This is a genomic window from Methanobacterium sp. (genome assembly GCF_016217785.1).
Taxonomy (GTDB): Archaea; Methanobacteriota; Methanobacteria; order Methanobacteriales; family Methanobacteriaceae; genus Methanobacterium.
In genome coordinates, this window is sequence record NZ_JACRGA010000011.1 from 1 (window position 1) to 57,671 (window position 57,671).

The window sequence follows — 57,671 nt, forward strand, 5'->3', positions numbered from 1 at the left end:
ATTTCCTAAAATTTTAGTTGAATTCTCACCAAAAGGCTTATTATTTGCAATCACAGACTGAGCCTCTTGAACCTCAGCACCCGTAACCCCAACAGTCAAACCACTGGCAAAATTCTCACCATTTGTATCAACATTCTGGTCGCCCACAGCACCCGAAATCGGAACTGCCGCAACAACCATACACAACATACATAATATTGCATAGGTAGAGTTTCGCTTCACTCGCTTAATTATACCGCCTCCGTAGCCCATAAAATTAATTTTACAGGACTTATTTTTTACTACAATTGGATGGAAACAACATACCTTATAAAGGTTTCGAAAAAAATCTCCAAAAAACGAATGTAAAGAGCTTATTTTTTAATTTAAAACCCATTTTGGGCTTTTTAATTTTAATATTTGGCCATGCCTTATTTCCTTTAGTATTTTCAAGATATCACCTCAATTTAAACCCCATTTAAGGAAAATAAGGATTTCCAATTCTTTTATTACTATGGCATATTATTCCCTATGAGACTTAAAACGCCTTTAATCGTGCTTTAAATCAATAAAGAACTTTAAATCTACTTTATTAATTAAAAATAATTATTATAGAAGTTTATGTAAATTAAACGATTTTGAGGCCTTTTTTAGCAATTGAGGTCGAATTCTTTTCTATTAATAATTTTAACCCATTTAAAATGGAATTTTTAATAACAAATTGCCGGAAGGTATATTCTGGTATATAAAGTAATTACTCATTTATCACATAGGCCCCTTTTCCTAAATTGAGTGATAGTTTTGTTTTGAAAATGTTTTGAAATTGTGACAAAAGCTATAACTTCGGAAATGAGTGACTAACAATGTCAAACAACTAATGAAATGTTAAAATTATAATTTTACTGCATCTAAATAAATTTACTATTAAAATAAAAGTTTATTTAAAAAAAAGAGATGTTTATTAGGCTGTTATTGGATACATAGCTAATGGGCCTGTTATTAACCTAATCATGACTCTGCTGATTCACCCATTTTTATGCGGTTAATATTTTCTGATATCTTTAAAAGATAGTCAGTTAGTTCATCGATTTTAACTGCAACCACCGTTTCAGTGATCTCCTCCAGTTCAGGATCACTACTGGTATCATACACTTTCAGGGTAGTTTCACTAAAATTTTCCATATTAAACCTTTTAATCTTCTCCAGTGCTAATTGAAGGTCTTCATATGCTTTTAATTCCCCTAATATATAATTCCTTTCATTAACCAGTTTCTCTAAAGTCACTAGTAATCTCCCCTCAGTCTTCTATTTTAAAATCCACCAAAATTACACAGAACTCATGTTCATGGTATTAGAATTTGATGGAATTATGATTAAAAAACTATCTTATTATTAAATGTTTTAAATGTTTTTATCGTGGATTCCTTTTATTTTATAAAAATTAAACAATATTACGTGCTGAAAACAATATTATTCATTAAAAATAGTAGATTAACGCTTTAAAATTTTATCCATTGAACTCTGGATGGAATTTATCCATGGTTTGACTGTACTGGTAACCTGATTCCCATCATCCTCAATTTCAGAGTTTTTAGAGGATTTCTGGTTGTTTACAAAATCATTTAACCAGTCCGCCAGCTCATATTCAGGTAAATTTTCAAAAAATACCCAGGCGTAACCCTCGTGTTCCCTGCTGAGAGTTAGGTTGCCTTCAATTATTTTACCGGACATAATGATATGTACGGCTCTAATCAGGTGCAAGTTTTGTTCTGAAACTCCAATAACATGTTCCAAAGCGATTTTAAGCTGGGTTTCTTCATAAACTTCCCTGATAAGGGCTTGGTCAAAGGATTCACCCTGATCAACCTTTCCACCTGGAAATTCCCATTTCCCAGGATTGGTCTTAGAATCTGTTGATCTTTTAAGAATCAGAATCTTATTATTTTCATCAGTAAGTAAAACTCTCACTGACAGGCCAAAAACATAATCTATCATTTTTTCCCTTCCAAAATTCAATTTATCCTATCAACTGATTCTAATGCTTGATCTGTATTATGGTTATCTGTAATTATTATTTTAATCTTATTATTAATAGTTATTTAAATTAAAACTCTTTTTGGTGAGGGATGTTTTCACTTTAATCATTCCCCTATCTGTCCCAGAGAAAGTGAATATGAATTTTTTAATTATGCCTATTTGAATAATTATCACCAATTGAGATAATTATCCCGGGGGATAATTAATCCACGGTAAATGTGTATAATTCAAAGAGTTGTAAACATAGTTGAGGTATAATTCAAAGATTTGTAAATAGTGAATTAGAAATCATTCAGTTTAGAATTATTCATATAATTATTCAGAGATTTTATTCAAGAAGTTTACTCAAAGATTAGTTTAAAAAAAAAGGTTTAATCAGCAGTTGTAAACTTATCAACTGCTGAAATATGTATTTCATCCCACAGGGGGGTTTTAACTACTTGCAATCACAGTTGCTGATGAGTCATGGCTGGTAGCGTAGTACCTGTTAGAGTAGCCATTACTTTTGTAGTCATAGTCAACCCAGCTGTTACCATTCCACACTTCAACGGAACGGTGGTTGGATGAGTAACTGTTGGCGTACTGAACGATCCTTGCAGACTGACCGGATGCAGTTAATGAACTGTACAGTGCTGCACTGTTATCCCAACAATCACCTACTCCTTGTCCACTGCTCCATCCGCTACTGCCGGAAGAGTATGAGCTAGAGTAAGATTTGCTGGTTCCGTATGCAGCTTTACTGGATGAACTTGAACCAGTTTTACTGTATGAACTAGATGTACCTGAGGTACTGCTGGTAGTGTCGATGTTTCCATTGACCAGGTCTTTCATGCTTTGACGGGAAATGTTACCCACAATTCCGTCTTCTTTGATTCCAACATACTGCTGGAATGCTTTGACTGCCTGTTCAGTGTAGTTTCCAAATTCACCATCGATTTTACCATTATAAAATCCCTGGGTATGCAGCCAGGTCTGTAGTTCGGTGACATTATCTCCAGTCATTCCTACTGTCAAGTTTTGGTCTGTGCTCGCGTTGGTCACGACCGTATTTTCAGTATCTGAACTTTCCGCGGCTCCCACAGCTGGGATTACCATGAAAAGTGCACACAATGCAATTGTTATTGCTTGTGTGAATTTTCGCCTAATTTTATCGCCTCCGTGCCCTAAATCTTAAAATAAATGATGTAGGACTTTTTGAACACCAACAGTTCATTGGACATGTTATATAAAGGTTTCGGTCTATTTTCTTTTTTAAGGCCATTTTTAAGCTTATTTTTTCAAATAAAGCGCATTTAGAAGTTTTATTAGAACCATTGATTGGAAGAGACCAAAGGAGGTTTAAATTCCTTAAAAATCATCAAATCATGGCCAAATCTGAAAAATAAAACACGATTAGGACCATTATAATCTATCACTACTCACGGATTCACCCATTACAAGGAACCCTCTATGTTGCAGTAGTCAATTAGATAGTATAGATGATTAAACTTTAATTAACCTGTTAAAACCATCTGAATAAGAAATTTAAAGATTATTTGAACTTGAAATCATGTTTATTACTATTTATGATGAATCTTCTTAAACCGTGCATAACCAGCACACCCCTGGGATTTTTTGTATCAATACAACAAAACATGATTTAAAAAATTTAAAGTAAATCACTTAATTAGTAATGGGGAAGTTACTGTTAATCCATTTTCATGGACAATTGATTTTTTTTTCTTTGTGAGAATATTCACAAGTAAGTTTGGAATGATTATATTGGTGTGAAAATACATAAAAAATCACATAAACTGTAAATTAATGACTCTCCCTTTTATTAGGAGGGCCTATCCCATCCTAAAGGCCATTGGAGAAGAAAACCCAGTTGGTCGGGTACATTTCGATGGTCACTGTGACACTGCCCAGGCAATTAACGGTGGCCGGAATTCCAGTGGAAGTATCCTGTATCATGTCAGTTGAGGATGGAGTCTTAGATCCCCGGAGAACTGTTCAGATCGGTATTAGGGATCCAATAAATATAGATGTAATAACTTCGAATATTTTCAAAATCCAAATAATGAAAAACTTTAAATACATTGGTTCGCATAATACCATACGTTCGAGAATGCACGAACCAATATCATGAATGATTTCTGAATTATTATTCAATTAGGATGACCATTCAATGATGTTTGCGGAAAATCCAGTGCACTAACATCTCGGATTAATTTAAAAAATATTATATAAATGTAAACTAAAAGTAAAGGGAGAAATTAAATGAAATCTGAAGATCTTAACCAGGCCTGCCCTGAATGTGGTTGTAAAGATAAGACCGTTTCCCAGAGAAAGAAGAAAACTTCACTTGACACTTGTTATATTCCGCACATTCCAGATGGTAATGTGGGAGTAATACTTTGCAGTGAATGTGGTCATGTATTTGAATACTGTAAAGACCGGAAATTAAAGCAAGAAGTAAAGAAAATTGAGTTTTAAGAATTCCCAAATTCTGCATTTTTTTAAATTTTTTTTAATAGATTTTTATATTTTTATTTTTATATTTTTTTAACAGACCGGAATACTAACACTTATTTTACTAATACCTAATTAAAAGCTTGGTAACGCCACAATGAATACACAAATACGATTATTACAATAATCAAGATTAAAAACAATGCCCAATTAATACGGGCTGTTTTCTTTTTTTCATCATCCAAAGTTTTCTGGTAGTTCTCTAACTCCTGGCCAATATCATCCATATCCAATATTACTCCCCCTTAAGAGGTAATACTTTTTTAGTTTACTTCCAAATTTTTGTTGAAGAGTTCAATGCTTCCATAACCTTTACAAATTAACCTTTTAATTTTTGAATTAACCCCTTAACCTTGGCATCTAAGTTGTCGGCATGGTGAAGTGCCACTGCCTCAGGAGTTTTGGGATCAACCGGTGACCCCCAACCATTTCGAACCTCACCATGATGGCTTAGGACCATATGCAGAAGCAGTGTTTGAAGATTTTCAGGCATATCCATATCCAATGAGTTTATTTTCTCTTTCACCATGTCCGCAGATATGAAAAGATGATCTAACATTTTTCCTTCACTGGAAATGTCAATACTTATTAAATCATAGTCGTATGCCTTTAATTTACCCACATCATGGAGTATTGCCCCAGTGTAAAGTAAATCCTGATCCAGCTGTGGAAAAATTTGGCAGGCAGTTTTGCATATCTGCAGCACTTCCACAGTATGCTCCAATAATCCTCCCTGGTAATTGTGATGATGAATTTTTGCTGATGGTGCTGTGGAAAATTCTTGAGAAAACTCAGGATCACAGAAAAAGGCTTTAAGAAGAGTTTTAAAGTAAACGTTCTCCATACCTTTGATAGTGCTGGTAATTTCATCAATAAGTTCTTCCTGGTCTTTGCCCGAAGTCCGGATGAAATCATCAAGATGGTATTCCCCTTCATCCAGAGCCTGGAAACTATCAATTTTGATGCTGAAGTTCTGGGAATTGCGAGGGAACTCATCAACATTACCAGTTACTGCATAGATACTTTTCTGATTAATATTTTCAAATATATCATGAGCATCCCTATTGGGAAACATCCTGGCAATGATTTCACCAGTTTTATCAGTTAAACTAAATTCAAGGTAGTCCTTCCCATTTCGAGCTGTTTTGATAGTTGCACTGGCAATAACAAAAGAGGTGTTAATTCTTTTTACAGTGTTCAAATTTTCAATGAAATCTTCTTCTTTTTTTAACATGAAATCTCCCATCCCTCAAGATACACTATTAACAGTTGCTAAGAAATGATAACAGATGGTTTAATGTAACTGAATGATTTACTTAGAATGATATTGGATTATATCATTATATTGGATTATATTTTCAAGTAGTTTATCTTTAATGCAATATTGTTGTAATTAATGGATAACTCTAAATTAAATAAATTATTTATTTTTATTAAGATAGATTTTATCATTATAAAATGGATTGAAGGATTACCTTAAGGATTACCCTTCAAAAGGCGGCTGTTGAATCAAATATCTATTTTAAAAATAGCATACCAACTAAATAATTGTTTACCTAGCTCTCAAAGGAAATCCAAATGTTCAGGGACCCTAATGTTTATGTTTTTTTATTTTGTGGATATGTATCTGAAAGAAGTCACCCTCATTTATATCTGCAACTTCGAATAATATTTCAGGGATGTTCACGGTTTCTCCGGTCCTTTTGGCAATTGTAGAATAGTTTCCATGACCCGAATGATGGTGATGACCGTGGTATCCGTGATGACCTCTTTTATGGCAGTCACATTTTTCGTCTTCACACATTTTTCACAAACCTCCTGCATGTGAGTATATCTGATTTTTGGTGTTGAAATTTTTTTCCATTAATATTTTCCACATTAAAAAAGAATTTCTATTTACCTATAAAAAAAGAATAATTCTATTAACTGCAACTTAAGAAAAGTAATTAGGAACATAATGAAAATAAATTACAAAGATATTTTTAAATCCCAATATGTATCTAAAACAGGATTAAAATGTTTATGGGGAAGTTTAAATAATAGCCAGATAAAATCCAGGGATAATAGGAGTTAATAACAGATAAAACGAACTTTTATTAAAAAAAATAGGAATAATAAAATTTTTAGGAATAAAATAAGAGTTAAATTAGGATAATAGTTGAATATGGGGTTAAGATTCTGAAGGAGAGGTGTTCCTTTGACCAGTATTGATTTTTTTGGTGGTGTGGATGAAATTGGCGGCAACAAAATCCGCGTTGAAGATGAAAAAGGTTCTTTCTTCTTTGACTTTGGAATGGGATTTTCACATGCCAATGATTATTTATCCGAATTCCTCCAACCACGAAAAGCCAATGGAATCTGTGATTTTGTAGAACTAGGCCTTTTACCAAATATAGAAGGAATCTACCGGGAGGATTACCTCCGGCACGTAGGCCTGCCCTACCCAGATAAACCCTCTGTTGATGGAGTTCTCATCAGCCACTCTCACGTGGACCACGTGGCTTATGTCCATCATTTACGAGAAGACATCCCCATCTATCTTTCCAATGAATCTTACCTGATTTTAAAGGCTCTGGAAGATACTGGGGCTGCATCTTTTTCCGAGTATCTTCATTTAAAAAAGTCATTTTATCTAGAACCTAAAAAGCGAGGCGAGGGTTACATGCGGTCCAGGGCTAACATTGTTGACCGTGATATCAGGATTGTGAAACCCTATAAAGAGTTTGAAATTGGTGACTTTAAACTCAAATCTGCCCCAGTGGACCATTCCTTACCAGGAGCATCTGCGTTTATCTGCGAAAATGAAGATGAAACCATTGTATACACCGGTGATCTTCGTTTCCATGGGAGACATCCAGAACTCACCCGTAAATTCATTAAAGAAGCCAGTAAATCCAAGCCCACCATTATGATCAGTGAAGGTACACGTATTGATAGTGAACAAAATATCAGTGAGGCAGACATTGAGGAACGTGCAGTTCGTGCTGTAGATAGATGTAAAGGTCTGGTGGTGGTTAACTACCCTGTACGGGATCTGGACCGACTTTTAACCTTTTATAAAGTTGCCGAGGATACTGAACGCGAACTAGTGGTGAGCCTTAAACAGGCCTATATTTTGAACTTATTCAATGAAACCAGCAATGAGTATCCTGATTTATCAGATGTGATAATTTACAAGCCCCGCAAGGGTTGGGGTCTTCTGGGAGAGGATAGTTTTGCCTGTGTGGATGATGAATGGTTATGTGCCAGTGACATTGATTCCTCACAGTGCCTCAGGGATTACAAAAAGTGGGAAAGAGAATTACTGGAAAATGATAATGTCCTGACCTATCATGACCTCCGGGAAGATCCTGGTGATTACATATTCCGCTGTGACTTTTTCGAGTTAAAAGAACTTATTGATATAAAACCAGAGAATGGTGTATATATTAAGTCCAGCACCGAACCCTTTGATGAACAGATGGAAATAAATGAAAGGAAGGTACGAAAATGGCTGAAGTTATTCAATTTACCCCTTTTAAATAAATGCTTCCATGCATCTGGGCACGCCAATGGGAAAGAGATTTTGAACATGATACGTGAGGTGAATCCCGATAAGTTATATCCAGTTCACACTACCCACAAAAACAAATTCCTAAAACTCCAGGATGATGGTATTGAAGTTATTAATCCCACCCTTAGTAAATAAATCTCCCATAATCATTATTAATTCACCATTCAGCGACCACCCTACTTGTAACCCATGGTAAGAAGCACTCCGATTCCTAGAGATACTGTAAAAAAGAAAATAAATCCTATTAATGGTTTATCTGTTTTTTTAATACCTAGAAACTGTATGAAATAGATACCATCATCCGATGTGCCTTCAGTTTCAGTGATTCTCTTAGTTTCATCATTTTTTGGAGTGGTTTTTTTAGATATGTTTGTTTTAACAATTTCAGAGGGCACAACCAATTTAGGAACTTCTTTACTGTTAACTTCTTTACCATCAGTTTTTCCAGGGAGCTTTGCAGTTTTTTGAGTACTTCTAGTTTTAGTATCCAGAATATTTTGAACCCCTGAAACACTATTCTTAGGAATTTCGGATGTTTTATCTGGTACTTTTTCTTTAATTGTGGTTACAGTTTGATCAATGGGTTTTTTAGTTTGATCAATCAGTTTTTTTTCATCAGATGTTATTGTAATTCCTTTATAGTACTCTTCCCGGTAATATGCACGGTTTTGGGATTTGAGTCCTTTATTTTTGGATTCTATGTGAAAAATTGCATTTTCAGCATAAGTTTTCAGGACACCAGTTTCTTCAGTTCTTAGTTTATCCAAATATTTCAAAGCCCTCTCATCACCCATAGCTCCCAGTGCCTGGACTGCTTCCAGTTTAACCTCCAGATCATCGTAACTGAGGGCTTCAATAACACCATTAACATCTTTAATGAGCTTTAATCTTTTGATATCAGGTTTTATATCCTTGGAACTGATTTTCCGATAATAATTTCTATTTTTTACAGAGGGAATATCTTCAGATTCCCTGAAAGATGGAAAACTGAGAGATTCGGATATTTCTTTTTTTGGGGTAAGTTCACCTTCAAAACCAGTCCTTGAAGGAGAATCAGAATCCTGCACTAAATTATCAGATTTAACATCAACGGCATACTTAACATCACTGGACTCATTCCCTGTATCTCCAGATAAATCTTTGTTAAACTTATTATTCTCATTTAAATAATCATCAATAGCATCAATGTATGTTAAAGAGCCATAACATTCACAGGAGACGAAATCTTCTTTTGATTCGCCTTTTTCAAGTTTATAATAACCGCCACATTCTTGACATATCAAATATCCCATATTTTTACACCTTATGAAGTAAACTTATTTTTGTAGAAGACTTTTTTTAAATCATGTTTTCAATCTAAATAACTGTTTTCCAAAGACACATTTTTGTACTAATTATTATGACTTTTGTAACTTGTCAGATGATGTATTACTAAAAAACATCCCATTAATCTTTAAAACACACAATTAACTTTAAAAGAAGAATTAAAATTAATGAATTCACTCCAAAAAATTTTAAAACTTTTTTTAAGCAGAATGAACAATAATAGCTAAATTTTATTCCATTAAAATAGAAATCGTGAAGAAATTCCCTTTTTTAAGAATATTTTTTGCATCCTTCTTTTATTCCCCTCATCATTTTGGATTTTAAATCTTCATAATTGGTTATAGCCCCAGGACCGATATGTAAAATGATATCTCCAGGTTTAGAATGTTTAATAGAGTACTCACCAGCAGTAACCATGTCTTCTGTAGCTATTTTAAGAGCATCGGAATCTCCTGCTCCTTCCAGCACTTCTTGTGCTGATTTCATGTCCAGGATACCGGTTGTTTCATTATATCCACTGGCAATGATCACCTGAGCATACTCTCCCAGTACTTTCCCGATTTCTAACTTATCCCTGGGGTTGGTGCTGTCGGGATTGTCAATTAATATTATCAAATCAGATTTCTCATCCTGTGAAAACTGTTTTAAAGTGGAAATAATTCCTTCCGGGACAAAAGCAGCATCAAAATGAACTTCACGACCATGATAATCACCAATGTATTCTAAATGTCCGGGAATTCCTTTAAAATTCATTAAACCCTTTTTTATGGATTCTTCTTTCAGACCATAAGCTAAAGCAACAGTCGCTGCTGCAACAGAGTTTTCAAAGTAATATCCCCTGAGGTTGAATTTTGTTTCAAATTCTCCTTCACGTCCCTTTAATTTATATTTTATCCCAATATTCCCATCCTCAAGATAACCGGAAACATCACAGCCACTGTTCCGTGAGCAGTAATATAATACATTGAGTTCATTGAGATGGTTCCTGCACTGTGAGCTGGCTATTAGCATTTCACTGGAATGAATGATCATGAGCTTTCTTTTGATATATTTTTCCAGGGAACCCTCAAATTCAGATAAATGGTCAGAATAGATATTGGTTATTAACCCCACTTTCAGTTTTAACTCGGAAAGAAGTCGGATTGTTCCATGGGGCAATTCCAAAACAGCAATATCACTTTTAAGGTGATCACCATTAATGATTCCGTCTACAATCACTTCACTGAGCAGATTCCCTGAAAGGGATGAGCAGGTCCAAACATTGTATCCGGCATTTTCAAAGATTTCAGATATGATATGGGTGGTGCTGGTCTTTCCCAGGGTCCCGGTTACGCCGATTACATCAATATTTATGGCATTGTCCATAATTTTAGAGATATCCTGATTTATAATTAATTTTAATTCATTATCAACTAAGTAATGTCTGATTGGAGAATCTTTAGGTATGTTGGGAGAAATGTACACTGCATCCACATCTTCAATATTGGTGGGGTCATCCAGTCCCAGGTGAAGATCCACGCCTTCTTCCTCCATTTTGTGGAGAGTTTTTTGGACGCTCTCTGGGAATTCCTCCATTAACTTTTCATCAGTTATTTGAACCTGGTGACCAGCATAATTTAAAATCCTGGCTGCCGGTCGCCCAGCATTACCTGCACCTATTACAACACACTTCATGTTAAATTCTCCACAATTAAATTGCTCTTCCCGATAAATATACTTTGAGTTATAAGTAAAATTTGATTCAAATTTAGTTCTCAAAAGGGAGTACTCCTCCATATTCTCATATTAATAATCAAATCAATATAGTCCAGGGAATACTGTTAAGATTCTCTTTCTGATATTTTCAATTATTAACTTTATTGTCCATTAAATATATCCTAACTCCAGTATATCTAGTTTTTATTAATATCACATATAAGCAAGTTGATTCTCCTTGGATAATCCTTTCTACGTATTGTTTTTAATGAAATTGAGAATAATATGTTGAATTGATTAAATTCGATGAAAAAGGAAATATGTCTCCTTCATAATATGATAACCTTTATTCACCTTAATAAATCCTTTAGGTCTAAATATTCATGGGGGAAGATATTGAAAAAAGGATAAATAGAGGCAGTTCAATAAGATAATGATGAAGTATATTTAGACTAATGATTGAAAACCGATTTACTTTTCTCAATAATTAAGATGCTAAATTGATGATAAAAAAAAACCTATTTATAAAAACAGCAGGAGCGTTTGTATATGGCAGTTAAAATCAATGAAAACTATCTGTTAATTAAAAGCAACTATATTTTTTCTGAAATTAACCAAAGGGTTGAAAAATACCAGAATGATAATCCCGATGCCAATATAATACGGATGGGTATTGGGGATGTAACCCGACCTTTACCTAAGGCTGTTGTCGGAAAATTCACCGAAGCAGTGAATGAAATGGGTGATGCTGAATCATTCAGGGGTTATGGTCCAGAACAGGGTTATGATTTTTTGATTGAGGAAATTATAAAAAATGATTACACCCCACGCGGAATCAATCTATCTACTAATGAAATTTTCGTCAGTGACGGTGCTAAATGCGATACTGGTAACATTCAAGAAATATTCGATCTTCTTAACACAGTTGCAGTTACTGATCCAGTTTATCCTGTTTATGTGGAGAGTAATGTTATGGCCGGGAGAACCGGGCCCATGGAAGATGATGGTCGTTACCAGAAACTAGTATACATACCCTGCACTGAAGAGAATGGATTTATCCCTGAACTTCCCAAAACACCAGTGGACCTAATTTATTTATGTTTCCCCAACAATCCTACCGGCACTGCACTAACCACAGAACAACTGGCACAGTGGGTTGATTATGCTCGTGAAAATAATTCAATTATTCTCTTTGATGGTGCTTATGAAGCTTACATTCAGGAAGACAACATACCTCACAGTATTTATGAAATTGAAGGTGCCCGTGAGGTGGCAATTGAGTTCAGGAGCTTTTCTAAAAATGCTGGTTTCACCGGTACCCGTTGTGCTTACACTGTAGTTCCTAAAGAAGTTATGGGCTTTGACAGTGAAGGTAACCCCCATTCAGTTAACAGTTTATGGAACCGGCGCCAGACCACCAAATTCAACGGTGTTTCCTATCCCATACAAGTGGCTGCCTGTGCAGTTTATTCACCAGAAGGACAAAAAGAGATCAAAGAATCCATTGACTACTATATGCAAAATGCTTCCATAATCAGGAACAGCTTAAAAGATCTTGGTTTAAGGGTTTACGGTGGAGTTAATTCACCCTACATCTGGGTTAAAACCCCGGGTGATATGGATTCCTGGCAATTCTTCGATCTTCTACTGGATGAGGCCCATATAGTTGGAACCCCTGGTGTAGGTTTCGGTCCCAGTGGTGAGGGTTATCTCAGGTTAACTGCCTTCAACACCCTGGAAAATACAGAAAAGGCCATGGAAAGAATATCCAGGTTATCCATCTGAGATATTCTAAATTATCCATGAAGAACATTCCAATTTATTCATGGAATGAATATTCCAATTTATTCATGAAAAGATGTTCTAATTATCCATGTGAATTATGGAATAACCTTTTTTACAAATCTACATTTTTTTTTATTTTTATTTGTTTTTAGAGATTTCTCAATATTAGCCTGAATTAAAAATAGAATAGGTTTGAAAATAATATTTGGGGTTTGAAAATAGAATATTGGGGATTTTTGAAAATAAAGATAATTTACGGATAAAAATAAATGGGGAAAAAATTTAAATGATGTTTTTAATGATTATGAATGTTTTTAATGATTATAACCATCATAAATGTTATAACATATCCATATATTCCTTTAGAGCCTCTTTATAACTCCGGATCTGGGGGAATCCTTCCATCTTCCAGTTGTAATTTTCAAGAACAGAATACAGGGGTCGTGGGGCTGGGCTGCCGAATTCTTCCGTGGTCACTGGTTTTAAATCAATTTCTATCCCTGCGTATTCAAATATGGACTGTGCATATTCATACCAGGAACAATGGTCACTGTTGGTAACATGATAAATACCGTAAGCTGGTTTGGTTATGAGCTGGTTTATGGCTTTGGCCAGGTCCACCGTGTAAGTGGGGGATCCTATCTGGTCGCTGACCACTGATATGCTATCATGGTTTCCTGCAAGTTTTAGCATGGTGGTAACGAAGTTTGGCCCGTGATATCCGTATAACCACGCTGTTCTAACAATGTAGAATTTATCCAGAATATCACGGATGTATACTTCACCCTGGTGTTTGGTTTGACCGTAAACACTCATTGGGTTGGTTTGATCGTATTCACGGTAGGGTGCGCCTTTGGTTCCGTCAAAAACATAATCAGTGCATATGTAAACCAGGGCACTGTCTGCTTCCAAGCAGGCAACTGCCACATTCCGTGTTCCCAGTGAATTTACCTGGTAAGCCAGGTCAGCCCTGGTTTCACTTCCATCAACATCGGTGAAAGCCGCAGCATGAACCACCACATCGGGATTGATGTTTTTTACAGTATCAATTGTCTTATCAATGTCAGTTATGTCCAGGGTGTGGATGGTGGTTGTGCTTACATCGTGTTCAGCAGATAAAATATCTTCCAGATCATGCCCTAACATTCCTTCTGCGCCTATAATCATTACTTTCATTTTTTCAACCCTTTAAAACTGTTAATCTATTGTATTGTACTATTTAGGATATGGTTACTTTTAGGATATGAACTATTAGGATATGGTTACGATTAGGATATAGGTTATCATTTATAGACATCATAAACGATTTCATAGACTCATAGAAGTTTATTAAAAAAATTAAACATCAAATATTTCTATAAAATCAATATTCTCTTTAAAAGAATGCCATGGGTATCAGGTGGAGTATTCAGAATTGATGCGTACGTAGTCGTAGCTAAGATCACATCCATAGGCAGTTGCTTTAAAATCTCCAATGGCCAGATCAACGGTTATTTTAATTTCTTCCCGTTCCATTATACTTTCTGCAAGTTCCAGCTCTTCTGTTCCATCAAATGCCATTATCTCCCCATTATTAACAACATCCACAAATCTTTCCCCTTCTTCTAAACGAACACTGATGGTATCTTCGTTCATATTGGCTCCAGAATATCCCACTGCTGCCACTATACGACCCCAATTAGGATCAGCACCAAAAAGGGCAGTTTTTACCAGGGGTGATTTCACTACGGACCTGGCTGCGATTCTGGCATCATTTAAGGTCATGGCCCCTTTAACTTCCACTTCCATGTACTTGGTGGCACCCTCGCCATCATGGGCCATCATCCTGGCCAGTTCACTGCACAGATAATCCAGTGCTTCCTGGAATTTTTCATCAATGTTTCCCTGTCCGGGTCTGGATAACAGTATGACTATGTCATTGGTACTTTCATCACCATCCACAACCACCATGTTGAATGTTTTTTCCACAGATTTCTGTAATGCTTCTTCAAGTTCGTTGGGTGTGGCTTCAATGTCAGTGGTTATGAATGAAAGCATGGTCCCCATGTTAGGGGCTATCATTCCTGAACCTTTGGTAATACCACCGATACGAATAGTTTTTCCATTATTCAGGGTTGTTTCAACTGCAAATTCCTTGGGATAATTGTCAGTTGTCATTATGGCTTCTGCAGCATTTCGTGATGCTTCAGGTGATTTTTCCAGTCTTCGCAGTGCATCGGTGATGAGATTGCTGATGATGGGTAATGGTAGCTGGCGACCGATAATTCCGGTGGATGCAACTGCAACATCCTCCTGGGGGATGTCCAGACCTTCAGCCACTTGAAAGGTCATGAGTTTAGCATGTTCAATACCTTCTTGTCCGGTGAAGCAGTTGGCATTTCCACTGTTGGCAACAATTGCTGATAGTCTCCCATCTTTAACTGATTCACGGGTGATGATGATTGGGGCAGCTTGAACTTTATTCCGGGTAAACACTGCTGCAGCACTGCTCTCCGGGTACTGAATAATCGCCACTCCATAATTATCTTCACAGGCCCCAGCTGCCTTTACACCTTCCACTGCACATATTCCACCTTCAATTTTTTTCATACACTCATCCCACCCATCTGGTTTATCTTACCTACTAATCATCATTGTAGTAATTTAATGATTTGAAAATCATATTCATGAATCAAATAAATTATGAATAGAATTATTTAAATATTAATCTCCATTCACACCTATATCAACAATTATTCTGCTATTAACCATCATGATATCCTTAAATTTAGGGTATGTCTTATCCTAAATGAATAAATGAATTTAATAAACCCATGATAGTTTTAATAGTAAGATCCCATCAAATTCACAGGATAGATTGTAAATAATATGTTTACAATCTAATTTGACCTAATATCATCTTAGCCTATATTAAGCAGGGTTAAGGTCAAGTTGTCGTGTTATAACTGGTGGTCTGGTTGGTGGGTGTTTGAGTATTTGTGGGATTTGTATTCGGTTCCTCGTAAACATCTTCAGAACTGGATGATGGTGTTTGTACTGTGGATTGTGTGTTGGTGGTTGTATTAGGGGTAGTTGTGTTTTTGACGTTGTAAACAACAGGTAATTCGCTGGGTGTGCTGATGTTTAAACCAGTATTTTGGGTGTCATTAAAGCTAAAGCCAGTGAACATACTGGCCCCGGTTCCGCATCCAAATGCGATTAATGATATTACCAGGGCAACTGCTGCCTTTCCCTTTAATTCTTCTTTCATATAATCAAGCCTTCAATTCTCAAGTAAATTATTTAGTAAAGTGAGGGTTTCCCATAAGAATAGTTAAACCCGTATTAAAATTGATTATAAACTAAATTGGTTTATATAAACTAAATTTGAATGGACATAAATCTAAATTGGATCTAGTCATGCAGTTAGGGCGTAGATTAAAGCCAGTACAATGGCGACCAGTCCAAACTCCCAGTAACCTATATTCCATCCAATAAGTGTGACCAGGAATACGAAGATGAATATCAAAATTACCCGGCCAGTTTTCTCCTGCATAAATTCAATAACTGCACGGCTGAACTCGGAGGGTACGTAGTATGCGTATATTCCATCGGCCAGATCAAAGACCATGACGGGTGAGTTGTTCCATATTTTGATGTCATCAGCCATTTGGGCTCTTTCCCCTGCTTCACGGCGACTTTTACCAATTCCAACCCGTAATCTTGCACCGTTATTGAGGGCATGCCATGAGGAGTCTATTCCTGCACGGAGTGCGGCATCTTTGGTGGGTAGGTTGGCGATTAAATCATCCCCACCTTCACGGTAACCTTCAATTCTGCCTTTGCAATCCTTTTCAATGAAACCTTTGATTTCATTCATGATCTCAACCAGCCGGTCACGACCCTGATCTTCAATGAACTGGGTTGAGTCAAAGGCATCAATGAATAAATAATTATCATAAACTGCTGGTGTTCCTTCCAGTTTGGTTATTTTGCTGGAGAATACAATGGCAAATTCACCGCCTAGTTTGGTGAATCCCACTCCAGAGGTTTCTCCGATTTGTTTGTTGAGGTTGATGGATCTTTCAATTGATGCAGCTCCCGTCATTCCAACTGCAGCCCGAACATCAATCTCGGTTTCCATACCCATCTTTATGAGCTCCACACCCACCCGGATAGCATCGTTTTTGGATAAAAGTCGGGAGACAATCTCGGTGTTACTCATCTCTACAATGGTACCATTTTCTTTTTTGATGAATTGCACGAACTGCTCGATGATCCGCTTGTTACCGCCAAATACTTCCACATAGAGATAGCGGTCACTTCCCATGATTATGTTACTTAAAAGGGCGTATTCATTGACATCGTTCTCGGCAGGTTTAATTTCAACGAACCGGCGGTTTTCAGGTATGTTACCTCGCCCAACTTCTTTTAAAAGGTTTTGAAAGATGTTTTCGGTGGTTATGTTGGCACGTTCTATTTCCAGGAGCATGGTACGGGTGTAGTTCACCATATCCACATATTCTGTTTCCTTCTCGTTGGTAGGATAATATTTAGTACCTATACTTAAAACCCGGTGTTTCAAGAGGAAACCGAATAACGTTCTCAACAGGTAATTGCCTGCCATCTACTTGTCTCCTCCCTTTTCCAGATTTATATCATAGTGTCCGGGTTTCTCCATCAGCATGCTCGGTTTTACTGATACTATGGGGAACTTCCAGGTTCCTAACCGTGCAGCGACAGTGCTGGCAATGTTTCGGGAGTTTTTCTTAACAAAGGAGTAGTCGTGATCATTGATGGTGATGTTCACATCAAAGGGTGATTCCTCCAGTATTTCATCAGAGTAAATAATATTCAACTCAAAAGTCCCTGGTTTGGTGAATAAATCATTTCGAACCGCCACCAGTGGGGCGTGATCTAATTTCAAACGATCCCCTACAGTTACTGCAATGTTACCAGCGTTTCTCACCGCGTCGCGGTAGTCGCGGGGGCTGACCAGTACAAAGATTATGAAGTCACTGGTTCTCTCGGCATCTTCCACCATCTTCATGACCTTATCAAACAGGGGTATTTTCATGAACATTCCTTCAATTTTGGAGTCTATACCCTCATCTTTAGTCTTGGATATGCGGTCAATTGCCTCCTTGGCAACTGCAATTCCTGAAAGTTTCTTGTTCTTTTTCAGTTTATATGAATCATAACCTTTCTTCTCGAATTCAGATAGGGTCTGGTTAGAAATTTTTTGCAGGATATTTTTGATCTTTTTCGGCTGAGCAGAACTTCCAATTACTATGTTCTCCCCCTTAAAGCTATATGGAATTCTGCGACTGTTAATGTCTCTGAATTCATCGTAAAACTCACGGAAGGCATCGTTGGATAATATTTTTGCATCTTCTTCTTCAGCCAGATTCAGGATGTAATGATCTGCGTTGGTGCCTGCGGGTACCTGGTGCACTTTTTCTTCATCAAGGAGTTTATTGAATTCTTCCTTCTCATCGATTTCATGTCTCAGCGATGCATCAGCGATGAGAATAGGATGGTATCCTAACTTTTCCAGTGACTCTACTGCTTTAAGCAATTTACTTAGACTGGGTTTTCCATCCTTTTTTCCGAAGTGGGCTACGTTAGATGCATCCACAATTACCTGCAATCAATCACCTACACCTGTTTTCATACTTTGCCAGAGGGTGGGTTTCACCATTGGCAGTGTTCAAGAGGATATCTATATGTTCTTCATCTATATTAATGGTATTAAAGGAGGGTGTATCTTTCCCCCTGAGTTTAAAGGAAGAAACTGTTCCAGCAGTTGCGAAAACAGTTTCATGAACTATCCATGTATGGGGAACATGCTTATGACCTGACAGGACCAGATCAGCATTATTTTCAATTAGGGACATTAATATATCACCAGCATCACTTAAAACATTTCTTTCACGGCCTGTACGGGGGACCGGGATAATATGATGATGTAATGCAATGATTTTGAATAAACCTTCTTTTGATGCATTTTTCATGGCATCTTCCATGAACCTCTGCTGTGATCGACCTACCTTACCATAGTTGAGATCTGGTTCACTGCTATCCAGTCCAATAACTTTAAATCCATGATTTTTAACTTGAAGAGTACCGTACCTATCTTTAATAAGTTCTTCAAAGCAACAGTTTCCCAGATGACGAGAGTCATGGTTTCCAGGCACCACTAAAAGTGGTGTTTTGAATTGTTCCAAGTATTCTGCTGCCTGTTTTAACTCATTATAATATCCATTATCTGATAGATCACCGGTGACAATGGTGGCATCAACTTCCATCTCGTTGATTCTGTCAATGGCATCCAGGAGCAGTTCTTCGCGAAACGCCAGTGCCCCTACATGCATGTCAGAGAGATGGGCAATAAGTGCCATTAACTTAACCTCAAGATAGCCTCGGCCAGGTCACCACCAGTTTCTTCAAGGGCTTTCCTGGCTTCTTCCGGGCTGACCCCGGTCTGGGTGGCAACTAAGTCCACATCATCATCTGGTATTACAAGTTCAGTTTCGATTTCTCTTTCCTTGGTTTTTCCAGATATCTGGTAGGTATCCTGACCCATGAAGTTCATCAGGTTAACCTTGGGATTAGTGATTACCAGTTCTTTGCTTTTAAATTTAATGATTACTTCAGTGACACCTTTAACATCTTTCATGTCCATGCCCATTTGTTTCATGGATCTTTGCATCTGTTTTAGTTGTTTGGGGTTCATACCTGCGCCGGGTAACATTAAAAGCCTCCTTTTCTTGTCTTTACTGCTTGACCTGTGTTAAAATCAAGTATTTCTTTTCCATTTAATATTGACTTTCCAAAGGCCAGGAGTTGGTCTTCAGCATTCACTATCAATACTTCTTCCTTTGCATGGATATCTATATCACAATTTATAACGAATTTAGCAAATATACTTTTTCCTTCCCGGGCAAATGGTTCTGCATCTTCATTAACCACCACCCGATTTTTGGGGTAGGGGAGGTATCGGTGCAGCCTACGTGCCCCTTCCCTGGCCAGTACAAATACACCATCACTAGCCCTTAAAGTGGCAATGAGTTCTTCACCATCATAAACATGACGTATTTTCCCGGTTTTCCTGCTTTTAACTATTTGCACATCTCCATCAAAAAGACCATTCCCTGCGCCCTCCCCAAACTGGTAATCGGCAATCATTTTTATTCTTTTCTGATCATCCACCACTATATTTAATGGTTCAGGAAAACGGTATTCCTCCATGGGAAGTGTGTTGAGGGCGAATGTTTGGGCTACTTCTTCACTTACTATGATCTCCTCAAAACCTTCGAGATAATCCTGTAGAACATTACCCACCATTTTAAGTGAATCTTCATCATAACTATCCGGGGATTCATTCTGTGCCAGTGGATAAACCTGATCCAATTCCAGTGGAATCACCCCAAATGGCACATCAACCACAGTTACCTGCATATCTTCCAGCTGAGTTTCTATAATTTGTTGATTAAGACTTTCTGCACTTTGTTTAGGGTGTTCCAGGCTATCTTGCTTGGCTTCAAAGTTTTCCTGTTCACTGGTAATTCGATAGAATTTTTCAGGAAGATCATAAAGACGTTCTGAGTAGGGTTTACTGCTCCGCGGAAGGAGCAATACGCTCTTTTTGGAAGAGATTCTTCTCATCTTCTTCAGATGCCGGTACACCTCTGGACGATTAAGGGATTCCGGTCCTGTGTAGAAGAATGCTGAATTCTTGTAGGGAGGATCATATTTTTCCAAGTCTTCGGAGTAGTTTTTGAGACTTCGCAATGCTTCCAGTAAGAATGGATGGGCACGGCAACGCTGTTCAACCAGTTCCCAGAGACTTCCTTCCACTATGGCCTGGCGTATCATTCTCATCTCTGCAAAACTCACCCTTAAATTATGTATGGCTAGAAGTTCTCTCCTTTCCTCTTTTTTCATCTGCCTCAGCTGTTCTGGGGTGTAACTGGTACAAACTTCACATGAACAGGGCATTTCATAAAGGTTTTCCAGTTTTAATGTACCGCCCGGCATTAAAAGCCGGTCATCCTCCGCATATAGAATGTAAGCTGCAGAGTCAAACAGGTCGCATCCCATGGCTACTGCCAGGGCGAAGATCATGGGGTGACCTGCACCCATAAGGTGGCGGGGTCGTGAATCAGGTAGATGGGTCACTGAGGCCATTACTACTTCCACTAACTCTTTATAACGGTAGGATTCCATGAGGGGAACTACCGCTCCAATGGGATGAACCTGGAAATCCATTTCTCCCAGTGCATCAGCACATTTGCTGCGCAGGTCAGGGTAGGTGGAGCCCTGCACCACGGAGTTAAGCATCAATTCATCCCTAACTTCAAGTGCTTCACTGGCTCTTTGGAGTGTTATTTCAAGCTCCCTCTCTGCACGTTCCCGTTTAACTGATGGAGGGGTTGGTATATCCAGAGATGTTCCAATATCTGTTCCTATTTTTTCCTGGAACTCCACTATTTCCTGATTGGAGACCTGAACATCCCCATACAGAGAGAGCTGGAAAGACCCTGAATCTGTGACTACGGGTCCTGGAAAATCGATCAATTTATGAACACCCTCTTCCAGAGCTATTTCCCTTAGATCCTCATTTTTATATATGAGATAGGCATTGGTGATCACCACCTCTGCTCCGTAATCAGAAACCTGGATGGTTTGTTTTCCAGGGTGTATGACTGGCATGAGTGCGGGGGTTTTAATGGTTCCGTGGGGTGTTTTAAGAGTTCCAACTCTACCCCTGGCGTCTTTATATTTAATTTCAAAGTTCAAATTTATCACCTTTATAAAAAAATCTCTCAAAATTTCAATAAACTACGTTTTAATCAGTTTCAGTCAATAAACAGGTTATCTATGAGTTTCTAGAAAACAATGTTTTAATCAATGTTTTTAATTTTAATTATTAATTCTATAATCTAAATTAATTTTAGTCTGAATTAATTATTTAATCTATTAATAGAATCAATTATCATTTAAAATTACCATCGGTAACTATCTTTAACCTTTTCTCCATCTCCTTGATCCTAGCCCTGGAAGTAGAAGGTCCCTTCTGACCACAGCAACATATGCAATTTGAAAACTGGGGGCAGACCAGGAACCGGGATTTTGAGGAATTCAAATCACCAATACTTAATGATTCCAGGTGTTTGAGCACCCTTCTTTTTATTCTTTCATCATCAAAATTTCTTTCATCATCCAGATCATTGGCTAGATATACAGGGGTTTTAACTGTTGAAGCAATTTTTGAGTTACCCCTGGTGGCTATCCTTTCTAAATGCCTATTTTCTATTATTTCTTTTGCCGAAAGGTTTAATTCAGGATCCCTGTAGGGTATTCCTGCATCAGATAGGGCGATCATTCGCTCATCAGCACTGCTCAGTGGTTTGGGAATTTTATTGAGTGATGGGGATGCTATGGTTCCTCCACTTCTTCCCAGGGCTGGTCCTTCACCTATCTCAAGACCAGCGTCAAGGAGTGCGTATCGTACAGGGGCTGCAGAAGTGTAGGTTAAAATAACCCCATCTTCCTTAAGTAAGCTTCTAACTTTGGCCAGGAATTCTCTGCTGTAAAGTTCAGGGGATTTAGTGGGACTGAAAGGATCCAGAAACACCGCATCATAAACCTGGTTTTTGGGAATTTCCATTACTATTTTCCGGGCATCTTCACAGTGCACCCTAATATCGGCATTAGCTGGTATTTCTTTTTCCTCACCAGAGAATGATAGTAACCCCTTATTGATCAGGTATTTTTCAATAGCTTTTTTGATCACCTGATGAGATTCTGAATGAATGGATCCTGAAGGACTGGGTATTATCAAGGTTGCAGCCAATACCTCCCATGATATTTCCACCATATCCATTTCTAAATGTTCTAATTCACCATTCAGAAGGGGTTTGATGATTTGTTCCAGGGCTGCTGAGGCATTGATTCCCAGTCCACTGCAAATATCCAGAATTGCAACCTTCTTCTTTCCCCTGAGATCTGCAGGTTGAGCGAATTTCTCACGGGCCTCACGCAGAGCACCATGGGTGGTGTGCATTGTTTCTATGGATTCATTCATCTTCTGTGACTTTAAAGTGTAGGTGCCATCGGCAGTTTCCACCAGGAAATCTTTAATTTTAAGAGTGGCCCATTCACGTGCATTTCTATCTCCTTTTTTCTCTTTTAAAGACCATTTCCGCACTATATCCATAGCCTCTTCTTCAGGAGTTAAAGGAGTGTAAAAGGAAGTTTCGATTTTTTCCATGGCAATAAAACTCTTAAAATTTTTTTTGAATATACTAAAAACTCATCTAATATACTATTGTTGTACTGATGTTGATTTTTACTAAAATCGTAGTTGGAAAAATCCATAGTTTGATCAAGATTTATTGGGGGCGTTGCAAATTATATCATCTTCTTTAATTTTTAGACAATTCCCAGGGATACAATGATAGATGGAGATGGATGGAATTTTAATGATTTAAATAGGATTAATTAATTCAGGAGGATTTTATTTGATTAAATGCTATTTAAGATCCACTAATTAGATATACATAAATAAATAATATAAAATTGTTAGTAGGTTATATTCTGAAATAAAAATGATTCTTAAATAGTGATGGAAATATAGAGTATACTCTAAACATACAACTACTTAAAACTGCGGATACTATTTTTAATAAAGTCATAGTTTAACAAAATAAAGATTTTAATGTACCAAATTCTAATTAAATATTTAAAAATTAGGTAATATTTTTAGGATAGGTAATATTTTTAGGAGATGTTGAATTGGTCAAGATCATTGGAATTGTGGGAAGTCCCCGTAATAATGGTAACACTGAAACTCTGGTAACTGAAGCCCTTCAATCTGCCCGGGCTGTTGGGGCAGAGACGGAACTTGTAAAACTGGGAAGTGCTGAAATTGAACCCTGCGTTGCCTGTGATATATGTAAGGCAACTGGTGAATGTGCCATATACGATGATGTGGGAGGAATACTGGAAAAAATGGTGGATTCACAGGGCCTGATCATTGGAAGCCCGGTTTACTTTGGAAATGTTACTTCTCAACTTAAAATGTTAATGGATCGTTCAAGACCACTAAGAATGGACTTCAAACTTAATAATAAGGTTGGAGGGGCTATAAGCACCGGAGGTTCCCGTAATGGTGGTCAGGAAACCACAATTACAGCTATCCATGAATTTTTACTCATCCAGGATGCCATCATCGTCGGCGATGGTGCTCCTATGGCCCATTACGGTGGAACAGGAGTTGGAGTTACTGCTGAGGATGAAGCAGGTATACAAACATCACGTAATCTGGGTAAAAGAGTGGCTGAACTGGCCATAAAACTCAACGAATAAACCCCATAAAATAAATTAAATCCTTAAAAAATAGTGGATTATATAGTGCTTGTAAAGAGTTTAACCCACTCTTATTAATATAAAAGATTAGACTAAAATAAACAATTATATATTATTAAATTTAATATAATTCCTCTTAACTTTCAATCCCAAGGGAGAATTAGATTTGAAAACCACTGAACCCCCACAAAATTCATCTGAAGAACAAAAAGGCATATACATTGTGCTGCCTGCTTACAATGAAGAAAAAACCATAAAAGATGTTATGGGTGAATTGATTGACCTTGGTTTCAATTTGATTGTGGTTGATGATGGTTCCACTGACAACACCTACCGTGTCTCCAGGAATTTTCTGAAAAGTCATCCATCCCAGGTAAGTCTATACCGACATCCCATCAACCGGGGGTTGGGAGCCACACTCAGAACCGGGATCGAAGCAGCTGTTTCCCATGAATCAGATATAATCGTAACTTTTGATGCCGATGGCCAGCACCATTCCCAGGATATTCTCCCCCTCTGCCAGCCCATAATTCAGGGTGAAGCAGATGTGGTGATTGGGAAGAGGAACTTCAAGGAGATGCCCTTCCGTAAGAAGTTCGGGAATGTGGTGATGAATATCATCACCCTAATTTTCTATGGTAAGGATGTTGATGATTCCCAGTCCGGTCTCAGGGCATTCAACCAAAAAGCAGCAGGGTTAATGGAACTTCATTCCCGTGATTACGGGGTTTCTTCCGAGATAATTGGAGAAGTAAGACGGAAAGATCTGCGCATGATTGAAGTGCCCGTAACCACTATTTACACAGACTACTCACTCTCCAAGGGTACCAATACCAGGGTGGGTTTAAAAATACTGGCCAGACTAATTAGAAATGTTTTCAAATAACATCTTTCAAAAATAATAATAGATTTTCAAATAGTTAGGGCTTTAAATAATAGAAGTAGGAGCAGTTTAAATAATAGGAGCACGGTTTCAATGATATTATACCAGTACATAGGATTGATCATAGGAATAATTGGCATAATAGTCACTTTTTTAAGATTTAAAGATGGAAAAATGTCCCTTAACATGCTCCTGGTGTGGAGTGCCATATGGATACTGCTAATTGTCTTCTCTATCTACCCTGACACCACCACCTTGCTAGCCAATATTACCGGAATTGGCCGGGGACTGGATTTGATACTGATAATCGGACTCATCGGTTGTTATTATTTTATCTTCAAAATATACAACATAATGGAGAATATTGAAGAGGAAATAACCCATTTAGTCCGGGAAATAGCATTGGAAAAGGGTAGGTCAGAGGATAAAAGGGACGATACTTCCCCTAAAGATAATAAATGATGCAAATTAAGGGACCATAAATACATAACCAGTATAAAAAGGATTTACTAAATTAATTACCTAAAGAAAATTTGATTACCAATTGATTAGATTACTAATTGATTTACTTAGATTGCTAATTGATTTACTTAAGAAATGGATTTATTAAAGATTGAAACTGATGATCATTTCTCACATTTTCTTGGGCTTTTTTTGATCCATTTTCGCCAGACCTCATCCCAGCGTGGATTATGTTTAAGTTTTTTACGACTTTTTAAATTGTAATATAAAATTTTAAAGGTTTCCTTAGTTTTCTTCAGCCAGATGCATGAATAAATCAAGCGGAAAAATGTGAAAAATACCTTATGAGGGTATCTGAGTACTGCTCTGGCTATCACTGAGCGAGGATAGTAACGTAGAACAATTATGAGCCAGTTTTTACTCTGACGGTGCCATTTAAGCACCATTGAATCCTTTTTCATTCCTTTGATTAAATCAGGTGATGAAATACTTCCGGAAACACCTCTTTTATGGTAAACCAGTGCTTTTCCTGCAAGGAAAGATTTATATCCACATAAACGTATCTTCCAGGAAAGATCAACATCCTCCAGTTCCACAAAGAAATCCTCATCAAATAATCCTGTTTTCTTTAAAACTTCACTGGGGTACAGTGCGGCGGCAGCGCAGGAACCGAAGATTTCCATGTCATTAATAATTCCATTAATCCCATCAATCCCATTGACAGTGTTATTTGGACTGATTGAATTTTTAAGAGGAGATCCCATGCAAATATCCTCAGCACCCCACCAGTAACACTCCTGTCCAAGCGAATCAATCGTTTCTCCGCTATCGTTTAAAAGTACCGGTTGGACGCTTCCCACAGACTCATTATTACCGGCCAGCTTTAACAGCTCATCCAGAAAATATTCATCCACGGTGGTGTCATTATTCAGAAGCAGGACATAATCTGGATTCAAATATTCCAGGGCAAAATCCATCCCAATATTGTTTCCACCTGCAAAACCATGATTCTCATGATTTTTAATTAAAATCAACTTTTTACTAAAATCAGATTCAGGATCTTCCTTACTGGAATCTGTTCCATTAACATCAGCCCTGCCTATTTCGTTTTCATCAAATTCTGCTATCTCCACTGGGATGTGCTGGGAAAAATCCTTAATTTGATTAATAGAATCATCACTAGAATCATTGTCCACTAAAACAATCTGAAATGAGGAGTAATTAATCTTGAAAACAGATTTTAAACATTCTAAAGTGTCTCTCCAGTTATTCCAGTTTATAATTACTATGGAAACCCTGGAACACATCCCCTGATTAATGGTTTTATTATTGTTCATGTTCCACATCAATTCATTAAAATCCGGTTAATAAGAGTGACTAGAATCTATATCCCATGAGTAATACTTTATCATACTAGTCATCTTTATCCCTTTTATTACTATGATTATTAATCCATATGGATAATGGAATCAGGTATGGGCCATGAATCTTTAGGAATAACGGAATCATTTATGATTCATGATGCCATTAATGAAATATCAGGATTTTTGTTAATAGGAATCAATTGCACGGTTTAAATGATTCAGTAACCTTTTACCGGAATGTTTCAATGTCCATAATTCATTAACATGTTTAATGGAGTTGTCAGCTAATTTTTCAGCTTTTTCCTCGTCTAGAAATAGTGCGGAAATTTCACGAGAAAAGGAGTATTCATCCCTTTCAGTGAGTATGCCATTGTACTCATGTTTAACACTTTCCCTTACACCGCCTTCTTTCACACCAACAACCGGGGTCCCGCAGCTCATTGATTCTAAGGGAACTAAACCAAAAGGTTCAAGGTAAGGTGCATAAACAACTAACTTCGCTTTATTGTATAATTGAACCAGTTCATCATCACTTACTAAAACCCTTATCCTCAATTTAACCTTTAATTCATGTGCCAGGTTTTCTAAATAATTCTTCCAGTGTGTGTTTACCAGATCAGAAACAATAACCAGTTCAGGGCGTGTTTTTTCATCAATTTTGCCTAGAGATTTCAGGATAAATTCAAATCCTTTTTCGGGTATGCACCGGCCCACTGATAGCACAAAGTTTTCCTTTGAAACATCCAGTGGTTTAAACAAACCAGTGTCAACTCCCAAATAGGAGACCAGTGAATTAATACCATAACTTCTTAAAATAGACTCATGTGAAAAGTAAGAATTTACAACGGTATATTCAGAGTAACTGGCCAGTTTCTGGTCCATGTTAATCATACGAGAACCATAAAATTTCAAACGAAAACTTTCCGAATCACTGGTGGTTTTAAGGCCAGCTTTTTTATAAAGTGTTTGAGAAATCCTGTTCTGGGAGAGAATGGGTTGCTGACAGTAGTAAACATGGGGCTTTTTGATATATTTCAAAAAGAAAGGACTCATGGTGTATTTATCCTGTTCACAGAATACCACATCGTAATCTTTTTTGTTAACCGCCTCAGCCATGTTTTTCTGAGTTTTTTCAAGATCTCTTATGGAAATTTTGGATGGAAAATATTTAACAGCAGAATATAAGAATCCCCCGAGGGTATTTTTCATCTGAAAAGTTTTGAAACTATGGGCTATATCTTTTAAGGATAGATAATCCTCGTCTGCTATTGAAGGTACGTAGACATCAACATCATGATCCCTAGCTAGAAATTCAACATTGTTATACAATGCTCTTTTCGCCCCTCCAGAAGGCAGATTATGAAAAACTGCTATTTTCATTGATATTCAACCTTTAAACCAATATTGGATTAATTATCTATTTTACAATAATTAATTTATGCCATTAGTTTGTTTATGTGATTAGTTTGTGCGGATTTTCTTAACAACTCTCTTAAAAAATCCCCTGAAACCTATTTCTGGATATATTTTAATGGCCAGATCCAGTAGCGGGAATGGTTTTTTAAAGGATTTCCAAATACTCTTAGGTATCCATCTTAAAAACTCAGATTGCAAACCATACCTTCGAACGTAAGGATACAGTCTGTTTATATCAGTGATGCTTAGCCTGGTATCATTAGTTTCTAGTATGGCCATTAAATAAGCTTTTTTTCGCTGGTCAATGGTGAATTCTGGTGTTTCAGCACAGGGTTCCTCGCACATGAAATCTCCATCAACCCATGAAGAATGGTTAAGTAGATCAAAGACATTCCCATTCTCATCATACCATTCCCTGATACTTGTTCCTTCAAAGGGTGTTATCATATTCCAGTATATATGCTCTGGTTTCATTTTCTTGGCATATTCAATGGAAGCTTTGGTTTTCTCCAGGGAATCATCTTCCAGACCAATTACAAAGCATAATGCCAGTGGTAATTTATGTTTTTTGATTAATTCTGCTGCTTTAGTGATATCATCTAATGTTTCACCCTTTTTAATCTTTTTAAAAACTTCAGGATCTCCAGATTCAACACCAATTCCTATTGAAGGGCATTTAGCTTTTTTTAGGAGGGATAAAATCTCATCATCAAGACCATCGGCGCGGGTATTGATGATGGTGAGGGGTAAATTGATATCGCTGTCCAGATATAACTTCAGAAAGTTTTTTACATGATCTTTGCGGAACATGGCATTATCATCATAGATAACCACGGACCCCATGCTCTTAAACTTCACCTTAGCAATTTCTAACTCCTCAATACAATTTTCAATACTTTTAGGCCTCCATTTCCTGGTTGAAACCATTCGCACAGCACAAAAACTGCAATTGTAGGGGCATCCCCTGCTGGTTAATAGGGGGTAAATGAAAATTTCATCATGACCTAGAAATGTTGAAAAATCTGGGAATGGTAATTTTTCAGGATCAGGTGGTTCAGAACGAATAATTTGACCCTTAGAATTAGTATCAGCGTTTTCAACAACATCCACAATGGTGTTCTCAGCTTCACCAATCATAATATAATTAGCCTTATCCACCAGGTCACTGTAATACAAGGTGGCGTGTGGCCCTCCAAAGATCACCGGTTTATTGAATCTGGATATTTCTTGCAGTATGATCTCTGCCTCTTTCATGGTGGCCGTATAAAGGGTTAAACCAATTACATCTGGTTTAAAATCCTCAAAAACCGCCTTTGGACTGGGTGCACTGGGGTTGAATTGATAATCAACCACTAATACTTCATGTCCACTGTTTTTCAACACTGCAGATAACATTGCCAGGCCGATATGGGGTGAATTACTGTCACATTTTTCCCTTTTAGCATTGAAAAACAATATTTTTTTGGATTTATTATTCGAACTCACTTAAACACCACTAGTTTATGAAAAAACTCTTTAATGATAAACATTTTTTGAATAAGACTTCTTTATGAATAACTAATAATTATTTCAGGCAGGATATAATATTTTCAGCTGTATGTATAATTACTAAAAAATATAATTACTAAAAAACCTGTTCATACACCTTCCAGGTTTCACTGGCAGTTTTCTCCCAGGTGAACATTGCAGCTCGTTTCAGGCTTTTATTGGTCATTTCATTCTTTAAATCTTCATTGGTTAATATTTGATACATTGAATCTGCAAAAGCATTACAATCATCAGGATCCAGGGTAAATCCTGCATCGCCAATCACTTCAGGTAGGGATGATGTGTTGGATGTGATCACCGGAAGCCCACAGGCCATGGCCTCCAGTGGAGGTAATCCAAAACCCTCGTATAAAGAGGGGAATACAAATACATCGGCAGCATTATAAAATTTTAATAAATCCTCATCAGGCACATAACCCGGGAAAATAACATGCTTTGAAAGGCCCAGTGATTCTATGGTTTTTAATATTTCTTCAGAACCATACCCTAGACTACCTATTAATACCAGTTTGGATTCAACTCCCATTTTTAATAGTTTATAGAACGATTTAATCAAAAGGAGGATGTTTTTCCTTAATTCCACACTTCCGGCGTATAAAACAAAGGGAGATGAAATACCATATTTCAGTTCCAGTTCCTCCCTGATTATGGATTTATCTTTAATGAATTTGAAGTTTTTACCAGGGGCGAGGGGTATGACCTTTATTTTCTCTTCCGGGATCTTAAGATAGTTAATTAGATCACGCTGGGTGTTAACTGAATCGGTGATAATACAATCAGGCCTGTTTTTTATAAATTTTAAGGTGGGTCCCCAGAATTTATAGAAAAAAGGAAGTTTTTTACCGAACAAAATGGGAATCAGATCATGGACCGTCAGTATTTTTTTAACATTTTTATTTATAAAAAAGGGACTAACTTGAGGGAACATGTGAGACGGTAAGTGGAAAACATCTATTTTGCTATCTTTAAGGGACTTGGATAGGCTTAGGGGATTTGCAATGTTGTGTGGGAAAGAGTTTATAACCACATCATTCACTTTCTGGTAAATAACATCATCTGATTTTTGGTAATGGATTAAAGAGATATTCCTTGATTTATCTGCTTCAACCATAGCGGTGACAATATTGTAAAGGTAGTTATTTATACCAGTCCGCTGTATGTCTAAAATCCATGAAAGCATTCCTATATTCATTTTTTTCACATTTAAGATTATTTTTCATAAATACCCACAAATAAAGCATTTGCTAGGGGATAAGGAGACCCGTAACTTGCTTCAATAAAGTCAGAACCAAGTTCAACCCATCTATTGGATTGAGATATTCTTTTCAGATAATAATTTTCAGTGAAATTTATTTTCCCTGTTTTGAGAAAGTTATCAAGGTGTGGGTTTCCCCCTATGGGTATGGTGACAATTAATTTACCGCCAGGTGCAAGGCAATTTTTTAGATTATCCAGGGCCAAAAAAACTTTTTCAGGATCTTGGGGTTCCTCATCCCAACCCACATGTTCCAGGGTGGATATGGTAACAATTAACCGGTACCGCTTTTTGGGATTGTAATCCACAACATCCTGGTTAATCACTCCATCAACTTTCTCATATTTATCAACAACATCATGACATGTTTTGAAGTAATGGGAAAGAACGTTTCCAACCTCAAGAATCTCATCACAGTCATATTCATCCACATATTTTTTTATAATGGGAATTTCAACAGATCTCTCGTTTCCCCAGGCCTCGTTGTATTCATGGTAAAAATATCCGTATTTTTCTCCATTGAATGTAAATTTACGGAACAACTTGAGGGTTTTGGAATAGGAGTAGGGTAAAATATAATAATGATCATGCAGTGCGCGTTTCATTATATTTTTAATTTTTCGAGAAAAATACGTCAGAATCATGACATCGGGTCCTGGATTTCTTTATAAAATTTGATATATTATCCTGAATTAATATTTATTTATACCCATATATGGAGCAATTCCTTTTAAACTTTCATTGTATAATGAAAGCCGGGTTTTAAATGTTGTAATATGTCCCTTCCTGTTTTTCCTGATTTTTCAATGTTTTTCTGATTAATTTTTGTTGATTAAACTTTTTAACAGTTTGAAATCCTCATTGTCAAATGTTCTGGTAAGAAATAAAGCCACCGCATATGCTGTGAAAACAATTACAAGTAAAATAATGGTATTTAAACTGTTGAGGAACATGAAAAGAATTACCATGATCAAACTTGAAAAAATAATTTTGGGCAAGTCCTTTATCAATTTTTTAAAACTCACATTCTCTGTCTTACACAGAATATACACCAAAAGAGGCACACTCACCAGTTCGGTGATAACAGTGGCAGCACTGGCACCTAAATAACTATATTTTGGTATTAACACTAAATTCAGTGCCACGTTTAAGATAACACTAAATCCGGTGATCTTTGTGACAACGATTTGTCTATTGATGGAACCCAATAAAATACCTGAAAGTCCATTTATAAACATGAAGATGATGGTCCAGATTAGTATCTGAAGTGCAATTATAGATGGGGAGTAAGCAGGTCCATAAATTAGTAGAATTATTTTATTGGCTAATACAGATACAGTCAGGGCAATGGGGATGCTGATTATTAACAGGTATTTGAATGAGCGCTCGTAGGTATATTTCAGGGATTCTTGGGAGTCCTTGTAGAAACGGGACATTACCGGGAAAATAGCCACTGTAAAAACTGAGTATAAAGATAAAAAAACAAAAACCAGTTTATATGCTGCATTATACCAGCCTACAGTTTCATTACCAACCATAACCGAAAGCATAACAGAATCTATGGAATAATAAACTGTTACAAATATCCCTGCAAGTCCATAGGGCAATGCTTCCTTTAGGGTGGGTTTCCAGAAGTCAAAATTAACTTCAAAGTGGGGAATTGAATACTTCCAGAAGTATAGTACCATGGTAAATAGTAGTGTTAGGGCGTTTGTGATTAAGTAAACAGATGCGAAGTATATGATATCTAATTTGAAGGATATCCCAATTATAACTCCAAATAACATTAAAAAACTGTTTATAACGGTGACAACCGAGAAATAATTCATTTTCTCGTATGATTGGAATACAGATGTAAATACTCCAACGAAAGCATTGATTATTACGTATAATGAAATTATGTAGATTATATCTGTAACCAGAGGAGAGTATCCGATTAGGTTAACTGTTAATATCAGCAGCCCGAACATCAGGAAAGATAGAAAGAATCGGATAACTATCACATTTGACAGGTATTTGTCCCTGAAAGAATGGTCACGGGCAAGTTCTCTGATCATCAATGCTCCCAAGCCCATATCAACCACGATGCCAAAGATTCCAGTAATGGAGAGGGCCAGAGATAGAATACCAAATCCTTCAGCGCCCAGATAACGGGCAGTGTACATGGTGATGAAAAAACCAATGATATATGTTATGATCTGGGAAATAAACAGAAATCCCATATTTTTGGCTATGCCCTTAACTTTATTCATATGAATAACCTGTTTAAGTCTGAAAGATTGGATTATTTTTAATATTAGCTCGATTTATCTATTATTATCATTTTTAACGCCTATATTTTAATCGGTCCCAAATTTTATCTTATTGAACATGCTTGATCTGTTCAAATCTGATTTAGATTCTGAAATCATTTATACCATCGGAAATTGCCCTTAATCCTTCTTTTGAAGTTTCCAAATCCTCTTTTAAAAGCATCAATATTATATTTGCCAGGAGGTAGAATATGAAGAATATGCTGAAAGTGGTTTTTTGAAGTCTGGATGCAAAGCGCCACATGAATATCAGACGATTTCTCACCAGGTAATGATAAATTACAAAGTAACTGAAATAACTATCCCATGAAACTCCTATCTTATGCCATATTCGTGCTTGGGGGACGTATAAAAGTTTATACCCATTTTCCCTGATTCTGAAGCAAAGGTCGGTGTCTTCCCAGTATGCAAAATATAGGGGATCAAAAAGTCCCACCTTCTCCAGCACTTCCCTTTTAAACAGAATAGAACAACCTTCAATGGTATCCACAGGACGCGATTGGTCACACTGACCATCATCGACCTGATCCTTGCAGAATCGCTTCCCCCTACCTATGTAAAGGTTAAATGTCTCACCAGCATGACTAATAACATCCCTTCTACCCTTGTAATCATAATAATAAACTTTGGGTGTGACACAGCCAATATTCACATCTTCTTCTGCAGCATTCACCATTTCCAGGAGTAAATTTTCATGGACCACAGTATCGTTGTTTAACACCAGGATGTAATCAGAATCCAGTTTATCTAAAACAAAATTCATGGCCAGGTTATTGCCCTTAGCATAACCATGATTTTCATTATTAAGAAGAAGGATTAACTTTTTATCAGAAGGAATAGGGTTAAGGTCAGTTTTAATATTTTCGGGATTAAGGTATTCTTTTTCAGGAAATTCGAAAACTTCCAGTGGTTTATTCAGAGAATTGTATTCAAAAAACCCAGATTCAACCGTTACCAACCCCTGTGCATACTGTTTAATTTTAGGGATGGAGTCATCCTGGGAAGCATTGTCCACAACCAGGATCTCATAATTGGGGTATTTAATCTGGTAAATGGATTCCAAACATTCCACAGTGTCTTCCCAGCCATTCCAGTTTAAAACGATTATGGAAACCTGGGGGGCGGCCTTATTCTTCATCTGATTTTTATTTCTCCAGCATATCTAAATGTGTAATAATGTTTTTCATCACACTTTTTACAATTATCTTTTAATAAGAAAACCTTTTAAAAAGCCAATTCCGTATCCAAAGTGTACAATAGGAAATATAATCATTGAACAAACTCCTTTCCAATTATTGATTTTTATGGAGATACTAAATGCATAAATCAGATCAATAACGAGGTAAATAAGAATAGGAGCTGATACTAGCAAGAATATGTTTAATCCTATAAAGCCAGTTACCAGCAGGAATAGAACTATCAAAAATAAAATTGGATAAAAAAAAACGATTAAAGGAATGAGATGATACCAGTGTAAGGTTTCTGGATACTTTCGGGTGAATCTGGCCCTTCCTTCCCCATAATTAACCATCTGTCTCGAAAATTGCTGGGGGTTGCTGCGGCGATACTGATGAACCAGTGCACGTGGATGCTTCAGGAGCAAGTAACCGGCTTTAATAAGCTGATAGTTGAAATCAGTGTCCTCACACTGAGTCATGGTCTCATCATAGGCCACGTGTTCATTTAGAAGGGTGGAACGCCGGTAAAGTGCAAAGGCAACTGTTTCCACAGGAGCGATTTTATCACTAGAGGTGTATGCTGTTCCAAATCCACCGAAAAAGGTTTGTAAAGAATGGGCAATTGTTTTGCCAAAAAACGAGTCATCCTGAGGGGATGAATAGGTTGAACCAACAGCTGCCAGTTTACATCCATGGGAGTAAGTTTTAAAGGTGTTGTAGAGAGTTTCCAGCCAATCTTCATCCACGTAACAATGACCATCGAGATAGGCCACGTATTCCGCACCAGATGCATTTAATCCAATGTTACGACCAGAACTTATAACCTCCAGAGGGTTTTCAAGCAACCTCACCCTGGAATCGTTTTCAGCTATTTCACTGACAATTTGGGGTGTTTTATCACTGGAAACTCCGTCGACAACCAGAATATGTATATCTTTAATAGTTTGATCCTGCAGGCTCCGAATACATCTTCGGATGTATTTTTCCTCATTCTTTACCCCTACAATGATATCTATAAGACTCATGACGCACCATACAACCTAAATTAGCCTTATCTCTGGAAGTGGGGAAGTATAGTTTAATTCTATACTCTATTATTAGTTATTATTGATAAATTCGAATATTATTATTCTATTTACTCTTATTGGTATTATATTTAAGTAAAAAATAATTAAATAACTCATTTTTTAAGGGTTATTTAATCCTTATTTAACATTCTATTTACAAAACTAACCAATTTTTTGGCATCACTTTTCTTAATATCTCTGAATTCAATTTCACCGTTATTGAATACGATTTTCAATGTCCTTCTCTTTGAAGCAAGGAGTGCTTGGCCAGATGAAATTAAACCACCAATACCTGATTTTTTTTGAGTTTTAGGACTGATAGTACTGGTATCTTCTATACTGAGGATATTCTCAAATCCAATAAATTGTCCATTACCTGTTTCTATTCCCTCAGTAAGAACTTTAATAGAGTGACCAGGACCCATTCCTTTAATGATATAATATCCCTTAACATCCAATATTTCCTGTAATTCTGTAGCGTGTTTAACTTCCTCACGTTTTGAATCATGGTTTAATTTCAATATATTCTCTTCAATATCTTTTTCTTTGTTAGGGGATGGTTCATCAACAGGTGAGTCATCCTCATGATTTTCTGTTTCCGCATGACTACCTGAGAGAGATTCAGTGTAGACTAATTTTCCACCACACTCACATTCATCACTAAAATCTTCTGCCTTTTCCCCTTCTTGAAGCTCGTAATAACCCCCACAATTTTCACAGATTAAATATGTCATTTAAAATCTCCTAAAAATTTTTATAATTTGATGATTTACCTATCTATGATTTACCTATCTAAATTCTCTTCTTAATACCAACAAATCTATTTTTTTGTTCTTGTGGTAAGGTTACTTATTCTTGTAAGTAAGTTACCATAGATCACTATAATCTTGATTAAACAACATATCCATATAGTAACACATTCTAATTGGATATTAAATTAGGTTAGACTATTCGAAACTAATATGATATTTCATGTTTTGTAATAGTTCTAACTATTATAATGGGTTTGAATTTCATTTGAATATATAATCTAATTTGAATATATAATCTAATTGGATTTGGAATAAATTAGAATCTGTTTGAGAATATCTAAATAAGAAGAAACATGTTATAAGGTGAATGATTTATGATTTACTTTAGAGGCTGCCTGTCACGGGAAAAACTGCAAAAAATCCCGGATGCCACAGAAAAACTGTTAAAAAAAGCAGGAATCAATTACAAAATTCTGAATAATGAGGGGTGCTGTGGTTCCGTGCTTTTACGTACCGGTTTTCACGATGATGCCCTTAACATAATGCAGGACACTCTACAGGATCTTAAGGGTGAGAAGGTTCTGGTCTCCTGTGCAGGATGCTATCGTACTTTTAAGGAAGATTATCCTGAGATTTTAGGCCAACAAATTGATGTTATCCACACATCTCAACTTTTCAGTGAATTAATCGAGAAGGGCAAGCTTGAACTATCCGTGACCAATGAAAAGGTAACCTACCATGACCCCTGTCACCTGGGACGTCATATGGGTGAGTATGAAACTCCACGTAAGGTTATGGATCCCTACGCGGAACTGGTGGAAATGGAACGCAACCAGGAAAAAGCCAGATGCTGCGGGGCTGGTGGGGGTGTTAGATCCGCCTTCCAGGAGTTATCTGGAGAAATTGCCTGTAAACGCATGGATGATGCCAAAAGTACCGGTGCTACGACTCTAGTGACCTGCTGCCCATTCTGCATTCTCAACCTGGAGTCTCAGGAAGATTCTTCCAGTGATAACCTAACTGCTAGTGATAACCTAACTGAAGAAAAAAAAGGAAATCTGAATATCATTGATTTATCCCAATTTTTATTAAAGAGGCTTAATCATGAATGATCCTTCCATCAAAATCATGAACCGATCCTTCAATATACTCAATAAAAGAAGGGCAACCCTCCTTCAGGATGAACGTACAATTGCTTTAAAGAAAAGGGTTAAAAAGATCCGGGAAAATTCCATTGAACATCTACCTGCCCTCCTGGAAAAGGCCCATGAAAACCTTCTAAATAATGGGATCGAAGTAATCATGGCCCAAGATGCTGAAGAAGCAAGAGAGGCCATTTACCATCTGGTTAAAAATGAGGATATGGTGGCAAAATCCAAATCCAACACCGCAGGCGAAGTGCAACTCACCGAGTACCTGGAAAAAAAGGATGTGGAAGTTCTGGAAACTGATTTAGGCGATAGAATCGTGCAGTTTCATGAGAGTAACCCCACCCATCCCATAGGACCGGCCTGTCATCTTAATATGGAGAACATAGCAGAAATTGTATCCGATGAGTTCAATATAGAGGTTAAAGCTGAACCACGAGCCATTCTGGATGTAGTGAAAGAGGATATAATGGGGAAAATTTCAAAGTGCAACATAGGTATCACTGGTGCTAACTCAGTGGCTGCTGAAGACGGTTCCCTTTTAATGGTTCACAATGAAGGCAATATCAGCCTACTCACCCTCTTAGACCTTCACATTATCCTGGTGGGTATTGACAAGTTGGTGCCTACCCTGGAAGACACAGTGTCAGTGGTGAAATTGGAGACCATCTACGCCACTGGTAAAACAGTTCCGGCCTATATGAATGTTATATCTTCTCCATCCAAGACTGCCGATATTGAACAGATCATCTTGGATGACATGTATGGTGCTAAACGTGTGGTGGTAGTGTTTCTAGATAACGGACGTACTCAGGCTCTTCAGGAGAAAAAGGAATCTTTGTGGTGCATTGGTTGTGGGGCCTGTATTGTAAACTGTCCGGTGTACACCACCCTTGGACCGGAGTTTGGTTACCTGCGCCATTTAGGTGGTAGAGGTGTTGTTTTAAGCCATTATATACATGACGAAATGGTTTGTTTCGACTCAGGGCTTTTCAAGTGCACTTTATGTGGTCTGTGCACTGTTGAATGTCCGGTGGAGATTCCGGTAAATATTATGATGGAGGAGTTAAGGAGTGAATCTGTTGAAAAGGAAATTTATCCAGAAAAACATGGTAAAATCCGGAATAACCTTAAAAAGAGAAGGTCTCCATTTAAACAAAGGAATAATAAATTAATTTAAAATAAGTAATTGCCCTAATAAGAATCATAGGTTTTAAATATTAGTTACAAGACTTGATATATAATAAAAAGGAGGAATCATATTTGCTTCTCTTGATCAGTCCTATAAACACACAAGAAGCACGAGAAGCCATAGATGGCGGTGCAGATATAATTGACGTTAAAAATCCTAAAGAGGGTTCACTAGGGGCTAATTTCCCCTGGGTCATTAAAAATATACGTGAAATAACCCCCAAGGACATGCAAGTTAGTGCAACTCTGGGAGATGTCCCATACAAACCAGGGACAGTGGCCCTGGCAGCTGCTGGTGCAGTTGTTTCCGGTGCAGATTATATAAAGGTAGGATTATATGGTACCAAAAACTACTCTGAAGCTCTGGAAGTAATGGAAAACGTGGTTAAAGCGGTTCATGAATTTAACGATGATGCGGTTGTTGTGGCATCAGGATATGCCGATGCACATCGCGTAGGTGCAGTGGACCCCATGGACATACCCAAGGTAGCTGCAGATAGTGGAGCCGACCTGGCTATGGTGGACACTGCAGTTAAAGACGGGAAAACACTTTTTGATTTCATGAATGAAGAAACCATTTCCCAGTTCACCAATGAAATACACGATTATGGCCTTAAATCCGCACTCGCCGGTTCAGTCACCAAAGAACAGTTACCCTTACTTGCTGAGCTTGGTTGCGATGTGGCAGGAATAAGAGGTGCTGCCTGTGTAGGTGGAGACCGAAATTCCGGACATATACATCATGAGGCTGTTGCCGGTCTAAAAGAACTAGTTAAAGGTCTTTGAAAGCTGGTTTAAGATATTTAAAAGCTGATTTAAGGTCTTTAAAAGCTGATTTAAGGTCTTTAAAAGCTGGTTGAAGGACTTAATAAAATCCATTTATACCATCTAAAAAAAACTTTAATACAAAACTATCTCTAAAATAATTACAGTAGAGAGAGGTGATCACGAGTTGATCCTACATAATGGTGATTGGACATAAGTCACTGTTAGTTGATTTTAAAGATTCACTTTTAATTTTAATCCACCGTAGGTGGAATGGAGGAGAAATGTTATGTTTTCAGATAAATTGAAAAAAGCCCCGGAAGGATACACATTTGATGACTTTTTACTGGTTCCAAACATATCCAATGTTGAACCAAAAGATGTGGGAACTAAAAGCAAGGTATCGCGAAATTACAGTCTCAACATCCCATTTGTGAGTTCGGCCATGGACACAGTTACCGAAGCCGATATGGCCATTGCACTGGCTCAGGAAGGCGGTTTAGGAGTTATCCACCGTAACATGAGCATTAAAGAACAGGTGGCAGAGGTTGAAAAAGTCAAAAGTTCCGAGGACCTGACAATAAGAGATGTTATAACCACTTCTCCAGATAGTTCCATCCATGAAGCCAGTATAATTATGGATATGGAAGATGTCAGTGGTCTTCCAGTGGTGGATAATGGAAAGGTAATCGGTATTATCAGTAGGCGTGACATTAAACCCATTATAAACTCCGATGCTCAGAAAAAGGTCCGTGAGTTCATGACCGAGGAAGTGGTGACCATCACTGAATCAGCTACTCCAGAGGAAGCATTGGACATTGCCTATGATAACAAAGTGGAACGATTACCCATAGTTCGAAATAACCGCATAGTGGGCATTGTAACCATCAGAGATATATTAGAACGTAAAAAGCACCCTAACGCTGTCAGAGACTCTGATGGACGTTTCCTGGTTGCTGCTGCCACTGGTCCCTTTGACCTGGAAAGGGCCATTGCCCTGGATAAAGCAGGAGCAGATATTATTGCCATGGATGTGGCCCATGCCCACAAACCAGATATTATAAAGTCCGCCAAGAAAATAAAAAATAACATACAGGCTGACCTGCTGGTGGGCAATATTGCAACTGGTGACGCAGCAGAAGCAATCATAGCTGGTGCGGATGTTGATGGTTTGAAGGTGGGTATAGGTCCTGGATCAATTTGTACCACCAGAATTATAGCTGGTGTGGGAGTTCCCCAGTTAACTGCCATATCATCTGTGGCCGACGTTGCCAGGGAACAGGGAGTTCCAGTGATTGGTGACGGAGGATTAAGATACTCAGGAGATGTTGCCAAAGCCATAGCAGTGGGAGCAGATGCAGTTATGGTTGGAAGCCTCCTGGCAGGAACCACCGAATCTCCTGGTGAGGTGGTTATAATGAACGGCCGCAAATTCAAACAGTACCGTGGAATGGGATCACTGGGTGCCATGACTGGAGGTTCCGGAGCAGGAACAGACCGTTACTTCCAGGAAGTTAAAGGGCCAATGAAACACGCTAAACTGGTACCGGAAGGTGTTGAAGGAGTTGTACCATTCAAAGGACCTGTGAATGAAGTGATATTCCAGCTCATGGGTGGTCTTAAAGCTTCAATGGGATACTCCGGCGCTTCTAATATAAAAGAAATGTGGGAAAAAGCCAGATTTGTCAGAATCACCTCCAGTGGTATGACCGAAAGCCATCCCCATGATCTGTTAATAACCAATGAAAGTCCCAACTACCCCACAACCCGACTCATGTAAGAGTTGGGGGAATAATATTTTTTTTAAATTTTAGGGATATTTTTTTAATGATGAAAACATTTTCTTTAATAAGAACATTTTCTTTATGTATCCTGAATAACTCTGAGGTTTAAAAAATTCATGAAGTCTTGTATAATACTATGTGGTGGCAGAAGCCGGCGTATGGGGCAGGATAAAGGGTTAATGGCTTTAGACGGTACCCCCTTGATTATTCATACTTTAGAGATTGTTGAAGATATTGTTGATGAGATCATACTGGTTTTAAGAGACAAAAAACAGCTTGATTTATACATAAAATGTGTTAATGAGTTTAAAAATCAAAATCCTGAACATACCCCTGAGATCCGTATGGTAACCGATATTGAAATGGACCAGGGACCACTCTTTGGATTATATACTGGTTTATCCCATATAAAATCTGATGGAGCTCTGGTATTGCCATGTGATTCCCCTTTTATCTCAACTTACTTTGTAAATAAAATTTTCAAATTAAGTGATGAGCGTGATGTTCAGGCCATGGTTCCAATGTGGCCCGATGGATCAACTGAACCATTACATGCATATTACCGCTCTGAATGCATTCCTGTGATCCAAGATAAATTAAAAAATGGATTTCGAAATGTTAAATCGTTGTTAGAACAGATAAATGTGGTTTACATTGACGTTAGAACTTTAGATCCGGAGGAAAAAAGTTTCATTAATTTAAATCGTCCGGAAGATGTGTTTACCACTTTGAGAAAATAAAAAAAGGCATATTTTTGTTTTGAAGGATTTAAATTCTATATAACTGATTAATTTGATTGATATATTATTAAAACAGATTAAATGTTAACTATTTACACAAGAAATCTTTCTAATGGCTTCAATAATTAGTTAGGTTTAGTTTATTTTAGATAATCCTAGATAGGTAAAAAAAGGAGATTACACATTCTAATGGATTTAAAGAGATTATAATGATTTATGGAAATAATTGGCGGAATATATTATTTTAAGAACTTTATATTAAAATTTCCACCGGGGGAACATCGTCAAGAGGTGTAATGTCCACGCTTCCAGGGTTTCTTCCCATTTGAAGGAAGAACGTGTTAACCCTTTCAATCATGTCAATATATTCTCTTTTATCAATGCGGCAGCCTTCAACAACCGCATATTCAGGCAGGTCTCCATTCAACCTTTTAAACTCTAATACCTTATCCACCATTTTTCTATACTGCTCGAGAGTCAAACTCTCCATTAAATCAACCACATTTTAGTTTTTTAATGTTATTGGTAACACTACTTAAAAAGGTTGCGGAATTAATCATGAACGAAGCGGAATTAATCATGCCTGAATATAAAAAATGGCTAATAATAATCCAGTGTGAAATAAAAAAAATAAAAAAAAATAGGAGATTTCTAGGGGTTAATACTTAACCAACTAGTTACTTAACCCAGCTAGTCTGATATTTCCACATGCGACTGGGGATCAAAGGGGTTGGTTCTGATGGCCAGTGAGAACAGGTAAGGGTAGTTGTTCATCAAATGTTCCATGTACTGCAACCATTCCAGGATCAGTAGGCTGTAGATCCTGACCACGTCACCAGAAAGGTGATTGTAGTCCGCTTTAGGAAGTTTGGAGATGTCATCACGGTTTTCCAGTTCTTCCATAAGGTGGAAAACTGCCCAGAGCAGTTCAGTGAATGTTTCATGCTCCAGTAAGTTGGGGTTTTCCAGTAGAGCCAGTAAAAATTTTCTCCGGTTAACCAGGAACTTTTTAGCATTGATCAGAAATTCAATGGATTCCAAATCACCGTTGATGTTGAGTGTGTAATCGAATTCTTTGATGGTTTTTCTAGCATTTTTAAAGTCCTTTTCAGACCAGGAGGTAGTGATGAGCAGATCGTCTTTTATATGTTCTGTGTCCGGGTCAAATTTGGTTATTGCCCCTAAAAGATCAGTTCCTACTTCACTGAAAAATGCACCGATAACCATGTTCAGCTTTTCCATCATCTGCTTTTTTTCTCTGGAGCTGATTGCATTCTCAATTACCAGCACCACAAAGAGTATTTCAATGGGTAAAAAGGCAGTGTCAATACCTATATAAAATAATACTTCATGGAGGTCATGGAAGATGAGATAATTGGCTACGTAGAGTAAAGCAGAGAGGAATATTAGAAATATTCCCAGTTTTACCTTCCAACCTAAATATTTGGATAATTTCATTAATTTCACCTATTTTATTCGATTAATATCAACTTTAATTTATCAATTAATATCAACTTTAATTTGTCGATTTATATCAACTTGGATTAAATACCAGTTTAAGAGTTCAATCTATCCCTACAGGGTATTTCAGATCTTTTACCGCAGAAATAATGGTAATGGGGTTTCTTCCCATCATCATGGTTCCTCTTTCTGTGAGTTTACCCTTGGCAATGTTCACTTCAACCACATCCGGTGTCATTCTCATTTTTTTAAGGGCATTAACTGCCTCCACTCTTGTCTCCAGGAGGATGGAAGTTATCACGATCCTTCCATTTTTTTTAAGCTTTTCATATCCCTGTTTTATTATAAGGGGAAGATCACCACCACTGCCACCCACAATGAGGACATCAAATGAGTGAAGAGCTTCAATTATAACCAGGGCATCACCCTCCATTAACTGGATTTCACTGGAATAACCATGTTTTTCCAGGTTTTTCCTAGTTATATCAATGGCTTCTGGATTTTTATCCAGTGCAATAACTTTTCCAGCTCTTTGAGCGGATTCCAGTGTTAATCCCCCACTACCACAGCCCACATCCACCACTGTGTCATCAGAGGATATCTGGGCTTTGCACATTACCAGGCACCTTATTTCTTCCTTGGTTGGTCCTGGAACTTCCTTAATCTGGATGAAATCCTCATCCGGGATCATGGGATCTCTCCCTGCCATCGCTGGTAGAGGTTATGGTCAATGTGAAGTACGTCCAGTATTTTACCCACCAGGAAATCCACCAGGTCATCCATGTTCTGGGGTTGATGGTAAAAGGCAGGCATTGCTGGTAGAATAATGGCTCCTTCCCTGCTAATTCTGAGCATATTTTCCAAGTGAACCGAACGTAAGGGTGTTTCCCTGGGTACCAGTAACAGTTTCCTTCTCTCCTTTAAAGCCACATCAGCTGCTCGGGTAACTGAATTACTTGCAAATCCTGTAGAAATAGCAGATATGGTTTTCATGGTGCAGGGAACAATGATCATAGACTCGAACCTGCAGGAACCACTGTTAATGGCACTGGTCAGATCTCCGGGTTCATAGAATTCATGGCAAAGATCCCTTAACTGGTCTTCGTCCATCCCCATTTCATGTTTCAGTATAATTCTTGCAGGTTCTGTTACCACCAGGGCGGTGTTCTTCCCCATTTCTTTCAATACTTCCAGGAGTCTAACGCCATAGGTAACACCGCTAGCTCCGGTAATGGCTACAACTATCATTTTATCACCGCGTTCTCCTTAATTAACTGTAACTTTTAGATTTAACTGCCATTATAAGATTGATAGTTAATTTAATTAAAAATATCATCCGGATTTGGAATTTAATCAGGAATATTCAGGTAATCAATGAAGTTAAGACCAGATGACTGTTCTGCATATTCTTCAGGAAGGTAGATACATAGATCTGCATGGTTGAAACGAACATCTTTCAATGCCATAACTAGATGAGAAACATCCCCCAGCATAATTATATCTCCATTGACAGATACAGGAGTGGTCATCTCATGGAAAACCGGATATTCTGGAACATCCACCAGTATAAAATCTTTATCAACATCCAGATCATCGGCAATTTCTTCTTCTACCTTCTGGATGGTAGAGTTACTCATCTGGAAAATACTTTTAGGATGACTAATATCATCCAGTTTCAGGGAGTATACTCGTTTGTAAAGCTGTCTAGTATCCAGTCTTCCCATCATATTTTGAATGTAACCCTCTTCTGACCGGGCTGATGAAATGATATCTATGTCATCGTAACGGTAAATTTCATGTTCCTTGATAACATTTTTTTCCAAGAGTTTCCCCAGGCAACGTCGGAACATGGAATTAACGATTCTGGTGGTGTGATGCTGATAAACACTGGGATACATGAAATAGCGTGCCAGTAGCATGGATTCTGCAGCTTGAACACCTTTACTTCGGAGGAGAAGAAGTTCATCATCCAGTTTCATGTTGGAAATAAGGCGCTCCACATCAATGACCCCGTAGGCAACCCCTGTGTAGTAAGAATCCCGTAATAAGTAATCCATACGGTCCACGTCTAGTTCTCCGGAGATCATCTGCCCTAGAGGACCTTCACCATTAATCACCTTTAAAACTTCCTTTACTGAAAACTTTTCAGATAAGATATCTCCTAACTGTGATTCTTTAATGAGTTTGGAGGTGAGTTCTTCGTGGGATGAATCAAGAACTCGTTCCGATACATGAGAAAAAGGTCCGTGACCAGCATCATGGAGAATGGCACAGCTTCGCACCAGACTATGGGTATCTTCATCCAGCTGGAGGCTCCGGGCCAGTCGTGAAGCCAGGTACATGGTTCCAATGGAGTGTTCGAAGCGACTGTGATTGGCACCAGGATACACTAGATAGGTGAATCCTAGTTGTTTGATCCTTCGCAAGCGTTGGATCTCGGGAGTATCGGTTAATCTGACTTCAAACTCCTCTAACTGGAGGTCTCCATGGACACTATCCCTGATGAACTTCATTTAAGATCTCCCTGCATACATGCCCACTTCAAGTGATTTTCCCACAAATTAATGGATTTAGATAAATTCAAATATAAACCCCCACAAAGTAAACCCTCATATTCCATTTGAAATCCTAAAATTTAGTTTCACCTAAAATTTAGCCTCCAGACATGATAATTTTATTACCTGCGCTGCCTTCTTCCTCTTTTTTAAAGTCCAGTTCGTATTTAACTCTTTCAATTATTTCCTCCAGAGCTGTTCTGGTCTCATGCCGGTGCGCTCCAGCCACAGCCACCAAGAACAATGGATCACCAGGTTTGAACTGGCCCAGGTAGTGGACCACTGCAATATCTTTAACCCCATGTTTTTCCTGAACCTGGTCTAAGATCTTTTTAAGTTCTTTTTCAGTTTTTTGAGTATCCGGGGTGGTGAGGACGAGTTTATCCGTGGTTTTAGCCTCATCTTTCCCTCGAACAATTCCCTCAAAGGCGAATATAGCCCCACAGTCATTGATAGAGCTGCTTTCCTTGATTTGCTGGGTTAAATCATTTAGGGTGATGATTTCTTCATAATCTGAAATTATTTTGGCAATTATCATATGTCACTTACCTCCTTCCTTGATAGTTGGTTAATTCTGGAAATACCATCAATTTCATTAATAACTTCCACCACTGATTCCGGAACTAAATCTTCCCATTTCTCCCCTGAAAGCATTCTTCGCCTGACTTCTGTGCCGGAATAGCTTTTTCTATTGAATAATGGTGGTTCAGTAACTTCATAGCCCTTTTCTTTGAAGAGTCTTTGTACCAGGGGGTTACCTGAATACACATGTTTAAATGGTGGGGTTAACATTTCCATATGAGCCACCCAGAGGGAGTTACATTCAATATCCTGCACTGGAATGATATAGTAACGTGAAGCGTGTACGTTATTTTCAGAGAGAGCCTTCGTGATCATCATCACGCGCTCACCAGCAGTGAATGGGTCTTTAATACTGTGACTGACCTGTGCACTGCCAATTCCAATGATTACTTCTTCCACTTCATCCAGTATCCTTTCAATGACCTGAATATGTCCCCAGTGTAAAGGTTGCATTCTCCCAACCAGAAGTCCTCTCATACTAAAACACCAATTAGTTATTTAATAGGTTATTCACGTGCCCATATTTTACTATAGATTATAATATTCTATGGAATGATATTTACTATAGATTATAGTATTCTTGGGAATACTATCTAATGTTTAATGAACATGATTCTAAATTAATTACATATTTCATTTGATTCTAAATATTTCTCTCTTCGTACCCGCATAAATAATTAACCAAACAAGGTCAAAGATAGTTAATTTAGAGAGTTACTTATAGATCCTTTAATAGAGAGTTATGGTAGTGAATAATCTAAATCAGATATGGGATTATTGATATTTTGAGGGATAAGATGTAATAAAACGTGGAATATCTTAGAAGATAGTAAATATTCCCAGAGATTTGTCTTTAAAGATTGGTATAATATCCACTTTGAAAAAAATCATAAAAACAAGATAACCTATATATCCCGAGATGATTAACAGAGATTATGTTAAATCTTCATTAGAAAAGAAATTTTCAGGTAAAATTAATTTGTATTCATATAGATAATGAGGGAAAATGGTGATAAAGGATGATAAAGGTTGAAAATCTATCAAAAACTTACCACATGGAGGAGGGTCCTGAAATCAAGGCCCTGGATCAGGTTAACCTGGAAGTGAAGAAGGGAGAAATTGTGGGCATCATTGGAACCAGTGGTTCTGGTAAAACCAGCCTTCTCCGTATCCTCAGGGGTGTGGAGCCATTTGATGAGGGTAAAATTACTGTAGATGACGTGACTGTAACCCCTGAATCCACCACTTACTATTCCCGTAAACTGCGAAAGGCAACAGCCATTCACCTGCAACGTTCATTTGGATTATGGTCTGAAACAGCCTTAAATAATGTTATAAGGAAACTTTACGGAACTAAATATGGTGATGAAGCATTAACCGACTTTGACCTTGCTTATAGTGAGTTTGAAGATGAAGCCATGGAAATACTGCGAGTGGTGGGTCTGGATCATAAGGCCACTCATTTCGCCCCGGTTCTAAGTGGTGGTGAAAAACAGAGACTTATCATGGCCCGGCAATTAGCTAAGAAGCCTAAAGTTCTCTTATTGGACGAACCAGCTACTATGTCCTGCCCTAAGACAAAACAGGAAATTTTAGATGCAATCCGTAATATCAACCAGGATCTGGGAGTGACCGTTGTCCTGGTATCCCACCTTCCGGAAGTTCATCATTACCTCTCCCAGAGACTGGTGCTCATGGAAGAAGGTCGTGTGGTGGATGAAGGATCACCAGATAAGATAATAAAGAAATTCCTCCAGAAAATGGAACCAGAACTTCCAAAACGTAACCCGGAAAATATTGGAGAAACCATAATTAAGGCCCGGGATCTGGAGAAAAGGTTCTATCTTCTTAAGGCCGGTAATGTTCTGGAGTTGAAGGATGTAAGCTTTGATATTAATGATGGGGAGATTGTTTCCCTCATAGGACAAAGTGGTGCGGGTAAAACCGTGCTCCTGCGTATGGTTGGTGGATTGGACCTTCCAGATGCCGGTACTGTCTCCTATAAACTGGATGGGGAATGGGTGGACATGCACCAACCCGGAATTAACCGAATGAATATCCGTCGTCAGATGGGATTCATGCACCAGGAGTTTGCACTGGTACACCATGCTCGTATCCGGGATCAGATAGCAGGACGACTTGGGATTAAAGGAATAAAGGTAGTGGATGAAGCTAAGAAGAAAGCAGAGGAAATGGGCATAAGTGACCTGGCACTGGATGTCCTTTACCAGTTGACTGATCTCCCTGAAAACGAGGCAAAACAGCGCCTGGAGCAGTTAGGTTTATCTGGCAGTATTTTAGACACTCTTTTCCCCAGTTTCCCGGATAATGATCTTAAAGAATACGCTGAACCTATATTTAAGGCACTGGATCTTCCACTGGATATCCTTAACCGTCGTTCTTATGAATTGTCCGGTGGTCAGAAAGTTCGGGCGACCCTGGCCCTGGTACTGACATCTAACCCCAAAGTTCTCATCTTAGATGAACCATTCGGGGATTTAGATCCAATAACCCTGCGAATGGTTTCCAATTCCCTGAAACGTATAAATGAAGAATTTAACACCACCATCATCATGGTCAGCCATCATATTGACTTCATTGATGAACTGGCCACCAGGGCCCTCCGTATGGAAGATGGTAAACTAATTGGAGATGGAAACCCTGACCAGGAGTGTGAGGAATTCATAAATAGCTGCGGAGCAGATTACCTTAAGGATATCAGCGAATGGAGGGAAAAATTACTGGAAGATTAATCAACCTAACTGGATTGGCCCTAATAGGGGCTGATCCCTATTGGGACTCCCTCTATTTGAATTAAATCAAAACTGAATTTTTAAATCCAAGTGAATTTTTAAATCTAAGTAAATTTAATATATCCTAAATTTCAATTATACCTAATTTCAATATACCTAATTTCAATATACCTAATTAACATATAATATTAGATTAGGAGATGGTTTTAGATGGAATTTAAAAGTCTTGATGTAGAAAGCTTTTACAGGGTACTGGCACCCCGACCTACCATAATCGTAACAACCGTAAGTTCTGAGGGTGAGGTGAATGCAGCTCCTTTTTCTTTTACCATGCCAGTGTCAGTGAACCCCCCATTAATTGCAGTGGCATCGGTTCCTCGCCACCATACCTATCAGAACCTGGAAGAAACTGGTGAAATGGTGATTAACATTCCCACTGCAGATATTCTAAACCAGCTCTGGGTTACCGGGGAAAAATTCCCGGAGGGAGTCAATGAAATTGAAAAAGCAGGTTTAACCGAGGTGGCTTCTCTTGAAGTTTCACCGCCCCGGATCAGGGAGTGTTTGGCTCATATGGAGTGCAAGGTTGAATTCACCCGGGAATGTGGTGATCACCAGTTAGTGGTGGGCCGCGTCGTGAGAGTCAGTGTCCGGGAAGATGCCATTAAGGAAGGACTCTTAGATGTTGAATTAATGAAGCCATTACTCCATCTTGGTGGTAAGGACTTTGTGGTGGGAGATCACCGCCGGAAAGTGGATTAAATATGAATTAAATCCAAATAATTAATTGGAATGAAGAATTAATTGGAATTAATGGGATGAGTAATAGGGTGATGAATAATAAATTTGAAATGATTGGGAATTTGAATAAAAAATAAAATTGATTAAAATAATATAATAAAATTAAAATATTAAAGATTAGGGAACATTTGAAAAATTTAAATGGGAAGTCAAAATATGTTCAACACCATAATGGTTCCTACCGATGGATCAGATTATTCTAAAAAGGCTGAAGACACCGCATTATTCCTAGCCAAAAAGCTGGGTTCTAATGTTGTTGCAGTTCACATAATCGATGAAAAACTCATATATCCATATGAGGTGCTGGAAGAAGAGGGTAAAGCCATTCTCCAAGAAGTACAAAAAAAGGGCAAAGAAATGGATGTGGAAGTCCTTGAGATACTGATTGTTGGAAACCCCACCCATGATATGGCTAAAATAACAGAAAAAACAGGGGCAGATCTGGTGGTAATAAGCACACACGGTAAAACTGGCCTGGAAAAACTCATAATGGGTAGTGTGGCTGAAAATGCCCTGAAAAAGGTCCCAGTACCAGTATTGCTGGTTAAATAATTTTTATTTTTAATTTCATATTTATTATTTATTTTTTAACTATTCTGTCCTAAATTATTATTGATTTTATTTTATTTATTATGCAGATTTATATGTAATGAAATAGGATTATAATGTGTTAACTGTTGGGAGGCTTTTAACATAGCTATGCAATTAATAAGTTTAGGGGGAGCTTAACTGAGATTAATTCTTAAATTTGTTCCTGAAAAGGATTCCCGATATGACTCTGTGAATAAGCATACCATTCAGGGATTCATATATTCACTATTACATGATACAGGTTATTCCAATTATCATAATTCCGGTGGATTCAAATATTTTTCTTATTCTAACATTTTTCCAGTTTCTGATTTTAAAAAGGGTGAAACTAAGAATTTGATTATCAGTTCCCCAAAACCTGGTTTTATACGTACTCTGGTAAGTTCCTTAGAAGATAAGGAACACTTTTATCTGGGCAAACTACGCATGAAACGAGTGAGTTCAAAGCCATTTAAACCTAATTTGAAGGGTAGGTTTATTACCAGTACTCCTATTGTTCTTTATGATGATAACCGGAAAAATCATTACTATTCTCTGAAGAATACCAACAACTTTTCTTTCTTCCGGGAACGTCTTAAGGATAATTCACTGAAAAAGTACAATGCTTACTACGATCTTGATTATCATTTTGATGGCAATCTTTTTGACCGTTTTGAGTACGATCGAGAAGTGGCTGTGAGGGTTAAGAAAGCGGATAAAATGTTCCTCATAATCGGAACTTTATGGAAAAACCTGGAAAAATTCAACATGGACGATAAACGATTTTACAGATTCTTGATGGATTGTGGGCTTGGAGAAAAGAACTCTTTAGGATTTGGAATGATTAATAGTGTGGGGTGAGAATTTTGATAGGATCTTTATACAATCTAGGCAAATTTATTGTAGAACACAAAGAATTGGAAGAAATTGACGTTTTTCAAGATACAGCAAAGTTAACAAGCAAAACAAAACGGGTTTTGCTTATTAATTTAGAGTATGTCGATACAAAATTTGTTTATAAATGCATAATTGAAGAAGAATTAAATAAACGGGATAGTAATAAGTATTTATACAAAGGAGGCCCACCTAACGGTGTTGATTATACCCCAGCTTCCTTAATAACTAGCAAAGCAGAATCTACTTTTAAAAATCGAGTTTTAAAATGGTTTAAAACCCATAAAGACCCGGAATTTCTCGATAAAATAGCTGATGAATTAACTGAAAACAAAGATCAGATTACAAAAGATTTAGAGGATAAATTTCAATCTATCGATAAAAAAAATAGAAATAATGTTTTGCTGACAATTTCCATCCAAGATGGATTCGAAAAGAAATTCTGTGGGAATTATCTTATATTTCGAGAAATTCTTTCAGAAGAAGCTATGTACCGCTATCATAATTTAAAGACTATTGGCGAATCAAGTGGTAAAGGAACATGTTACCTGTGTGATGAACCAAAAGAGGTATATGGATTTGTCCCAAATGCTTTCGGTTTTTCTTTTTCAACAGCTGATAAAAAGGGAAATGTACCTAATTTCATACAGGCTGATCAATGGAAACAAGTACCTATCTGTGGAAAATGTGCTGTTTTCCTGGAAGCTGGTAAAAAATTTGTTCAAGAATACCTTTCTTTCAATTTATTTACTCTAAAATTTTTCGTGATCCCGAATTTCCTGTTTAAAGGAGATAATGAAGAGTTTGAAGAATTTTATGAACGTGTAGTTGATTTAAAAGGTAAAAAATATGAGAAAGGGTTAATCGAAGAGGAAGATTCAGAGGAAGAAGATAGCCTTTATTCCATTGTGAAAAATACCGATGACGTGCTGGAATTCAAATTTTTATTTTATGATCTCAAAGGTGGAGGTAAATTTATTGATATTCTGAATTATGTTGAAAGCATCCTCCCATCTTGGATGAAGAACATTTACACAGCTCAAGATATCATTAAAAATGACATTCTTTTCCAAGAAGACAATTTAAAACTAAATTTTGGGAAAAATGTTGAAGGAGACTTCATTGAATTGAGACGTGCCCAAAGCAAAGGATACATCAATCAATATAATTGGTATGCTGGGTTTTTAAGAGAATTTTTCCCTTCAAAATATGATAAATACTTCTTGGATATTATTGGGTTTATTATAGGTGGCAAATCCATTAACAAAGATTTTTTGATTTCAAAGTTTATGGATAGAATTAAACAATCTCATAGGACTGATCCTGAAAATGATTATTCCATGAAACTGTTAACAACAGAAGCATTGATGCTTTACATGTTTTTTAACGAACTAAACTTATTGAAAGGTGTTGATAAAATGAAGATTGGTTCACATAATGAAGAAGATAATGAAAAAGAATTTTTTGAAGTCTATGGTGAGTTTATAGATACTCCAGAGAAGAAAGCTGCGTTTTTAATGGGTTTGATCACCAAAAAACTTACGGCAATACAGTATAGATCATTAGGTGCAACACCTTTCATGACAAAGTTATGGGGCCTTACATTAGATCAGAAAAAAATTCAAAAATTGTACCCGATGATAATTAACAAATTAAGAGAGTACAAAGCAGCTTACCCCGATTTAGAAGAACTTATATCCGTTAATCTATTAAAATCCAATAAAAATTGGAAACTTTCAGGAGATGAAACGAGTTTTTATTTCGTTTTAGGATTTACCCTTAATGGGCTATTTAAACAGAATAAAGAAGGTGTGAAAAATGAATAGATCAGAACTGGTTTTTTTATATGACATAGCGTATGCAAATCCAAATGGCGACCCCTTAGACGAGAACAAACCCAGAATAGATGAAGATGTCGAGTTAAACATAGTTACTGATGTGCGTCTGAAACGGACTATAAGAGATTATCTTCATGATTTTAAAGGCCAGGGAATTTTTGTTAAGGAAATTGAGGATGAAAATGGAAATATTCAAGATGCTAAATTAAGGGCTATGGATTATTTAATTGATGAAAATGGAGAGAAAGTGGATATAACTGACAAAAATCTTTCTTTGAGTCAAATTAAAAGAATTATGTATGATAATATTTTAAAAGAGTGCGTTGATGTTCGTCTTTTTGGTGGTACCATACCGCTTGAGATAAAAAAGAAGGGGAAAAGTTCAATAACATTAACGGGGCCAGTTCAATTCCGATTTGGAAGATCAATGCACAAAGTTGAAATGAAACATATCAAAGGTACAGGAGCTTTTGCTTCAAGTGCAGGCAAACAACAAAAAACTTTCAGAGAAGAATACATTCTCCCCTACTCATTAATTTCTTTTTATGGTGCTATAAACGAAAATGCAGCTAAAAAGACTTTGATGACCGAAGAAGATGAGTCTCTACTTGTTGAAGGAATTTGGAATGGTACTAAAAATCTTATAACCCGGTCTAAATTTGGACAAATGCCCCGATTATTATTGAAGGTTACTTACAGCGATGCTAACTACTTCATAGGTGATCTCGATAAAAAAATCAAGATTGAACACGATCTTGAAGATGATAAAAAGCTGCGAAGCGTTGATGAACTTCAAATTGATGTTTCTCAACTTATCATTGCTTTAAAATCAGATTTAGATAAAATAGAATCCATAAGTGTTAAATTTGATCCTGCGGTTAAATTTAAGGATAGTGTTCCAATCGAAGTAGATCTAGTTGAACATTTGGTTGAAAATGGATTACCTGCAACTAAATTAACAATCTGAATTGAGGAGTTATATGATTGACAAAGTAGTGGTTTTTGATATATGGGGGGACTATGGGTATTTCCGGAGGGGATACACCACTACCTCTACAATTTCTTACCCATTCCCCAGCAGAACTACTTTAGCAGGAATTGTTTCAGGAATACTGGGTTATGATAGAGATAGTTACTATGATCTGTTTGGACCAAAAAACAGCGCATTCGCATTACAAATTATTAACCCTATCAAAAAAATGAGGATAAACCTGAACTTGATAGACACCAAAACAGGATTCATTCTTTCAGACAATAAAGGGCAGCGAACTCAATTGCCAGCTGAATTTCTTAAAGATGTTAAATACAGGATATGTCTTTGGTTAGATGATGATTCAATAATGGATGAACTTTTCACATACTTATCAAACCATAAATCAGTTTACACTCCTTATTTGGGAATATCGGACTGCCTAGCAAATATTAAACTTGTTAAAAATAGTTTTATTGAACCTGAGGAACTTCTAGCAACAAAAGAAGATATAAAGGTACACAGTATAGTTCCAACTGATAAGGCTAAAATAAAAATTGAACCGGGAAAAAAGTATGGTGCTGTTAAGTCCCCTTCATTCATAAATGCAGAACGTATAGTAAAAGAATTTCAAGAATTTTATTATGAGGAAAATGGTGATACCATGCTAATTGTAGATGGTCGATATCATTCAATTGGTGATATGAATGTCATCTTCTTTTAACCTCAAATCACACCCAACAAAACCTCTGGAAGTTCATTTAACCAATGTTGCCACCTTTTGTCAAGAAACGGTTTCGGATAAAGAAATCATCAACAAAGATCAGTATTCTGAGATTGCATTTTTAATTGGGTTATCCCATGATTTCGCCAAATCCACCACCTATTTCCAGAAATATCTTATAGACCATGAAAAAACTGAAAAAGCCAGACATGGTCTATTATCCTCAATTTTTACTTATTTTTGTGTTAAAAACTATATTCGATCCAATAAATTTGAAGATCTTTGGCATATTTCCCCAATATCATGGATTGTTGTTCTTAAACATCATGGAAACATTCGAAACATTAAAGGAATTGATGGGGAATCTGCTAAACTAAAAGATTTAGATCTTGTGAGAAGACAACTGGCCAACATTAAAGAAAACAATTTTGAAGAAATAAAAAAATTCTATGAAAAATGGGATATTGACATTTCAAAGTTTTTAAATGAATTTGAAGAAGTTGTTAAAGATATAAAAAGAGATTTGAGGAAACTAACCCGTGCTAAAGGGCTTGATCACTATTTTTTAACTCTCTTTTTTTATTCGGTGTTATTAGATGCGGATAAAATGGATGCTTCCGGAACACCTAAGCCCCCACGAGTTGAAATATCTGATAATCTTGTTGATGAATATAAAAAGGCTGCTTTTGAAAGTGAAAAAAGTGAAATAAATTTAATACGGGAAGAATCTTACGAGGAAGTAATTAATTCTTTAAATTTCTTGGATCTCGAGAAAGATAGAATTTTATCTATAAATTTACCAACTGGTTGTGGTAAAACTTTATCTGCTTTTTCTTTTTCATTAAAACTGCGGAAAAGAATTGAAACTGAATTTGGTTTTTTACCTAAAATAATATACTCATTACCTTTCCTTAGCATCATAGATCAAAATGCAGAAGTGGTTTCCAAAGTTTTAAGTCATGGAGCTGATGATTCAGAAGTATTCTCAAACTTGCTTTTAAAACATCATCATTTGTCTGATATTAGTTATAAAACTGGAAAAGAACTTGAAATTAGCTCTAATCAATCTCAATTATTAACTGAAGGGTGGTATTCAGAGATTGTTATTACGACATTTATACAGTTTTTTTACAGTTTAATAACCAACAAAAACAGAGCAGCAAGGAAATTCCATAATATTGTTAATTCTATTGTTATTCTGGATGAAATCCAATCAATACCTCACCATTATTGGGAATTACTGAATTATTCCTTAAAATATCTCTGTAAAGAATTTAACTGTTGGGTTATATTAATGACAGCCACTCAACCTCTTATTTTTAAAGAAAATGAAGAGATTAAATCGTTAGTGGATAAAGATAAATATTTTAACGTATTTAACCGATTAGAATATGAATTTAATCTTGAACCGCAGGATTTCGATGTTTTCAAGAAATTAATTTGGGATAAAATAGTTTCTGAACCTGATAAAGATATTATGGTTGTTTTAAATACCATTAATGCTTCCCAAGAATTATATAAATATATTAAAGAAATGATTGATGAAGATCTGCCTGTGGAACCGGAAGGTATATTTTGTTCTGATAAGCTCCAGATCATGAATATTTCTACTTTAATAATCCCTAAACATAGGTTAAAAAGGATTAAAAGGATAAATAACAATGAAAAAAGGCGCAATATTATAGTTACAACCCAGGTGGTTGAAGCAGGTGTTGATATTAGTGTTGATTTAATATATAGGGATATGGCACCATTAGACAGTATTGTGCAAACTGCAGGGCGATGTAACAGAAGTAATGAAAAAGGAAAAGGGTTAGTCGAAGTAGTGAATTTAAAGGATGATAAAGGTAGGAATTTCTATTCTTATATATACAACTCAGTGTTAATAAATGCCACCGCTGATGTAATTGATTGCAATTATTCAATAGAAGAACGTGAATTTAATAGTACAGCAGTTCCAAATTATTATAAATTTGTTTCAGAGCGAGGATCTCAGGATAAATCTTTAGATTTGATAGCTTACCTTGAAAAATTAGAATTTTCGTGTATTAAAAGTGAATTTAAACTAATAAGAAATTATGAGAAAATCGATGTTTTTGTTGAAGCCGATAATGATGCAAAAGAAATCTGGAAAAAATATAAAGAAATTACAGAAATTAAGGATCGGTTTGAAAGGAAAACTGCGTTTTTAACCATTAAACCAGAATTTTATAGTTATGTAGTCTCAGTTGATCCTAAAAAAATAGGTAAAATTGTAAAGGAAACTGAATGGTTGGGATATTTAAATAAGGATGATTTGGACCGAAAATATGACATTGAAACTGGTTTCATTACCCAAGATAAAGAAGATGTTTTCATAATTTAATAAATTTTGAGGTTTAAATGCGAGTCACAGGAGTAATGGTCCAATATTACGTCGC

54 protein-coding genes and 1 pseudogene (1 of these 55 running past the window's edge) are annotated in these 57,671 nt (G+C 37.0%); 21 read left to right on the top strand and 34 right to left on the bottom strand.

Annotated elements, in window-relative coordinates:
- From HY987_RS05040 to HY987_RS05055, 4 genes and pseudogenes are all read right to left on the bottom strand, one after another.
- A pseudogene (locus tag HY987_RS05040) lies at positions 1-180 on the bottom strand (peptidoglycan-binding protein); the annotation flags it as partial.
- An 807-nt stretch (positions 181-987) separates the two neighbouring features.
- On the bottom strand, positions 988-1,263 hold the full coding sequence (locus tag HY987_RS05045; protein WP_292756258.1) for a hypothetical protein: 276 nt from the start codon (positions 1,261-1,263) through the stop codon (positions 988-990).
- Positions 1,264-1,470: 207 nt separating this feature from the next.
- Positions 1,471-1,974 (bottom strand): NUDIX domain-containing protein, encoded by a 504-nt coding sequence (locus HY987_RS05050; protein ID WP_292756259.1) that lies wholly within the window; start codon positions 1,972-1,974, stop codon positions 1,471-1,473.
- A gap of 474 nt (positions 1,975-2,448) precedes the next feature.
- Positions 2,449-3,111, bottom strand: coding sequence for a peptidoglycan-binding domain-containing protein (locus HY987_RS05055; protein ID WP_292756261.1), 663 nt, complete (start codon positions 3,109-3,111; stop codon positions 2,449-2,451).
- Positions 3,112-3,819: 708 nt separating this feature from the next.
- On the opposite strand from HY987_RS05055, the gene HY987_RS05060 reads away from it, so the two are divergent.
- Positions 3,820-3,978, top strand: coding sequence for an arginase family protein (locus HY987_RS05060; RefSeq protein WP_292756263.1), 159 nt, complete (start codon positions 3,820-3,822; stop codon positions 3,976-3,978).
- A gap of 297 nt (positions 3,979-4,275) precedes the next feature.
- The gene (locus tag HY987_RS05065; protein ID WP_292756265.1) at positions 4,276-4,491 is read left to right on the top strand and encodes a TIGR04165 family Cys-rich peptide; all 216 of its coding nucleotides are present in this window, start codon (positions 4,276-4,278) and stop codon (positions 4,489-4,491) included.
- 107 nt (positions 4,492-4,598) lie between these two features.
- Here the strand turns inward: HY987_RS05065 and HY987_RS05070 are convergent, their stop codons facing one another.
- The 3 genes from HY987_RS05070 to HY987_RS05080 all read right to left on the bottom strand — a co-directional run bounded on the left by HY987_RS05070 (position 4,599) and on the right by HY987_RS05080 (position 6,331).
- Positions 4,599-4,754, bottom strand: coding sequence for a DUF2116 family Zn-ribbon domain-containing protein (locus tag HY987_RS05070; protein WP_292756589.1), 156 nt, complete (start codon positions 4,752-4,754; stop codon positions 4,599-4,601).
- 92 nt (positions 4,755-4,846) lie between these two features.
- Complete coding sequence (locus HY987_RS05075; RefSeq protein ID WP_292756267.1) at positions 4,847-5,761, bottom strand: HD domain-containing protein; 915 nt, start codon at positions 5,759-5,761, stop codon at positions 4,847-4,849.
- Positions 5,762-6,118: 357 nt separating this feature from the next.
- Positions 6,119-6,331, bottom strand: a complete 213-nt coding sequence (locus HY987_RS05080) for a hypothetical protein (RefSeq protein ID WP_292756268.1) — start codon at positions 6,329-6,331, stop codon at positions 6,119-6,121.
- 393 nt (positions 6,332-6,724) lie between these two features.
- Between HY987_RS05080 and HY987_RS05085 the strand changes: the two genes are divergently transcribed.
- Positions 6,725-8,215, top strand: a complete 1,491-nt coding sequence (locus HY987_RS05085; RefSeq protein ID WP_292756270.1) for an MBL fold metallo-hydrolase — start codon at positions 6,725-6,727, stop codon at positions 8,213-8,215.
- Positions 8,216-8,256: 41 nt separating this feature from the next.
- On the opposite strand, the gene HY987_RS05090 is transcribed toward HY987_RS05085, so the two are convergent.
- Together HY987_RS05090 and HY987_RS05095 are read right to left on the bottom strand one after the other, a co-directional pair.
- Positions 8,257-9,372 (bottom strand): HEAT repeat domain-containing protein, encoded by a 1,116-nt coding sequence (locus HY987_RS05090; protein ID WP_292756272.1) that lies wholly within the window; start codon positions 9,370-9,372, stop codon positions 8,257-8,259.
- A gap of 304 nt (positions 9,373-9,676) precedes the next feature.
- The gene (locus tag HY987_RS05095; protein WP_292756274.1) at positions 9,677-11,080 is read right to left on the bottom strand and encodes a Mur ligase family protein; all 1,404 of its coding nucleotides are present in this window, start codon (positions 11,078-11,080) and stop codon (positions 9,677-9,679) included.
- 570 nt (positions 11,081-11,650) lie between these two features.
- On the opposite strand from HY987_RS05095, the gene HY987_RS05100 reads away from it, so the two are divergent.
- The gene (locus HY987_RS05100; protein WP_292756276.1) at positions 11,651-12,886 is read left to right on the top strand and encodes an LL-diaminopimelate aminotransferase; all 1,236 of its coding nucleotides are present in this window, start codon (positions 11,651-11,653) and stop codon (positions 12,884-12,886) included.
- A 339-nt stretch (positions 12,887-13,225) separates the two neighbouring features.
- Here the strand turns inward: HY987_RS05100 and rfbD are convergent, their stop codons facing one another.
- The 9 genes from rfbD to HY987_RS05145 all read right to left on the bottom strand — a co-directional run bounded on the left by rfbD (position 13,226) and on the right by HY987_RS05145 (position 23,141).
- Positions 13,226-14,062 (bottom strand): dTDP-4-dehydrorhamnose reductase, encoded by an 837-nt coding sequence (gene rfbD / locus HY987_RS05105; RefSeq protein ID WP_292756278.1) that lies wholly within the window; start codon positions 14,060-14,062, stop codon positions 13,226-13,228.
- 219 nt (positions 14,063-14,281) lie between these two features.
- Positions 14,282-15,475: a bifunctional ornithine acetyltransferase/N-acetylglutamate synthase gene (gene argJ, locus HY987_RS05110; RefSeq protein ID WP_292756280.1), complete on the bottom strand. Its 1,194-nt coding sequence runs from the start codon at positions 15,473-15,475 to the stop codon at positions 14,282-14,284.
- A gap of 337 nt (positions 15,476-15,812) precedes the next feature.
- A complete protein-coding gene (locus HY987_RS05115; RefSeq protein WP_292756282.1) occupies positions 15,813-16,136 on the bottom strand; it encodes a hypothetical protein in 324 nt (107 codons plus the stop codon).
- Positions 16,137-16,283: 147 nt separating this feature from the next.
- A complete protein-coding gene (locus tag HY987_RS05120) occupies positions 16,284-17,492 on the bottom strand; it encodes a hypothetical protein (RefSeq protein WP_292756284.1) in 1,209 nt (402 codons plus the stop codon).
- Complete coding sequence (locus tag HY987_RS05125; RefSeq protein WP_292756286.1) at positions 17,493-18,515, bottom strand: Zc3h12a-like ribonuclease; 1,023 nt, start codon at positions 18,513-18,515, stop codon at positions 17,493-17,495. It abuts the gene before it with no gap.
- 4 nt (positions 18,516-18,519) lie between these two features.
- The gene (locus tag HY987_RS05130; protein WP_292756288.1) at positions 18,520-19,266 is read right to left on the bottom strand and encodes a metallophosphoesterase; all 747 of its coding nucleotides are present in this window, start codon (positions 19,264-19,266) and stop codon (positions 18,520-18,522) included.
- Positions 19,266-19,619 (bottom strand): nascent polypeptide-associated complex protein, encoded by a 354-nt coding sequence (locus HY987_RS05135; RefSeq protein ID WP_292756290.1) that lies wholly within the window; start codon positions 19,617-19,619, stop codon positions 19,266-19,268. Before HY987_RS05135 ends, HY987_RS05130 begins: the two co-directional genes overlap by 1 nt.
- Complete coding sequence (tgtA, locus tag HY987_RS05140) at positions 19,619-21,667, bottom strand: tRNA guanosine(15) transglycosylase TgtA (RefSeq protein ID WP_292756292.1); 2,049 nt, start codon at positions 21,665-21,667, stop codon at positions 19,619-19,621. Before tgtA ends, HY987_RS05135 begins: the two co-directional genes overlap by 1 nt.
- 196 nt (positions 21,668-21,863) lie before the next feature.
- Positions 21,864-23,141, bottom strand: coding sequence for an MnmC family methyltransferase (locus HY987_RS05145; protein ID WP_292756294.1), 1,278 nt, complete (start codon positions 23,139-23,141; stop codon positions 21,864-21,866).
- Between the two features lie 524 nt (positions 23,142-23,665).
- Between HY987_RS05145 and HY987_RS05150 the strand changes: the two genes are divergently transcribed.
- The 3 genes from HY987_RS05150 (at position 23,666) to HY987_RS05160 (ending at position 25,583) form a co-directional block, all read left to right on the top strand.
- Positions 23,666-24,238 carry a flavodoxin family protein gene (locus tag HY987_RS05150; RefSeq protein WP_292756296.1) on the top strand — a complete coding sequence of 191 codons (573 nt, stop codon included), beginning with the start codon at positions 23,666-23,668 and terminating at the stop codon, positions 24,236-24,238.
- A gap of 166 nt (positions 24,239-24,404) precedes the next feature.
- Positions 24,405-25,124, top strand: a complete 720-nt coding sequence (locus HY987_RS05155; RefSeq protein ID WP_292756298.1) for a glycosyltransferase family 2 protein — start codon at positions 24,405-24,407, stop codon at positions 25,122-25,124.
- A 90-nt stretch (positions 25,125-25,214) separates the two neighbouring features.
- Positions 25,215-25,583: a DUF2304 family protein gene (locus HY987_RS05160; RefSeq protein WP_292756299.1), complete on the top strand. Its 369-nt coding sequence runs from the start codon at positions 25,215-25,217 to the stop codon at positions 25,581-25,583.
- A 164-nt stretch (positions 25,584-25,747) separates the two neighbouring features.
- On the opposite strand, the gene HY987_RS05165 is transcribed toward HY987_RS05160, so the two are convergent.
- The 9 genes from HY987_RS05165 to HY987_RS05205 form a co-directional block, all read right to left on the bottom strand.
- Positions 25,748-26,920, bottom strand: coding sequence for a glycosyltransferase family 2 protein (locus tag HY987_RS05165; protein ID WP_292756301.1), 1,173 nt, complete (start codon positions 26,918-26,920; stop codon positions 25,748-25,750).
- Between the two features lie 213 nt (positions 26,921-27,133).
- Positions 27,134-28,327 carry a glycosyltransferase family 4 protein gene (locus tag HY987_RS05170; RefSeq protein ID WP_292756303.1) on the bottom strand — a complete coding sequence of 398 codons (1,194 nt, stop codon included), beginning with the start codon at positions 28,325-28,327 and terminating at the stop codon, positions 27,134-27,136.
- 81 nt (positions 28,328-28,408) lie between these two features.
- A complete protein-coding gene (locus HY987_RS05175; RefSeq protein WP_292756304.1) occupies positions 28,409-29,848 on the bottom strand; it encodes a radical SAM protein in 1,440 nt (479 codons plus the stop codon).
- A gap of 139 nt (positions 29,849-29,987) precedes the next feature.
- Entirely contained in the window at positions 29,988-31,103 is a 1,116-nt protein-coding gene (locus HY987_RS05180) for a glycosyltransferase family 1 protein (protein ID WP_292756306.1), read from the bottom strand.
- A gap of 17 nt (positions 31,104-31,120) precedes the next feature.
- The gene (locus tag HY987_RS05185) at positions 31,121-31,771 is read right to left on the bottom strand and encodes a hypothetical protein (protein WP_292756307.1); all 651 of its coding nucleotides are present in this window, start codon (positions 31,769-31,771) and stop codon (positions 31,121-31,123) included.
- Positions 31,772-31,984: 213 nt separating this feature from the next.
- Positions 31,985-33,418: a flippase gene (locus HY987_RS05190; RefSeq protein WP_292756309.1), complete on the bottom strand. Its 1,434-nt coding sequence runs from the start codon at positions 33,416-33,418 to the stop codon at positions 31,985-31,987.
- A 142-nt stretch (positions 33,419-33,560) separates the two neighbouring features.
- Positions 33,561-34,616 (bottom strand): glycosyltransferase family 2 protein, encoded by a 1,056-nt coding sequence (locus HY987_RS05195; protein WP_292756311.1) that lies wholly within the window; start codon positions 34,614-34,616, stop codon positions 33,561-33,563.
- Positions 34,617-34,679: 63 nt separating this feature from the next.
- Positions 34,680-35,681, bottom strand: a complete 1,002-nt coding sequence (locus tag HY987_RS05200) for a glycosyltransferase (RefSeq protein ID WP_292756313.1) — start codon at positions 35,679-35,681, stop codon at positions 34,680-34,682.
- Between the two features lie 173 nt (positions 35,682-35,854).
- Positions 35,855-36,457: a hypothetical protein gene (locus HY987_RS05205; protein WP_292756315.1), complete on the bottom strand. Its 603-nt coding sequence runs from the start codon at positions 36,455-36,457 to the stop codon at positions 35,855-35,857.
- 392 nt (positions 36,458-36,849) lie between these two features.
- On the opposite strand from HY987_RS05205, the gene HY987_RS05210 reads away from it, so the two are divergent.
- The 5 genes from HY987_RS05210 to HY987_RS05230 all read left to right on the top strand — a co-directional run bounded on the left by HY987_RS05210 (position 36,850) and on the right by HY987_RS05230 (position 42,103).
- Entirely contained in the window at positions 36,850-37,587 is a 738-nt protein-coding gene (locus tag HY987_RS05210) for a (Fe-S)-binding protein (RefSeq protein WP_292756317.1), read from the top strand.
- Positions 37,580-38,803, top strand: a complete 1,224-nt coding sequence (locus HY987_RS05215; RefSeq protein ID WP_292756319.1) for an LUD domain-containing protein — start codon at positions 37,580-37,582, stop codon at positions 38,801-38,803. Before HY987_RS05210 ends, HY987_RS05215 begins: the two co-directional genes overlap by 8 nt.
- Before the next feature lie 83 nt (positions 38,804-38,886).
- Positions 38,887-39,600 (top strand): (5-formylfuran-3-yl)methyl phosphate synthase, encoded by a 714-nt coding sequence (locus tag HY987_RS05220; RefSeq protein ID WP_292756321.1) that lies wholly within the window; start codon positions 38,887-38,889, stop codon positions 39,598-39,600.
- A gap of 268 nt (positions 39,601-39,868) precedes the next feature.
- Positions 39,869-41,359 carry an IMP dehydrogenase gene (gene guaB, locus HY987_RS05225; RefSeq protein ID WP_292756323.1) on the top strand — a complete coding sequence of 497 codons (1,491 nt, stop codon included), beginning with the start codon at positions 39,869-39,871 and terminating at the stop codon, positions 41,357-41,359.
- Between the two features lie 120 nt (positions 41,360-41,479).
- Positions 41,480-42,103 (top strand): molybdenum cofactor guanylyltransferase, encoded by a 624-nt coding sequence (locus HY987_RS05230; RefSeq protein ID WP_292756325.1) that lies wholly within the window; start codon positions 41,480-41,482, stop codon positions 42,101-42,103.
- A gap of 253 nt (positions 42,104-42,356) precedes the next feature.
- Here HY987_RS05230 and HY987_RS05235 read toward each other — a convergent pair whose 3' ends face one another.
- The 7 genes from HY987_RS05235 to HY987_RS05265 all read right to left on the bottom strand — a co-directional run bounded on the left by HY987_RS05235 (position 42,357) and on the right by HY987_RS05265 (position 47,178).
- Positions 42,357-42,593: a pseudomurein-binding protein gene (locus HY987_RS05235; RefSeq protein ID WP_292756327.1), complete on the bottom strand. Its 237-nt coding sequence runs from the start codon at positions 42,591-42,593 to the stop codon at positions 42,357-42,359.
- A 200-nt stretch (positions 42,594-42,793) separates the two neighbouring features.
- The gene (locus HY987_RS05240; RefSeq protein ID WP_292756329.1) at positions 42,794-43,561 is read right to left on the bottom strand and encodes a hypothetical protein; all 768 of its coding nucleotides are present in this window, start codon (positions 43,559-43,561) and stop codon (positions 42,794-42,796) included.
- Between the two features lie 106 nt (positions 43,562-43,667).
- Positions 43,668-44,255, bottom strand: coding sequence for a precorrin-6Y C5,15-methyltransferase (decarboxylating) subunit CbiT (gene cbiT, locus HY987_RS05245; RefSeq protein ID WP_292756331.1), 588 nt, complete (start codon positions 44,253-44,255; stop codon positions 43,668-43,670).
- Positions 44,252-44,812 carry a UbiX family flavin prenyltransferase gene (locus tag HY987_RS05250; RefSeq protein WP_292756333.1) on the bottom strand — a complete coding sequence of 187 codons (561 nt, stop codon included), beginning with the start codon at positions 44,810-44,812 and terminating at the stop codon, positions 44,252-44,254. Before HY987_RS05250 ends, cbiT begins: the two co-directional genes overlap by 4 nt.
- A 101-nt stretch (positions 44,813-44,913) precedes the next feature.
- A complete protein-coding gene (locus tag HY987_RS05255; RefSeq protein ID WP_292756335.1) occupies positions 44,914-46,077 on the bottom strand; it encodes an HD domain-containing protein in 1,164 nt (387 codons plus the stop codon).
- Positions 46,078-46,216: 139 nt separating this feature from the next.
- Positions 46,217-46,657, bottom strand: a complete 441-nt coding sequence (locus tag HY987_RS05260; protein ID WP_292756337.1) for a molybdenum cofactor biosynthesis protein MoaE — start codon at positions 46,655-46,657, stop codon at positions 46,217-46,219.
- Positions 46,654-47,178: a nicotinamide-nucleotide adenylyltransferase gene (locus tag HY987_RS05265; protein WP_292756339.1), complete on the bottom strand. Its 525-nt coding sequence runs from the start codon at positions 47,176-47,178 to the stop codon at positions 46,654-46,656. The genes HY987_RS05260 and HY987_RS05265 overlap by 4 nt, the downstream gene beginning before the upstream one ends.
- Positions 47,179-47,720: 542 nt before the next feature.
- On the opposite strand from HY987_RS05265, the gene HY987_RS05270 reads away from it, so the two are divergent.
- From HY987_RS05270 to cas4, 9 genes are all read left to right on the top strand, one after another.
- Positions 47,721-49,454 carry an ABC transporter ATP-binding protein gene (locus HY987_RS05270; RefSeq protein ID WP_292756341.1) on the top strand — a complete coding sequence of 578 codons (1,734 nt, stop codon included), beginning with the start codon at positions 47,721-47,723 and terminating at the stop codon, positions 49,452-49,454.
- Positions 49,455-49,664: 210 nt separating this feature from the next.
- The gene (locus tag HY987_RS05275) at positions 49,665-50,216 is read left to right on the top strand and encodes a flavin reductase family protein (protein ID WP_292756343.1); all 552 of its coding nucleotides are present in this window, start codon (positions 49,665-49,667) and stop codon (positions 50,214-50,216) included.
- Positions 50,217-50,411: 195 nt separating this feature from the next.
- On the top strand, positions 50,412-50,807 hold the full coding sequence (locus HY987_RS05280; protein WP_292756345.1) for a universal stress protein: 396 nt from the start codon (positions 50,412-50,414) through the stop codon (positions 50,805-50,807).
- Positions 50,808-51,035: 228 nt separating this feature from the next.
- The gene (gene cas6, locus HY987_RS05285) at positions 51,036-51,686 is read left to right on the top strand and encodes a CRISPR-associated endoribonuclease Cas6 (protein WP_292756347.1); all 651 of its coding nucleotides are present in this window, start codon (positions 51,036-51,038) and stop codon (positions 51,684-51,686) included.
- Between the two features lie 5 nt (positions 51,687-51,691).
- Positions 51,692-53,545 carry a TIGR02556 family CRISPR-associated protein gene (locus tag HY987_RS05290; protein WP_292756349.1) on the top strand — a complete coding sequence of 618 codons (1,854 nt, stop codon included), beginning with the start codon at positions 51,692-51,694 and terminating at the stop codon, positions 53,543-53,545.
- Positions 53,538-54,524: a type I-B CRISPR-associated protein Cas7/Csh2 gene (gene cas7b, locus HY987_RS05295; RefSeq protein WP_292756351.1), complete on the top strand. Its 987-nt coding sequence runs from the start codon at positions 53,538-53,540 to the stop codon at positions 54,522-54,524. The genes HY987_RS05290 and cas7b overlap by 8 nt, the downstream gene beginning before the upstream one ends.
- A 13-nt stretch (positions 54,525-54,537) precedes the next feature.
- Positions 54,538-55,251 carry a type I-B CRISPR-associated protein Cas5b gene (gene cas5b / locus HY987_RS05300; protein WP_292756353.1) on the top strand — a complete coding sequence of 238 codons (714 nt, stop codon included), beginning with the start codon at positions 54,538-54,540 and terminating at the stop codon, positions 55,249-55,251.
- Positions 55,235-57,616: a CRISPR-associated helicase Cas3' gene (gene cas3 / locus HY987_RS05305; protein WP_292756355.1), complete on the top strand. Its 2,382-nt coding sequence runs from the start codon at positions 55,235-55,237 to the stop codon at positions 57,614-57,616. Before cas5b ends, cas3 begins: the two co-directional genes overlap by 17 nt.
- Positions 57,617-57,633: 17 nt before the next feature.
- On the top strand, positions 57,634-57,671 hold the 5' portion of the coding sequence (gene cas4 / locus HY987_RS05310; protein ID WP_292756357.1) for a CRISPR-associated protein Cas4. Its footprint extends 451 nt past the window's final position; the window shows 38 of its 489 coding nt (coding positions 1-38); the start codon lies at positions 57,634-57,636; its stop codon lies off the right edge, out of view.

Bases quoted from the DNA above. Each gene is read 5' to 3' on its own strand.
- HY987_RS05050 (WP_292756259.1), bottom strand. From the start codon at position 1,974: ATGATAGATTATGTTTTTGGCCTGTCAGTGAGAGTTTTACTTACTGAT.
- HY987_RS05055 (WP_292756261.1), bottom strand. From the start codon at position 3,111: ATGGTAATCCCAGCTGTGGGAGCCGCGGAAAGTTCAGATACTGAAAAT.
- HY987_RS05060 (WP_292756263.1), top strand. From the start codon at position 3,820: ATGACTCTCCCTTTTATTAGGAGGGCCTATCCCATCCTAAAGGCCATT.
- HY987_RS05065 (WP_292756265.1), top strand. From the start codon at position 4,276: ATGAAATCTGAAGATCTTAACCAGGCCTGCCCTGAATGTGGTTGTAAA.
- HY987_RS05070 (WP_292756589.1), bottom strand. From the start codon at position 4,754: ATGGATGATATTGGCCAGGAGTTAGAGAACTACCAGAAAACTTTGGAT.
- HY987_RS05075 (WP_292756267.1), bottom strand. From the start codon at position 5,761: ATGTTAAAAAAAGAAGAAGATTTCATTGAAAATTTGAACACTGTAAAA.
- HY987_RS05080 (WP_292756268.1), bottom strand. From the start codon at position 6,331: ATGTGTGAAGACGAAAAATGTGACTGCCATAAAAGAGGTCATCACGGA.
- HY987_RS05090 (WP_292756272.1), bottom strand. From the start codon at position 9,372: ATGGGATATTTGATATGTCAAGAATGTGGCGGTTATTATAAACTTGAA.
- HY987_RS05095 (WP_292756274.1), bottom strand. From the start codon at position 11,080: ATGAAGTGTGTTGTAATAGGTGCAGGTAATGCTGGGCGACCGGCAGCC.
- HY987_RS05100 (WP_292756276.1), top strand. From the start codon at position 11,651: ATGGCAGTTAAAATCAATGAAAACTATCTGTTAATTAAAAGCAACTAT.
- rfbD (WP_292756278.1), bottom strand. From the start codon at position 14,062: ATGAAAGTAATGATTATAGGCGCAGAAGGAATGTTAGGGCATGATCTG.
- argJ (WP_292756280.1), bottom strand. From the start codon at position 15,475: ATGAAAAAAATTGAAGGTGGAATATGTGCAGTGGAAGGTGTAAAGGCA.
- HY987_RS05115 (WP_292756282.1), bottom strand. From the start codon at position 16,136: ATGAAAGAAGAATTAAAGGGAAAGGCAGCAGTTGCCCTGGTAATATCA.
- HY987_RS05120 (WP_292756284.1), bottom strand. From the start codon at position 17,492: ATGGCAGGCAATTACCTGTTGAGAACGTTATTCGGTTTCCTCTTGAAA.
- HY987_RS05130 (WP_292756288.1), bottom strand. From the start codon at position 19,266: ATGGCACTTATTGCCCATCTCTCTGACATGCATGTAGGGGCACTGGCG.
- HY987_RS05135 (WP_292756290.1), bottom strand. From the start codon at position 19,619: ATGTTACCCGGCGCAGGTATGAACCCCAAACAACTAAAACAGATGCAA.
- HY987_RS05145 (WP_292756294.1), bottom strand. From the start codon at position 23,141: ATGGAAAAAATCGAAACTTCCTTTTACACTCCTTTAACTCCTGAAGAA.
- HY987_RS05160 (WP_292756299.1), top strand. From the start codon at position 25,215: ATGATATTATACCAGTACATAGGATTGATCATAGGAATAATTGGCATA.
- HY987_RS05165 (WP_292756301.1), bottom strand. From the start codon at position 26,920: ATGAACAATAATAAAACCATTAATCAGGGGATGTGTTCCAGGGTTTCC.
- HY987_RS05170 (WP_292756303.1), bottom strand. From the start codon at position 28,327: ATGAAAATAGCAGTTTTTCATAATCTGCCTTCTGGAGGGGCGAAAAGA.
- HY987_RS05180 (WP_292756306.1), bottom strand. From the start codon at position 31,103: ATGAATATAGGAATGCTTTCATGGATTTTAGACATACAGCGGACTGGT.
- HY987_RS05185 (WP_292756307.1), bottom strand. From the start codon at position 31,771: ATGAAACGCGCACTGCATGATCATTATTATATTTTACCCTACTCCTAT.
- HY987_RS05190 (WP_292756309.1), bottom strand. From the start codon at position 33,418: ATGAATAAAGTTAAGGGCATAGCCAAAAATATGGGATTTCTGTTTATT.
- HY987_RS05195 (WP_292756311.1), bottom strand. From the start codon at position 34,616: ATGAAGAATAAGGCCGCCCCCCAGGTTTCCATAATCGTTTTAAACTGG.
- HY987_RS05200 (WP_292756313.1), bottom strand. From the start codon at position 35,681: ATGAGTCTTATAGATATCATTGTAGGGGTAAAGAATGAGGAAAAATAC.
- HY987_RS05205 (WP_292756315.1), bottom strand. From the start codon at position 36,457: ATGACATATTTAATCTGTGAAAATTGTGGGGGTTATTACGAGCTTCAA.
- HY987_RS05210 (WP_292756317.1), top strand. From the start codon at position 36,850: ATGATTTACTTTAGAGGCTGCCTGTCACGGGAAAAACTGCAAAAAATC.
- HY987_RS05215 (WP_292756319.1), top strand. From the start codon at position 37,580: ATGAATGATCCTTCCATCAAAATCATGAACCGATCCTTCAATATACTC.
- guaB (WP_292756323.1), top strand. From the start codon at position 39,869: ATGTTTTCAGATAAATTGAAAAAAGCCCCGGAAGGATACACATTTGAT.
- HY987_RS05230 (WP_292756325.1), top strand. From the start codon at position 41,480: ATGAAGTCTTGTATAATACTATGTGGTGGCAGAAGCCGGCGTATGGGG.
- HY987_RS05235 (WP_292756327.1), bottom strand. From the start codon at position 42,593: ATGGAGAGTTTGACTCTCGAGCAGTATAGAAAAATGGTGGATAAGGTA.
- HY987_RS05240 (WP_292756329.1), bottom strand. From the start codon at position 43,561: ATGAAATTATCCAAATATTTAGGTTGGAAGGTAAAACTGGGAATATTT.
- cbiT (WP_292756331.1), bottom strand. From the start codon at position 44,255: ATGATCCCGGATGAGGATTTCATCCAGATTAAGGAAGTTCCAGGACCA.
- HY987_RS05250 (WP_292756333.1), bottom strand. From the start codon at position 44,812: ATGATAGTTGTAGCCATTACCGGAGCTAGCGGTGTTACCTATGGCGTT.
- HY987_RS05255 (WP_292756335.1), bottom strand. From the start codon at position 46,077: ATGAAGTTCATCAGGGATAGTGTCCATGGAGACCTCCAGTTAGAGGAG.
- HY987_RS05260 (WP_292756337.1), bottom strand. From the start codon at position 46,657: ATGATAATTGCCAAAATAATTTCAGATTATGAAGAAATCATCACCCTA.
- HY987_RS05265 (WP_292756339.1), bottom strand. From the start codon at position 47,178: ATGAGAGGACTTCTGGTTGGGAGAATGCAACCTTTACACTGGGGACAT.
- HY987_RS05270 (WP_292756341.1), top strand. From the start codon at position 47,721: ATGATAAAGGTTGAAAATCTATCAAAAACTTACCACATGGAGGAGGGT.
- HY987_RS05275 (WP_292756343.1), top strand. From the start codon at position 49,665: ATGGAATTTAAAAGTCTTGATGTAGAAAGCTTTTACAGGGTACTGGCA.
- HY987_RS05280 (WP_292756345.1), top strand. From the start codon at position 50,412: ATGTTCAACACCATAATGGTTCCTACCGATGGATCAGATTATTCTAAA.
- cas7b (WP_292756351.1), top strand. From the start codon at position 53,538: ATGAATAGATCAGAACTGGTTTTTTTATATGACATAGCGTATGCAAAT.
- cas5b (WP_292756353.1), top strand. From the start codon at position 54,538: ATGATTGACAAAGTAGTGGTTTTTGATATATGGGGGGACTATGGGTAT.
- cas3 (WP_292756355.1), top strand. From the start codon at position 55,235: ATGTCATCTTCTTTTAACCTCAAATCACACCCAACAAAACCTCTGGAA.